At 50.1% G+C, this 57,671-nt stretch carries 51 protein-coding genes, 2 tRNA genes and 1 pseudogene (1 of these 54 running past the window's edge); 29 read left to right on the top strand and 25 right to left on the bottom strand.

Features of this window, described 5'->3' with window-relative positions; all coding sequences use genetic code 11:
* Positions 1-50: 50 nt before the first annotated feature.
* The 8 genes from H8K43_RS18850 to H8K43_RS01115 all read right to left on the bottom strand — a co-directional run bounded on the left by H8K43_RS18850 (position 51) and on the right by H8K43_RS01115 (position 8,454).
* Positions 51-896, bottom strand: a complete 846-nt coding sequence (locus H8K43_RS18850) for a peptidylprolyl isomerase (protein ID WP_222610921.1) — start codon at positions 894-896, stop codon at positions 51-53.
* A 61-nt stretch (positions 897-957) separates the two neighbouring features.
* Positions 958-2,259: a molybdopterin molybdotransferase MoeA gene (gene moeA, locus H8K43_RS01085; protein WP_230403608.1), complete on the bottom strand. Its 1,302-nt coding sequence runs from the start codon at positions 2,257-2,259 to the stop codon at positions 958-960.
* Positions 2,249-2,872, bottom strand: a complete 624-nt coding sequence (gene mobA / locus H8K43_RS01090) for a molybdenum cofactor guanylyltransferase MobA (protein ID WP_186902145.1) — start codon at positions 2,870-2,872, stop codon at positions 2,249-2,251. Before mobA ends, moeA begins: the two co-directional genes overlap by 11 nt.
* Before the next feature lie 76 nt (positions 2,873-2,948).
* Positions 2,949-4,073: a GTP 3',8-cyclase MoaA gene (gene moaA, locus H8K43_RS01095; RefSeq protein WP_186902146.1), complete on the bottom strand. Its 1,125-nt coding sequence runs from the start codon at positions 4,071-4,073 to the stop codon at positions 2,949-2,951.
* A 111-nt stretch (positions 4,074-4,184) separates the two neighbouring features.
* Positions 4,185-6,485, bottom strand: a complete 2,301-nt coding sequence (locus tag H8K43_RS01100; protein ID WP_186902147.1) for a RelA/SpoT family protein — start codon at positions 6,483-6,485, stop codon at positions 4,185-4,187.
* A 52-nt stretch (positions 6,486-6,537) separates the two neighbouring features.
* A complete protein-coding gene (rpoZ, locus tag H8K43_RS01105) occupies positions 6,538-6,741 on the bottom strand; it encodes a DNA-directed RNA polymerase subunit omega (protein ID WP_162018475.1) in 204 nt (67 codons plus the stop codon).
* A 30-nt stretch (positions 6,742-6,771) separates the two neighbouring features.
* Positions 6,772-7,416, bottom strand: coding sequence for a guanylate kinase (gene gmk, locus H8K43_RS01110; protein ID WP_162018476.1), 645 nt, complete (start codon positions 7,414-7,416; stop codon positions 6,772-6,774).
* Between the two features lie 120 nt (positions 7,417-7,536).
* Positions 7,537-8,454 carry a YicC family protein gene (locus tag H8K43_RS01115; RefSeq protein ID WP_186902511.1) on the bottom strand — a complete coding sequence of 306 codons (918 nt, stop codon included), beginning with the start codon at positions 8,452-8,454 and terminating at the stop codon, positions 7,537-7,539.
* Between the two features lie 153 nt (positions 8,455-8,607).
* Here H8K43_RS01115 and H8K43_RS01120 point away from each other — a divergent pair, with 153 nt between their 5' ends.
* The 8 genes from H8K43_RS01120 (at position 8,608) to H8K43_RS01155 (ending at position 16,775) form a co-directional block, all read left to right on the top strand.
* On the top strand, positions 8,608-9,618 hold the full coding sequence (locus H8K43_RS01120; protein ID WP_162018477.1) for a serine/threonine protein kinase: 1,011 nt from the start codon (positions 8,608-8,610) through the stop codon (positions 9,616-9,618).
* A 53-nt stretch (positions 9,619-9,671) separates the two neighbouring features.
* The gene (locus H8K43_RS01125; RefSeq protein WP_162018478.1) at positions 9,672-10,613 is read left to right on the top strand and encodes a PP2C family protein-serine/threonine phosphatase; all 942 of its coding nucleotides are present in this window, start codon (positions 9,672-9,674) and stop codon (positions 10,611-10,613) included.
* Between the two features lie 3 nt (positions 10,614-10,616).
* A complete protein-coding gene (gene rph, locus H8K43_RS01130; RefSeq protein WP_186902148.1) occupies positions 10,617-11,354 on the top strand; it encodes a ribonuclease PH in 738 nt (245 codons plus the stop codon).
* A gap of 98 nt (positions 11,355-11,452) precedes the next feature.
* Positions 11,453-12,037 (top strand): RdgB/HAM1 family non-canonical purine NTP pyrophosphatase, encoded by a 585-nt coding sequence (gene rdgB / locus H8K43_RS01135; protein ID WP_186902149.1) that lies wholly within the window; start codon positions 11,453-11,455, stop codon positions 12,035-12,037.
* Positions 12,034-13,284 (top strand): radical SAM family heme chaperone HemW, encoded by a 1,251-nt coding sequence (gene hemW / locus H8K43_RS01140; RefSeq protein WP_186902150.1) that lies wholly within the window; start codon positions 12,034-12,036, stop codon positions 13,282-13,284. The genes rdgB and hemW overlap by 4 nt, the downstream gene beginning before the upstream one ends.
* 154 nt (positions 13,285-13,438) lie before the next feature.
* Positions 13,439-14,629 (top strand): HDOD domain-containing protein, encoded by a 1,191-nt coding sequence (locus tag H8K43_RS01145; protein WP_186902151.1) that lies wholly within the window; start codon positions 13,439-13,441, stop codon positions 14,627-14,629.
* A 1-nt stretch (position 14,630) separates the two neighbouring features.
* Positions 14,631-16,637 carry a putative bifunctional diguanylate cyclase/phosphodiesterase gene (locus tag H8K43_RS01150; protein WP_186902152.1) on the top strand — a complete coding sequence of 669 codons (2,007 nt, stop codon included), beginning with the start codon at positions 14,631-14,633 and terminating at the stop codon, positions 16,635-16,637.
* 48 nt (positions 16,638-16,685) lie between these two features.
* Positions 16,686-16,775: transfer RNA gene (locus H8K43_RS01155), tRNA-Ser, on the top strand.
* Between the two features lie 311 nt (positions 16,776-17,086).
* Here the strand turns inward: H8K43_RS01155 and H8K43_RS01160 are convergent.
* On the bottom strand, positions 17,087-19,051 hold the full coding sequence (locus H8K43_RS01160) for an alkyl/aryl-sulfatase (protein WP_222610922.1): 1,965 nt from the start codon (positions 19,049-19,051) through the stop codon (positions 17,087-17,089).
* Positions 19,052-19,285: 234 nt separating this feature from the next.
* On the opposite strand from H8K43_RS01160, the gene H8K43_RS01165 reads away from it, so the two are divergent.
* Both H8K43_RS01165 and H8K43_RS19060 read left to right on the top strand, forming a co-directional pair.
* Positions 19,286-20,200 (top strand): LysR family transcriptional regulator, encoded by a 915-nt coding sequence (locus H8K43_RS01165; protein ID WP_186902153.1) that lies wholly within the window; start codon positions 19,286-19,288, stop codon positions 20,198-20,200.
* A 484-nt stretch (positions 20,201-20,684) separates the two neighbouring features.
* A complete protein-coding gene (locus H8K43_RS19060) occupies positions 20,685-22,343 on the top strand; it encodes a methyl-accepting chemotaxis protein (protein ID WP_186902154.1) in 1,659 nt (552 codons plus the stop codon).
* A gap of 155 nt (positions 22,344-22,498) precedes the next feature.
* Here the strand turns inward: H8K43_RS19060 and H8K43_RS01175 are convergent, their stop codons facing one another.
* From H8K43_RS01175 to H8K43_RS01190, 4 genes are all read right to left on the bottom strand, one after another.
* On the bottom strand, positions 22,499-24,118 hold the full coding sequence (locus tag H8K43_RS01175; protein WP_186902155.1) for a sensor histidine kinase: 1,620 nt from the start codon (positions 24,116-24,118) through the stop codon (positions 22,499-22,501).
* Between the two features lie 214 nt (positions 24,119-24,332).
* A complete protein-coding gene (bufB, locus tag H8K43_RS01180; RefSeq protein WP_186902156.1) occupies positions 24,333-26,054 on the bottom strand; it encodes an MNIO family bufferin maturase in 1,722 nt (573 codons plus the stop codon).
* Between the two features lie 91 nt (positions 26,055-26,145).
* Positions 26,146-26,424: a BufA2 family periplasmic bufferin-type metallophore gene (bufA2, locus tag H8K43_RS01185; protein ID WP_186902157.1), complete on the bottom strand. Its 279-nt coding sequence runs from the start codon at positions 26,422-26,424 to the stop codon at positions 26,146-26,148.
* A 248-nt stretch (positions 26,425-26,672) separates the two neighbouring features.
* A complete protein-coding gene (locus tag H8K43_RS01190; protein WP_186902158.1) occupies positions 26,673-27,248 on the bottom strand; it encodes a hypothetical protein in 576 nt (191 codons plus the stop codon).
* A 937-nt stretch (positions 27,249-28,185) separates the two neighbouring features.
* Between H8K43_RS01190 and H8K43_RS01195 the strand changes: the two genes are divergently transcribed.
* The 7 genes from H8K43_RS01195 (at position 28,186) to H8K43_RS01225 (ending at position 33,780) form a co-directional block, all read left to right on the top strand.
* Positions 28,186-28,890: a type 1 glutamine amidotransferase domain-containing protein gene (locus H8K43_RS01195; RefSeq protein WP_186902159.1), complete on the top strand. Its 705-nt coding sequence runs from the start codon at positions 28,186-28,188 to the stop codon at positions 28,888-28,890.
* 106 nt (positions 28,891-28,996) lie between these two features.
* Complete coding sequence (locus tag H8K43_RS01200) at positions 28,997-30,037, top strand: SLAC1 family transporter (protein ID WP_186902160.1); 1,041 nt, start codon at positions 28,997-28,999, stop codon at positions 30,035-30,037.
* Positions 30,038-30,064: 27 nt separating this feature from the next.
* Entirely contained in the window at positions 30,065-30,529 is a 465-nt protein-coding gene (locus H8K43_RS01205; protein WP_186902161.1) for a DUF4437 domain-containing protein, read from the top strand.
* A 79-nt stretch (positions 30,530-30,608) separates the two neighbouring features.
* Positions 30,609-31,325 carry an SDR family NAD(P)-dependent oxidoreductase gene (locus H8K43_RS01210; protein ID WP_186902162.1) on the top strand — a complete coding sequence of 239 codons (717 nt, stop codon included), beginning with the start codon at positions 30,609-30,611 and terminating at the stop codon, positions 31,323-31,325.
* On the top strand, positions 31,322-32,428 hold the full coding sequence (locus tag H8K43_RS01215; RefSeq protein ID WP_186902163.1) for a flavin monoamine oxidase family protein: 1,107 nt from the start codon (positions 31,322-31,324) through the stop codon (positions 32,426-32,428). Before H8K43_RS01210 ends, H8K43_RS01215 begins: the two co-directional genes overlap by 4 nt.
* Before the next feature lie 89 nt (positions 32,429-32,517).
* The gene (locus H8K43_RS01220; RefSeq protein WP_186902164.1) at positions 32,518-33,186 is read left to right on the top strand and encodes a cupin domain-containing protein; all 669 of its coding nucleotides are present in this window, start codon (positions 32,518-32,520) and stop codon (positions 33,184-33,186) included.
* A 6-nt stretch (positions 33,187-33,192) separates the two neighbouring features.
* Positions 33,193-33,780 carry a TetR/AcrR family transcriptional regulator gene (locus H8K43_RS01225; RefSeq protein ID WP_186902165.1) on the top strand — a complete coding sequence of 196 codons (588 nt, stop codon included), beginning with the start codon at positions 33,193-33,195 and terminating at the stop codon, positions 33,778-33,780.
* 97 nt (positions 33,781-33,877) lie between these two features.
* Here H8K43_RS01225 and H8K43_RS01230 read toward each other — a convergent pair whose 3' ends face one another.
* The 6 genes from H8K43_RS01230 to H8K43_RS01255 form a co-directional block, all read right to left on the bottom strand.
* Entirely contained in the window at positions 33,878-34,420 is a 543-nt protein-coding gene (locus H8K43_RS01230; protein ID WP_186902166.1) for a hypothetical protein, read from the bottom strand.
* Positions 34,421-34,605: 185 nt separating this feature from the next.
* Positions 34,606-35,325 (bottom strand): Crp/Fnr family transcriptional regulator, encoded by a 720-nt coding sequence (locus tag H8K43_RS01235; protein ID WP_186902167.1) that lies wholly within the window; start codon positions 35,323-35,325, stop codon positions 34,606-34,608.
* A gap of 202 nt (positions 35,326-35,527) precedes the next feature.
* Positions 35,528-36,241, bottom strand: a complete 714-nt coding sequence (locus tag H8K43_RS01240) for a Crp/Fnr family transcriptional regulator (RefSeq protein WP_186902168.1) — start codon at positions 36,239-36,241, stop codon at positions 35,528-35,530.
* 36 nt (positions 36,242-36,277) lie between these two features.
* Entirely contained in the window at positions 36,278-36,430 is a 153-nt protein-coding gene (locus tag H8K43_RS01245; RefSeq protein ID WP_186902169.1) for a DUF3309 family protein, read from the bottom strand.
* Positions 36,427-36,741: a sll1863 family stress response protein gene (locus H8K43_RS01250; RefSeq protein WP_186902170.1), complete on the bottom strand. Its 315-nt coding sequence runs from the start codon at positions 36,739-36,741 to the stop codon at positions 36,427-36,429. The genes H8K43_RS01245 and H8K43_RS01250 overlap by 4 nt, the downstream gene beginning before the upstream one ends.
* An 87-nt stretch (positions 36,742-36,828) precedes the next feature.
* Positions 36,829-37,323, bottom strand: coding sequence for a hypothetical protein (locus tag H8K43_RS01255; RefSeq protein WP_186902171.1), 495 nt, complete (start codon positions 37,321-37,323; stop codon positions 36,829-36,831).
* A gap of 251 nt (positions 37,324-37,574) precedes the next feature.
* Between H8K43_RS01255 and H8K43_RS01260 the strand changes: the two genes are divergently transcribed.
* Positions 37,575-38,234 (top strand): hypothetical protein, encoded by a 660-nt coding sequence (locus tag H8K43_RS01260; protein ID WP_186902172.1) that lies wholly within the window; start codon positions 37,575-37,577, stop codon positions 38,232-38,234.
* Between the two features lie 49 nt (positions 38,235-38,283).
* A pseudogene (locus H8K43_RS01265) lies at positions 38,284-38,454 on the top strand (zinc-dependent alcohol dehydrogenase); the annotation flags it as partial.
* Positions 38,455-38,648: 194 nt separating this feature from the next.
* Here H8K43_RS01265 and H8K43_RS01270 read toward each other — a convergent pair.
* From H8K43_RS01270 to H8K43_RS01280, 3 genes are all read right to left on the bottom strand, one after another.
* Positions 38,649-38,906 (bottom strand): GlsB/YeaQ/YmgE family stress response membrane protein, encoded by a 258-nt coding sequence (locus H8K43_RS01270; RefSeq protein ID WP_186902173.1) that lies wholly within the window; start codon positions 38,904-38,906, stop codon positions 38,649-38,651.
* 281 nt (positions 38,907-39,187) lie between these two features.
* Positions 39,188-39,823 (bottom strand): tetratricopeptide repeat protein, encoded by a 636-nt coding sequence (locus H8K43_RS01275; protein ID WP_186902174.1) that lies wholly within the window; start codon positions 39,821-39,823, stop codon positions 39,188-39,190.
* A 232-nt stretch (positions 39,824-40,055) separates the two neighbouring features.
* Positions 40,056-42,158 (bottom strand): bifunctional 2',3'-cyclic-nucleotide 2'-phosphodiesterase/3'-nucleotidase, encoded by a 2,103-nt coding sequence (locus tag H8K43_RS01280; RefSeq protein ID WP_186902175.1) that lies wholly within the window; start codon positions 42,156-42,158, stop codon positions 40,056-40,058.
* A 306-nt stretch (positions 42,159-42,464) separates the two neighbouring features.
* Between H8K43_RS01280 and H8K43_RS01285 the strand changes: the two genes are divergently transcribed.
* Positions 42,465-43,409 (top strand): patatin-like phospholipase family protein, encoded by a 945-nt coding sequence (locus tag H8K43_RS01285; protein ID WP_230403609.1) that lies wholly within the window; start codon positions 42,465-42,467, stop codon positions 43,407-43,409.
* 153 nt (positions 43,410-43,562) lie between these two features.
* Here the strand turns inward: H8K43_RS01285 and H8K43_RS01290 are convergent, their stop codons facing one another.
* The gene (locus H8K43_RS01290) at positions 43,563-44,030 is read right to left on the bottom strand and encodes a C40 family peptidase (protein ID WP_408058470.1); all 468 of its coding nucleotides are present in this window, start codon (positions 44,028-44,030) and stop codon (positions 43,563-43,565) included.
* Positions 44,031-44,358: 328 nt separating this feature from the next.
* Here H8K43_RS01290 and H8K43_RS01295 point away from each other — a divergent pair, with 328 nt between their 5' ends.
* The 4 genes from H8K43_RS01295 to greA all read left to right on the top strand — a co-directional run bounded on the left by H8K43_RS01295 (position 44,359) and on the right by greA (position 50,015).
* Positions 44,359-44,769 (top strand): GlcG/HbpS family heme-binding protein, encoded by a 411-nt coding sequence (locus H8K43_RS01295; RefSeq protein WP_186902176.1) that lies wholly within the window; start codon positions 44,359-44,361, stop codon positions 44,767-44,769.
* Positions 44,770-45,045: 276 nt separating this feature from the next.
* A complete protein-coding gene (gene carA, locus H8K43_RS01300) occupies positions 45,046-46,200 on the top strand; it encodes a glutamine-hydrolyzing carbamoyl-phosphate synthase small subunit (protein WP_186902514.1) in 1,155 nt (384 codons plus the stop codon).
* A gap of 5 nt (positions 46,201-46,205) precedes the next feature.
* Positions 46,206-49,424: a carbamoyl-phosphate synthase large subunit gene (gene carB / locus H8K43_RS01305; RefSeq protein WP_186902177.1), complete on the top strand. Its 3,219-nt coding sequence runs from the start codon at positions 46,206-46,208 to the stop codon at positions 49,422-49,424.
* Positions 49,425-49,538: 114 nt separating this feature from the next.
* Positions 49,539-50,015 carry a transcription elongation factor GreA gene (gene greA, locus H8K43_RS01310; protein ID WP_186902178.1) on the top strand — a complete coding sequence of 159 codons (477 nt, stop codon included), beginning with the start codon at positions 49,539-49,541 and terminating at the stop codon, positions 50,013-50,015.
* 116 nt (positions 50,016-50,131) lie between these two features.
* Here greA and H8K43_RS01315 read toward each other — a convergent pair whose 3' ends face one another.
* Positions 50,132-50,602, bottom strand: coding sequence for a YhbY family RNA-binding protein (locus tag H8K43_RS01315; protein WP_162018516.1), 471 nt, complete (start codon positions 50,600-50,602; stop codon positions 50,132-50,134).
* A gap of 32 nt (positions 50,603-50,634) precedes the next feature.
* Here H8K43_RS01315 and H8K43_RS01320 point away from each other — a divergent pair, with 32 nt between their 5' ends.
* From H8K43_RS01320 to H8K43_RS01340, 5 genes are all read left to right on the top strand, one after another.
* Positions 50,635-51,279, top strand: a complete 645-nt coding sequence (locus H8K43_RS01320) for an RlmE family RNA methyltransferase (RefSeq protein ID WP_186881449.1) — start codon at positions 50,635-50,637, stop codon at positions 51,277-51,279.
* 122 nt (positions 51,280-51,401) lie between these two features.
* The gene (ftsH, locus tag H8K43_RS01325) at positions 51,402-53,291 is read left to right on the top strand and encodes an ATP-dependent zinc metalloprotease FtsH (RefSeq protein ID WP_162018518.1); all 1,890 of its coding nucleotides are present in this window, start codon (positions 51,402-51,404) and stop codon (positions 53,289-53,291) included.
* Positions 53,292-53,344: 53 nt separating this feature from the next.
* Positions 53,345-54,208 carry a dihydropteroate synthase gene (folP, locus tag H8K43_RS01330; protein ID WP_186902179.1) on the top strand — a complete coding sequence of 288 codons (864 nt, stop codon included), beginning with the start codon at positions 53,345-53,347 and terminating at the stop codon, positions 54,206-54,208.
* Complete coding sequence (gene glmM, locus H8K43_RS01335) at positions 54,201-55,538, top strand: phosphoglucosamine mutase (RefSeq protein ID WP_186902180.1); 1,338 nt, start codon at positions 54,201-54,203, stop codon at positions 55,536-55,538. Before folP ends, glmM begins: the two co-directional genes overlap by 8 nt.
* A gap of 103 nt (positions 55,539-55,641) precedes the next feature.
* Positions 55,642-55,718, top strand: a tRNA-Arg gene (locus H8K43_RS01340).
* Positions 55,719-55,813: 95 nt separating this feature from the next.
* Here H8K43_RS01340 and H8K43_RS01345 read toward each other — a convergent pair.
* Positions 55,814-57,671: the 3' portion of a M13 family metallopeptidase gene (locus H8K43_RS01345; protein WP_186902181.1), read on the bottom strand. 203 nt of this gene lie beyond the right edge of the window; the window shows 1,858 of its 2,061 coding nt (coding positions 204-2,061); its start codon lies off the right edge, out of view — the gene reads right to left on this strand; the stop codon is at positions 55,814-55,816.

The raw sequence follows: 57,671 nt of genomic DNA on the forward strand, positions 1-57,671 counted from the left end.
TTGGATGACAGCCCGGTATGGGCCAATACTAAAACTGAATTAAGCACGCATTACTGCGTTTGCGCGGCAGAGGTAATCAGCACAGGAGTCACTGGCACATTGCTTAAGCCACCCTGGGTAGAAACCGGAACAGCACGGATTGCATCCATGATTTCTATCCCGGTAATAATCTTACCGAAAACTGCATAGCCTGAGTTTGTTGCTGAGTAATCAAAGGCTGCGCTGTTATCTTTTACATTAAAGTAAAACTGGGAAGTGGCAGAATTCAGATCGCTGGTGCGTGCCATTCCTATCGTGCCACGTACATTGCTCAGACCATTTTTGGATTCCAGCACGATGGCTGCCGATGTGCTGGCCAGTTGCAGGTCTTTAGTATAACCACCACCTTGTATCACCAGATCTTTTTCTACACGGTGGAAAATTTTACTGACATAAAAGCCGCTTTCCACATAATTGAGGAAGTTATCGACCGATACCGGTGCCTTGCCAGGATTGAGCTCAATCACGATATTTCCCATGGACGTACCCAGTGTTACCTGAGGCTGCGCAGTCAGCACAGACGTCATGGTCGCCTGATAGGCCAATACATTATTGGCGTTAACCACACTCGTGGTAACACTGCCTACAGTAATGATTTTGCAGGTGAAAGTGCGTTGCGTGGCGGTGCCGCCAGCTGATTCTGAGACAGCAGCACAGCCGGTGCTTGATACGGTAATGCCTTTATCGAGATTCTGACCTTGCACCTTGATGGTGGCAGTTTTGCGGTACGCAACCTGATCTATGCTGACGCTGCTGACTGTTGCCAGCACAGTCGGTGTCGAACTGCTTTTCCCGCCACAGGCGCTCAATAAACCTAAGGATGCCAATGTGGCGAATACCCATGTTGTTGCTTTCAATCTGATCTCCATAAAATAAATGAATAATAAAACTGCCCTTAGCTGGAACCTGAGGGGGTGATTAAATCAGCCCTTCGAATAGGGCGACATCAACCACTTCACCAGCCTGGACCTGATCCTGATGATGATGTAAAACGATCATGCAATTCGCTTCAGACATAGAGCGCAATATACCCGAACCTTGTGTACCTGTGACGGAAACTTCTAACTGGCCGCGTAAATTTCTTTTCAAAATTCCACGCTGAAATTCTGTTCTGCCCGATTTTTTATCCAGTTGAGTCGTCGTCACAGCCGGAATCAGCAAGGGTTCAGTCAGCTCAGCTCCCATCATTTTCAGCAGAGCAGGGCGTACCAGAAAGTAGAAACTGGTCATCACAGCAACCGGGTTGCCAGGTAGCCCGAACAACAGCGCAGATTGCGTGTCATCGTGTATCTTGCCGAAAGCCATAGGGCGGCCCGGCCGCATAGCAATTTGCCAGAAGGCGATATCACCGAGCTTGCTCATGGTGAGCCGGGTCAGATCGGCACTGCCTTGCGATACGCCGCCTGAAGTAATGATCACATCGGCTTGCTGACACGCGGCACGAAAGGCAGATTCCAGCTGTGCCGCATCATCCGGGATGATGCCCAAATCGATTGCGATACAGTCCAGCCGGTTCAGCATGCCGAGCAGGGTGTAGCGGTTACTGTCATACACGCAGCCATGCTCACTCGCTTCACCTTGAGCGAGAATTTCATCACCGGTAGAAAAGAAAGCGACGCGTAATCGGGTTTCTACTCTTATTTCTGTGAGTCCCAGTGAGGCCAGTAAACCCAGATCCGCCGGTGTAAGTATGCGTCCTTTTTTAAGTGCGATACAGCCACACTGTAAATCTTCACCGCGCAGACGCCGATGTGCGCCAGGATGACCGACATGAACAGGCAGAGTGATATGCGTGTCGGTCTGTAGTGACAGCTGCTCATATGGGATCACACTGTCGCAGCCGCTGGGCATCACTGCGCCAGTCATGATCCGTATGCATTCCCCATTATTGACCTGTCCGTGAAACGGCGCACCAGCCAGGGCAGAACCGATAATCCTGAGTGTGGTTTCATCTGTGGCGCTGGCTGCGGATGATGCAAACGCATAGCCATCCATCGCCGCATTATCATGCGCAGGTACGTCTATCGGCGAAATCAGATCTTGCGCTAACACTCTGCCTAAGGCGGCCGTCAGCGCTAATGTTTCATGGGCAGATTTGCGTCTGCTCAGACTGGCGATTTTTTCCTTTGCCTCATTCAGGCTGTGCAGCGCTGTCTCGTCAGCCTTGACACTTGAGGCGCAGGAGGAGGTATGGACTGGATGGGGGCCGCTATGCATCATATTTTTCAGCAAGGATTAATTCATGCTCGGTATTAATATTGGTGAAGGCCCGCGTCTCAGGAAAATAGCTCAGCGCCAGACGGTGCCGTTCCATCCATAGTCTGGCTTTACTTTGCCCACTCTCCAGATACAGGCTTAAATCAGCTGCCAAGTGCTTGCGTACCAGCGCAAATACCGGTTGCGGCTGCAATGCGGTTTTGCCGGACTCACGGGTGGCAGCAATCGCAATATCTGCAGCTTGCGCCGACAGTGTCGCATATAAGCGTGCAGCAAGGTCCAGCGGGATGAAAGGCGAGTCACAAGCTACGCTGAGTACAAATTCTGTGTCTGCTTGCAGTAAGCCTGCATGCAGTCCTGCCAGTGGCCCGGCAAAGCCGCTAATCTGATCGCTGCAGACGGCATGGCCAAACTGCGCATACTGATCCAGATTCCGGTTCGCGTTAATGAGTACAGTCGCCACTTGTGGCTGCAGCCGTTCGCATACCCAGGCTGCCAGCGGGCGACCGCGAAACAGATGCAAGCCTTTATCGCAATTTCCCAAGCGCGATCCGCGCCCACCCGCCAGCAGCAAGCCAGTTACGGAGTGTAACGGATAGTCAGGCGAGGGCTGCATAGTCGGTCTCCTGGAATAATGAAGCGGGGCATACTGGACAGTGCTGGTGGATATTGGACTGTCAGGCAGTCGGGTTTCAGCCGCCTATATAAGACATTTCTATCTTTTTATCGGCAGAAGTCGGCGTTGACAGACCAGAACTTCTGAGCTCCGAGTAGCGGTCGTCGCGCTGTTGCCAGACGCCAGCTATACCGTTAGCGAGTTCCTGGTCGCTGCTGACTCTGGCTGCGCGTAACAGTGGGCGCAGGTCATAGCCACGGGTCGCAAACAGGCAAGTGTACAACTGCCCCTCAGTCGATAAGCGTATGCGGGAACAATCGCCGCAAAAGGCTTGCGTCACACTCGATATGATGCCGATTTCACCCGCGTATTGCTGATGCTTCCAGCGTCTCGCGGTCTCGCCCGCATAATTGGCATCGAGCGCGGTCAATAGCATTCCTGCCTGTTGCAAGCGTTGCAGTATCTGATCCGCAGTGACTACCTCGCCCATACGCCAGCCGTTTGATGCGCCGACATCCATGTATTCGATGAAGCGCAGGATATGCGCAGAGTGTTTGAAATACTCCGCCATAGGAACAATCTGGCTGTCATTGATACCGGCCTTCACCACCATATTCACTTTAACCGGCCCCAGTCCTGCCGCTTCTGCCGCAGCGATACCAGCCAATACCTGATCCACGCTGTAATCAACGTCGTTCATACGCTTGAATATCTCATCGCTGATCGCATCGAGTGAAACTGTGACCCGGCCTAAGCCTGCATTCTTAAGGCTGACGGCTTTCTTTGCCAGCAGCGATCCATTCGTGGTCAGACTCAGATCAATGGGTGAGCCATCCTGAGTACGCAGGCCGGACAGCATACTGATCAGTTGCTCTATATTTTTTCGGAGTAAAGGTTCGCCACCAGTGAGGCGGATTTTTTTTACGCCATGTGCGACAAAAATACGCGCAAGCCGGGTGATCTCTTCAAAACTCAGCAAATCCGCATGTGGCAGATAGCGGTAATTTTGATCGAAAATTTCCTTGGGCATGCAATAGACGCAGCGGAAATTGCAGCGGTCAGTGACTGAAATCCGCAAATCGCGTAAAGGACGTTGCAAGCTATCCAGCAGTTGTCCAGTGACAGTCTGCTCCAGCTCTGCAGTTGGCAGCGGGGCGGCCTGATGCCGGACATCAGTGATAGGGATAAATTTTTCCGTCATAAACTGCGGTGATCCGGTAGCGAGGAGGGCGCTGCGGCTGCGTTCAGCGCGAAGCAGCAGCGCAGCCCATAGTGCGTGCGGCGAACAACAGGTCTGTGTAACGCATCGCCATTAGCCACGCTCACGTAAAATACGATGTACACCGTTGAGGTGTTTGATGCTGCGCATGATTTTGGCAAGATGCGCGCGGCTGTCCACCTGTATCGTGAAGTGAATATGCGTCATATCGTTGGCATCGCCATCTTCCATATTGACGTGGCTGATATTGACATCGGCTTCACCGATTTCAGCAGCGATTCGGGCCAGTGCACCACGTTCGTTTTTGATCGTGACCGCGATTCTGGTATCGAAGCGACGATTCAGTTCTTCGCCCCAGGTGACATCGATCCAGCGATCCGGTTCTTTGGCATGCAGGCGTTTGGCATGCTCGCAATCATCGGTATGCACCACTAAACCCTGATCCCGTTTCAATTGACCAACAATGCCGTCTCCCGGTATCGGCAGGCAGCAGGGTGCCAGTTGTACAGACAGACCTTCACTGCCGTAAATGATCACGGGCGCATGGCGATAGCCAGAGCGTTCGCCAAACTGTTGGAAAGGAATATTCGGCGAGTCATCTTCAACCAGATCAAGGATGTGGCGCGCAACCAGCGCCGCCATGCGTTTTCCTATGCCGATATCGGTATAAATCTCTTCCATCGATTTCGCGCTGGACTCATTGAGCAGCTTATCGATCAGGCTGGCCGGCAGGTCTGGATTCAGATGCACAGCAACCAGGGCCTGAGCCAGCAACTGGCGTCCCAGTTCGGTCGACTCATTCAGATTGATGGTGCGTAGATAGTGGCGTATTGCCGAACGCGCTTTACCGGTACGCACATACGTCAGCCAGTTCGGCGTAGGACGGGAATTCGGTGAAGTAATGATCTCGACGATATCACCGTTTTTCAATTCAGAACGCAGTGGTACCGGCTCATGGTTGATGCGGGTAGCAATCGCCTGATCACCAATGTCAGTATGAATGTTGTACGCAAAATCGAGTGCGGTGGCGCCACGCGGCAAAGCGATGATTTTCGACTTAGGCGTAAATACATAAACCGAGTCAGGAAATAGATCGACCTTGACATGCTCCAGGAATTCAGCCGAATCCCCGGTTTGTTTCTGAATATCGAGCAAAGACTGCAGCCAGGCATGGGTGCGTTGCTGCAGATCGGTCAGGCTGCCTTCATCATTTTTATACAGCCAGTGCGCTGCCACGCCGGATTCTGCCACTCTGTGCATTTCCTGGGTACGGATCTGGAACTCCACTGGCGTGCCGTAAGGGCCGATCAATGTGGTATGCAGGGATTGATAGCCATTCGTTTTCGGGATGGCGATATAGTCCTTAAATTTGCCTGGCATAGGCTTGTACAGCGCATGCAGGGTGCCCAGCGCGTAATAGCTTTCGCGGAAGTCTTTGACGACGATACGGAAACCATACACATCCAGCACCTGAGAAAATGACAGATGTTTGTCATGCATTTTCCGGTAGATGCCGTACAGGGTTTTTTCACGACCATACACTTCTGCCTGCAGCTCCGCTGTTTTCAGCGCGTCATTTACCGCATCCAGAATCTTGTTAACCACTTCACGCCGGTTGCCGCGCGCAGCCTTGACTGCTTTGGACAGCGTGCGGTAACGCATGGGATACAAATGCGAGAACGCCAGATCCTGCAGTTCGCGGTAAATATTATTGAGACCAAGACGGTGCGCGATCGGCACATATACGTCCATGGTTTCGCGTGAAATCCTGCGCTTCTTCTCAGGCGACATCACGCCCAGGGTACGCATATTGTGCAAACGGTCTGCCAGTTTGACCAGGATCACGCGTACGTCGCGTGCCATCGCCAGCAGCATTTTGCGGAAATTTTCCGCCTGTGCTTCAATCTGGCTTTGAAACTCGATTTTTTCCAGTTTGGACAGACCATCGACCAGAGTCGCCACCGGTGCGCCGAAGCGTTCTATCAGTTCTTCTTTTTGAACATCCTGATCTTCCATCACATCATGCAGCAGGGCAGCCATAATGGCTTGCACATCCAGCTTCCATTCAGCGCAGATTTCAGCCACTGCGATAGGATGGGAAATATAGGGCTCACCGGATTTTCTGACCTGACCCAGATGCATTTCGTCAGAAAAGCGATAGGCTTCCTTGACCTGCTTTAAGTCAGCTGCGGACATGTATTCCGACAGCCGTGCACTTAAGGCACTGGTCGAAGCGACGCCGGTATGTGTGGGTTCGGTCGGTTTGGCAGACGCATCATTAGATGCCGCGATATTTTTTTTATCTTGCAACGGACGAAGATTTTCTGAAGGCGGAACGGAAATGGATTCGGCCGGGATGGTAAGCAGAGATGAATTAATATCATTAATGTTCATTCTGTTACTCCCGGCCGAATTCGTGTAAAGCGGTCAGTGCAGGTGCTGCGACTTACACAGGAACTTTTTTCAGCATTTCGATGCCGACTTTACCTTGAGCGATTTCGCGCAGCGCTACAACAGTAGGCTTGTCCTTGGATTCCACTTTCGGTGTATGGCCTTGCAGCAGCTGACGTGCACGATAGGTTGCGCACAGGGTTAACTGAAAGCGGTTAGGAATCTGTTTCAAAGAATCTTCAATGGTGATACGTGCCATGGTATTTCCTTAATGCGGTAGGTACTGGAATTAGTTGGGGTTGGCATGAATGCCAAGCTGAGCAAAAAGCTCAATGTTGCGGGCTGCTTGCTGCGTGAAACGGCAACGTGTCGCTTTAACGATCGCAACCAGTTCAGACAAAGCAGTGGCAAAGTCCTGATTGATAATAACATATTCGAACTCAGGAGAGTGCGCCATTTCACCGCCTGCCGCCAAAATCCGGCGTGTGATCACATGTGGTTCATCCTGGCCGCGCTTTTTCAGTCTTTCTTCAAGCGCCGGAATCGATGGTGGCAATATGAAAATACCAACTGCACCCGGAAATTGTTTGCGTACCTGTTGAGCACCTTGCCAGTCTATCTCCAGCAATACGTCAGTGCCGGCGCGCATTTGCTGTTCTATCAGTATGCGTGACGTGCCGTAGTAATTGCCATGCACCTCGGCTGATTCCAGGAATTCGCCACGTGCTTTTCTTTCCAGGAAGTCCTCTGCCGTCGTGAAGTGGTACTCGCGACCATCCTGTTCGCCCGGACGTGGCTGTCTGGTGGTGAACGAAATGGATAGCTTGATTTGTGGCTCTTGCGCTAGCAAGGCATTGACCAGGGTGGATTTTCCCGCGCCAGACGGGGCAGCGACGATAAATAAACTGCCTGCGGTAGAAGTGGTGGGTAGCATGTGTGCTCTCTGCTAGGATGAGGCTTGCCGCCCGGCGCATACTGTACTTGAATAAGTGACGGTCAGGGCAGGGCAGCAGGCGTTAAAAAATGTGGCGGGAGTATAAGCAAATGCCCGTGCTTATTCAAGGTTCTGCACTTGTTCCCGCATCTGTTCTATCAACAATTTTAAATCCATAGAGGCATCGGCCAATTCCTTGAGTGCGGCCTTAGAGCCCAGCGTATTGGCTTCGCGATTAAGTTCCTGCATCATGAAATCAAGGCGTTTACCCAGCTGGCCACCTTTTTTCAACAAGTGTCGGGTCTCAGTCAGGTGGGCTGATAAACGTGCTAATTCTTCGGCCACATCGACACGGATGCCATACACGGTGACTTCCTGACGGATGCGGTCCAGTGCCTCTTCGCGTGTAATGGTCTGGGTCGTACTGGCCTGACTGGCGGAATTGCCAGAATTTGCACCGGCAAGGCCCAGTGCTTCTTCCAGCCGTGCTGTCGCTTTTTGCTGGAATTGCTGCAAAATCTGCGGCATCAGTGGCGTAATCCGCGTGACGATTTCTTCCATCGCCGTGATTTTGCTCAGCAATACCTGACCCAATGCTGCACCTTCACGCTCACGGCTCACAACAAAGGCATCCAGCGTTTGCTGCATCGTGGCTTGGATCGCAGCTTGTAAATGTTCAGCATTGATTTCAGACTCTTCGATGACGCCGGGCCAACGTAATATCTCTGCGCTGGTTAACGCACTCGCATTCGGAAAGCGGGCGCTGATTGCCGCCTGAAATTCTTCCAGCTGTTGTAAAACGCCAGAATTCAGCGATTTTTGCTGCGTATCGGTTGTTTTTTTTCCAAAGCTGAAGCGACACTCTACTTTTCCGCGTGTAATCCGTTTGGAAATGGCTTCTCTGAAATGGCTCTCCAGTGCACGGAACTCGTCATTTATACGGAATTGCAGGTCTAAAAAGCGTGAATTAACGCTTTTTATTTCAATTGTGATAGTTCCTGCTTCAGTTTCCTGTGTGCTGGTCGCGTAGCCAGTCATGCTGTAAATGCTCAAATTTTTTCCTCTTCTTAATTTATTGCTCACTGGAAATAAGTTTTCAGTTGCCGCTGCTAGTTGTTCTAAAGCAGGATATTCTTTACAAAACCCGCAATAGTCAACACAATCGCTGCTGTAAACAGGATTGGATGATCAATGGCTGCACAAAATAATGCCCCACTGCCCGATGGCTTGGAAATTGCCGGATACCGCATTGTAAAGAAAATCGCCTCCGGCGGCTTCAGTATTGTATATCTCGCGTCTGATGAAGATGGTAATGCTGTCGCAATCAAAGAATATCTGCCCAGCTCGCTTGCTTTAAGACAGCAGGGCGAACTGGTGCCTGCGATTTCAAATGAAAATTTACCTATTTATCGCATCGGTTTGAAATGTTTTTTTGAAGAAGGGCGTGCACTGGCACGTATCTCGCACCCGAATGTGGTCAGCGTGGTCAATTTCTTCCGTGCCAATGAGACTGTGTATATGGTGATGGCTTATGAGTCTGGCCGCTCCTTGCAGGAACATATTTTACGGCGCCGTGATAAGGGTGAAAAACCGCTGGTGTCCGAGCGCTTTATCCGCCGCATGTTTAATCAGGTGATGAATGGTTTGCGTGAGGTACATACGAATAAGCTGCTGCATCTGGATTTGAAACCAGCCAATATTTATCTGCGCCTGGATGGGACGCCGATCTTGTTGGACTTTGGCGCAGCAAGGCAAACCCTGAAGACTGATATACCTAAGTTGTATCCGATGTATACACCTGGATTTGCCGGGCCTGAGCTGTATCAGAAGAATGGCAACCTCGGACCCTGGACCGATATTTACAGTATCGGCGCTTCGATTTTTGCCTGCATGATAGGCGCGCCGCCACAGCCAGCGGATCAGCGCAAGACGAATGACAAAATGGAATCGCATTACCGTAAGCTGGAAGGTATGTATTCGCCGGAGTTAATCGAGGTAGTGCGCTGGTGCCTGAAGCTGGATCCTCTGGAGCGCCCGCAAAGTGTATTTGCGTTGCAAAAAGCATTGGCGATGAAGGCGCAGCCGCAACCTGAGCCGGGCTTACTGGATAAGGCCAGACTGAAAATTGCCGGACTTTTCGGCAAGAAAAAGAAAAAAGATGACAGCGATCACACGACGATACAGGAAAGTACCCTGAATTAATGTCGTCATCCTTATTGGCTGTTTTTTACTTACATTTTTAAACCTTAATCTACATGCGCTTTTCCGTTTATCAAGAAAGTCATATAGGCGGCCGCAAGGTCAATCAGGATCGCATGGGTTACAGCTTTACCCGTGATGCGATCCTGCTTTTGCTTGCAGATGGCATGGGTGGTCACATCATGGGTGAAATGGCGGCAGCCATCGCGATGCAGACCATAGGCAGTTTATTCCAGCAACAGGCGCAGCCTATGATAGGTCGCCCTGAACGTTTTCTGGAAGATAGTTTCCTGGCCGCGCATCAGGAAATTCATCGCTACCGCATCATGAATAATCTGCCTGAAACGCCACGCACCACCATCGTCGCCTGTCTGATACAGAATGGTTACGCCTACTGGGCACATTGCGGCGATTCACGTCTGTACTGGTTGCGTCAGGGGCAGATCCTGTTGCGCACCAAAGATCATTCCAGACTGGAGACCCTGATCGCGCAGGGCAAGGTTGATCCGGCTGAGCGCCATAGTCATCCTGACCGCAATAAATTGTTTAACTGCCTCGGTGCGCCGAATTCACCTATCGTTGAACTGTCGCGCAGAGCTGTGCTGCAGCCTGGCGACCTGATCTTGCTGTGCTCGGATGGCTTCTGGTCTATGCTGCCCGATCATCTGCTGGCTCAGCGCCTGCATGAGCACACCATAGTACGCGCTATCCCTGAACTGATCCGTTCCGCTGTCAGCATCGCTGGCAAGCACAGTGATAACACCACGGCGCTGGCCTTAATGTGGGAAGGCGATGACAGACTGGATGATACTTCCGTCATCTCGACCAATACCTTGCCGATAGGCTCGGTCACGACCACGATACAGGCACCGATAGATCCTGAGCTGGTCAAAGAACATGGCGAGCAGGATATTTTTAACGATGCGGAGATAGAAAAAGCGATTGCAGAGATACGCAATGCGATTCATAAATCTTCCAAAATCACGAACAAACCTTAATTTATGTCTACCAATTTCCGTCCCAGCGGGCGTGCCGCCGACGCCCTGCGTCCTGTCGTCATCAGCCGTCATTTCACCCGTCATGCAGAAGGTTCGGTGCTGATCGAATTCGGTGATACCCGCGTTATTTGTACGGCGAGTATAGAAAACAAAGTACCTGGTTTTCTGAAGGGTAAAGGGCAGGGCTGGCTGACGGCAGAGTACGGTATGTTGCCACGCTCCACCCACACGCGCATGGATCGCGAGGCTGCTAAAGGCAAACAGTCTGGCCGTACCCAGGAAATCCAACGTCTGATTGGCCGCTCCCTGCGCGCAGCGTTCGACCTGGAAGCCTTCGGTGAGCGCACCCTGCATATTGATTGCGACGTGATTCAGGCCGATGGAGGCACCCGCACAGCAGCGATTTCCGGCGCTATGGTCGCCGCCTACGATGCGATGTCTACGCTGGTAGCGCAAGGCTTGATTCCGGCGGTACCGCTGAAGCATTTCGTGGCAGCGATTTCTGTCGGTGTGTATCGTGGCATTCCTGTGCTGGATCTGGATTATCCGGAAGATTCTGATTGCGATACCGATATGAATGTGGTCATGACCGATGCGGGCAGCTTCATTGAAGTGCAGGGCACAGCAGAAGGCGCTGCATTTGATCGCCAGACCATGAATACCTTACTGGAATTGGCTGAGAGTGGCATTTCTGATCTGATTGCGCTGCAAAAGCAAGTGCTGGGTCTGTTAGACGCCTGATAGCCGCGAAATCGCATAGTAAACGCGATAATGACGGTGTCACACTCGCGTTATATAAAGTAAATGAAGTAAATGCATAGCAAATCAGAGCAGATAGTATGAGTAAAAAGATCGTGTTAGCCTCTAACAATCAGGGCAAACTCAAAGAGTTTCATCAAATCCTGGCTCCACTGGGCATAGAGTTGCTGCCGCAAGCGGCATTGGCGGTACCGGAAACGGATGAGCCCTTTTTTACTTTCGTCGAAAATGCACTCAGAAAAGCCAGACATGCTGCTGCAATGACTGGCTTACCCGCCTTGGCAGACGATTCCGGTATCTGTGTGCCCGCATTGGGTGGCGCACCCGGCGTACTGTCTGCACGTTATGCAGGTGAACCAAAATCTGATGCGCGCAATAATCAGAAACTGATGAGTGACTTGCAAAATCACACTGATCACTCGGCTTATTATTACTGTGTTCTGGTGTATGTGCGCAGTGCAGACGATCCACAACCGGTGATTGCAGATGGTGCCTGGCATGGCAGTTTGCTGGCTGAGCCACGCGGTGATGCGGGTTTCGGTTATGATCCTCACTTTTTGATTCCAGAGTTGCAGCAAACTGTAGCCGAATTATCGCCAGAGCAAAAAAACCGCTTATCGCATCGCGGTCAGGCCTTACGCAGTTTGTTTGAAAAGTTAAAATGATTCCAATTAAACCAGTCGGACCAGCTTCTGCGCCTAAGAAAAGTGCTGAACTGTCCGATATCCCTCAGGATGTTTTTGCCCAATACCTGACACCGGGCGCATTGCACCTGACGGCACTTCCGCCATTATCCCTGTATGTGCATTTCCCCTGGTGTGTCAGAAAGTGCCCTTATTGCGACTTTAATTCGCATGAAGTAAAAGGCAGCTTCGATGAGCAAGCCTATCTGCAGGCGCTGCGTACCGATCTGGAGATGTCCTTGCCCATGATCTGGGGACGCCGTATCCATACAGTGTTTATCGGCGGTGGCACCCCCAGCCTGATGTCGGCAGCCGGGGTCGATCGCTTATTATCGGATATCCGCACTTTACTGCCGCTGGATGCCGATGCAGAGATCACGCTGGAAGCCAATCCGGGCACCTTTGAAACCGAAAAGTTTAAGTCTTTCCGCGCCAGTGGCATTAATCGTCTGTCGATAGGCATACAAAGTTTTCATTCTGGCCATCTGCAGGCCCTGGGCCGCATCCACAATGGGGATGAAGCCAGGAAGGCGATAGATATCGCTGGCAGCTACTTTGATAATTTCAATCTGGATCTGATGTTTGCTTTGCCGTCACAAACTTTGGCGGAGTCGGCACAGGATCTGGAAACCGCGCTGTCGTTTGCGCCGCGTCACTTGTCTTTGTATCACCTGACGATGGAGCCAAACACGTACTTTGCTAAATTTCCGCCAGCTTTGCCAGATGAAGACAGCAGTGCAGAAATGCAGGAACAGATACATGCGCGCATGGAAAGCGCGGGCTACCGCAATTATGAAGTGTCCGCCTATGCATTGCCAGGACATGAGTCCAGGCATAATCTGAATTACTGGAATTTCGGTGACTATCTGGGCATAGGTGCAGGTGCGCACAGTAAGCTGTCATTTCCTCACCGTGTAGTGCGCCAGGCCAGATATAAACAGCCTAAAGCTTATATGGATGCAGTCCGTGCGGGCAATCCGGCGCAGGAAGCAAATGAAATCGCCGTCAGTGATTTGCCGTTTGAATTCATGCTCAACGCACTGCGCTTGCAAGCCGGTTTTCCTGTTTCATTATTTCAGGAACGCACAGGCTTGTTGTTAAACCGCATAGAAAAAGAACTGCAACAAGCAGAGGCAAAAGGCTTGATATACCGCGATCATGCATTGATTATGCCGACTGAAAAAGGTAAGTTATTCCTGAATGATCTGCAGGAACTCTTTCTCCCCTAAGCTTAAAATATGAAGCGACCACGCGCTGCCAGTCTTCAGGTGTAGCGGCGGTCCAGAGCGGTATTTAGCGGCCCTGGCCGCTTTGACCATAGTAATAATCATTAGCTAAGCCTAAACAAAAGCTAAAACAAGCTAAACAGAAGTAGCTTTATTTATGACGCAATCCACGGTAATCACCACATTTCTACCCGTATTTAATCAGCAGCAGCAACTGCTTGCGCTAAGTCCTGATTTAGCAGCTTTGGATCAGGATGCAGCGATTGCAGCCTTGCAGCATTGGAAGCAACTGGAACTATTTGAACAATTACCGACACTAAACTGGATGGTGTATGTCCGCGACTTGAATCAATTGCCGACTGATCTGCATCAGCGCCTTCCGGCAAACAAAATCATGTTGTGTATTCCTGAGCAGGTATGTCAGGAGCAGGAATTGCAAACCCGCCTTAAACATTTTGCGCGTTCAGGATTCCGTATCTATACCGATGACTTTCAGTCCGTCTCAGATCTGGCCTGGAGCGATACCAAAGATATCGTGATCGACGGCCAGGCGGGCGTGCCGTTCTCCGCTAAGCTGTGGATGCTGCGCCTGCCTCAAGGTCAGCATTGGGCGAAAAACGTTGATACAGCTGCTGTGCTTGAACAGGCGGTGGCAACAGGGTTTAAGCTGTTTTCTGGCGACTATGCGTTTCACCCGGCAAAGAACAATAGCACAGCCGACGGCTCTGCTAAAACCCGTTTGCTCAAGTTGCTGGGTTTGGTCGCACGTGATGCCGACTCTAAGGAATTGGAAGACTTGTTTAAACAAGATGCCAATTTGTCCTATTTACTGTTCCGGCTGGTCAGTTCGGCTGCATTTGCACAAACCGTTAAAGTCAGTAATTTCGGACAGGCGATCAATTTGCTCGGACGCAGGCAATTGCAGCGCTGGCTACAGCTTTTGCTGTATGCCAAACAATCTGATCAGGGGGGGGCGCTCAATCCACTGATGGCGCGTGCTGCATTTCGCGCGGCAATGATGGAGGCCTTGGCTCTGCGTATGGGTTTCAATCGGGATATGTCCGACGGCGCATTTATGGTTGGTATGTTTTCTTTGCTGGACACTTTATTCGCCAGTACATTAGCGGAAGTCCTGCAGCCACTAAATCTGCAAGAAGATTACATTGCAGCATTATTGCAGCGTAGCGGGCCGTTGGGGCGTTGCTTGCAACTGACAGAAATGGCCGACAGGTACTATCAACCCACATTACGCGGTATGCTTACCGAATTGGCATTGTCTGAAGATGACTATTTGTTGAGTGTGACGCATGCATTTGCATGGGTTAATCAGGTATGTAAGGATATGTAGCATGACATCCCCATCTGTTGAGGATCTGACTGTTGCGATCACCTTGAATGAGGTGGTACTGATCTTGCCAGATGATGAGCTGGAGGCTGGCATTAATCGGGTGACCACGGGACTTTTTTCAGATGCACAGATTCAGTTTGTTTTGGGCAATCCAGAACTCAATGCGGTGAATGAAGATCACCATGTCTGTAGTCCTGTCACGCCCGAGTGTTTTTATTTGCTCTCGGGTCGTTATGGAAAATACAGTGAAGCGGACCTCAAAAAATTGCATGTGCTGACCGCGCTCACAGCCCGTCTGCTGGCGACCAGAAAAGAACTGCTGGAACAAAAAAATAAGTGGCACAACTGCCAGTTGCTGCACACGCAGATACTCGACCATTTACACGACTCCGTGATCACGATGGATCTGGCTGGCTTTATCCTGAGCTGGAATCGCGGTGCTGAAAATTTATTCGGTTACAGTGCACAAGAGGCACTGGGTAAAAACATCATTTTTTTATACGACCAGGAAGGCCGGGAAGATGACATCCGTTACGATCATTTTCTGGAACATGGCGGCAGCACCATGGAAGTCAGGCGTAAAAAGAAATCGGGAGAAGTATTCTGGGCCAGCCTCACACTGAATACCTTAAAAGATAAAAATGGTTCCCCAATTGCGTTGGTCGGTTATCTGCGTGATATCACGCAGCGAAAACAAACAGAAGAGCAATTAAATCACCTCGCCTATTTTGATCCGTTGACCAATCTGCCAAACCGTATCTTTTTTAAAAAACTGGTCGATCAGCGCTTACAACTGGCACAGCGTAAGCATCAGCGTTGCGCAGTGTTATTTGTTGATTTAAACCGCTTTAAAGCGGTCAATGATACGTTGGGCCATGAAATAGGGAATGCATTGCTGCAGCAGGTGGCACAACGTTTTCGCCAGGTGTTGCGGGACGAAGATATCGTGGCACGCCTGGGCAGCGATGAGTTTGCGATTGCCATTGCTGATATCGCGAGTCAGACGCATGTGGGTCTGGTGGTGGAAAAATTGCTGGGCAGCCTGGATGCGCCATTTCTGGTCGATAGCTTCGATCTTGGTATCGGTGCCAGCGTGGGTATCGCCATGTTCCCTGATGATGGCATCAATGCTGATGCTTTGTTACAGTGCGCTGATATCGCCATGTACAAAGTGAAGCGCGATGCTTCCGTGTTTTCGGGTGACTACGCTTACTACAATCAGGAAATGAATGCCCATGTTGCAGATCGTCTGTACCTGGAGACTGATTTACGTAAAGCACTGGAATTGCAACAGTTTTTCTTGCTATACCAGCCCAAATTCGCCATCGCAACCGGTGAATTCCTGTCCGTAGAAGCCCTGGTACGCTGGCAGCACCCGGAACGCGGCATGGTCTCGCCTGCTGACTTCATACAGATAGCGGAAGATACTGGCCTCATTATTGAATTGGGAAATTGGGTGCTGCATTCCGCTTGCAGGCAGGCACGCATTTGGCAGGATGCCGGGATAGCGCCATTCCTGATTGGCGTCAATGTTTCTGCACGTGAGTTCAGCGATGCGCTGCCCGGAAAAGTCGCGACAGCGCTAAAAGTGTACGGCATTGCGCCTCAATGGTTGCAACTGGAAATCACGGAAAGCATGCTGATGCAAGGCGCAGAGGAGGTGATACGGATTATGAACCAGCTGGTCGCGCTTGGTATAGGCCTGGCTTTAGATGATTTTGGGACCGGCTATTCCAGCCTTTCGTATCTGAAACGCTTTCCTGTTGCTACCCTAAAAATCGATCAGTCGTTTGTACATGGTATTCCATCTGATAGCAATGATTGTGCCATTGCCAGCGCCATTATCGTGATGGCACATCAACTTAACTTAGAGGTTGTCGCCGAGGGGGTCGAGACCATAGAGCAATTTGAATTTTTAGGAGAGGCCGGCTGCAACCAGGCGCAGGGTTATTTACTGTCACAACCAGTCAGTGCCGAAAAAATCGCAAGCCTGTATTTAGGTAAATGAAGCACAGATCTTGTCAATGTGATCCCGGCAGGATATAATAAAAGGCTTGGAAGGTTGGCAGAGCGGTTGAATGCACCAGTCTTGAAAACTGGCGAGGTGTTAAAGCCTTCGTGAGTTCGAATCTCACACCTTCCGCCAAAAAATTTTGAAAAAGCCCTTGTAAATCAAGGGCTTTTTTGTTTTTGCTAGCTTAGTTATACCATTTGGTATGCCATCAAATCGCATTACTCTTCAAAATATTTGAGCAATTTTGCTTACTCTTGCCTGGCTGGCTTATTCCTGAAGCGATAGCAAGCTAGCTACTTTGTGATGACTTCCCAGTTTATTATAAAATCAGTTCAATCCGATTTTGTGACAAATACCTGTCTCTGATAACTTCAGTGACGTGTATTTCATGCACATCGAAAACACAAAAATTGAGCGTATATTTTTAAATATTTCGCTCGTGCTTATTTGGTCACGATTGCAAATGTCCCCGGTGCTTTATCGATCAGACTAAAAAAGCGAACCAGGTCAATGCGACTGCCATCGACACGCAGATCCTCACTCAGCAAGGTATCTTTCACGCCTGCGGTATTGGTCATCATCTTTAAAAACAGCGGCTTGGTTAATGTGAGTGTGGCATTGGCATCCTTTGCCGCTACTGCCCGCTTGTGATGTAGCACGGCATTTTCTATCCACAATACATACGACTCTTTACTATCGCTGAGCACCAGATTGATTTTCAAATTTTTGTTTTCAGCAGACTCGCCATTCAAACTGGCTGCCATCGCTTCCAGAAATTTTTCTGTCGGCGTCTGCGCCAGCATATCGATCAGAAATGCACGGTTAATGCCCTTTTTCGGCGGGCCATTTCTTAACTCGTCGACGGCAGTCAGATAGCTGTTACGCCAGGTTGCCGATTCTGCTGCATAGCCCATTTGTTCATAGGTTTTTGCCAGCAGTTCTTTCGCTGCCTGATTGCCGCTATCGGCAAATACCAGATGATTCAAGAGTTCTGCCACCCAACGATAATCCCCCTTATCGTAAGCTGCCTGCGCATTGGCGAGCGCCTTGTCTGCACCGCCAGCGAGTTCAATAATACGTTTGGCCGAGTCTTGCGGTGCGAGCGGGTTCAGGTGTGCCGGGTTGCCATCGTAAGCGCCGAGGTAAAACTGATAGATCGCTTTGACATTGTGGCGCAGGTCGCCGTAATAGCCACGTGCTGCAAAAAAATTGGCCAGTGTCTTTGGCAATTTGATCTGATCGGCGATCTCATATGGTGTCAGTCCGGCATTCATCAGGCGAACGGTTTGATCATGCATGTATTGATAGCTGTCACGTTGTTTGCTAATGAACTCAGCAATGCGGGCATGCCCCCAGACCGGCCAGTTATGCTGGCCAAAATACACCTCTGCACTGGCACTGTGTTCCAGCGCCTGATCGAGATAGGCAGACCAATGCTGGGCGTCGCGCACCTTTGCACCGCGGATAGGCAGCAGGTTATGCATGGTTTGCGCGAGAATTTCGGCGCCGGCATAGGCCTTCTTTTCCGGAAGTAAAAACGTCAATTCTGCTGGCGCCTCCGCCCCGGGCACATTATAAAAAACGAAGCGTAAACCATCGATGCTGAGTTCCTGGCTTGCCTGCGTGATCTGCTGAGTTGGCGCGAGTATGCCTATGCTGCCGTAGACAACGCCTTTGCCAAGTCCGGTATCGACATTGCCTTTGACTGAGCGTGCTAAGTCTTTCCCAAACTGGTAAGCTGAACGACGTGCCATTGCGGTGCCGACCAGAATATTTTCGCTGGTGGCTTCTTCCATAAAACCGTCAGGCGCAATCACAGGGATTTTTCTTGCCAAGGCATCTTCGGAACTCACTACCCCCAGCACGCCTCCAAAATGGTCAGCATGGCTGTGCGTGAAAATCACCGCAGATACGGGCTTATTGCCCAGATGCTCGCGAGCGAAAGCAATCGCAGCTGCCGCGCTTTCTTTGGCAGTCAGCGGATCGACGACGATAAACCCGGTTTTACCTTCAATCAGCGTCATATTGGCAATATCGAAGCCGCGTAGCTGGTAAATTCCATCGGTAACTTTAAACAAGCCGATTTGCGCATTCAGCCTGGCATGTCGCCACAGACTGGGATTGACCGTAGCCGGTGCCGGGCCATCGACGAAGCGAAACGCATCAAAATCAACCAGTACATCGCCAGCCGTGTTTGTAATTTTGCCGGTGGGACGTGCAATCCAGCCCCGCTTAGCATCCTCAAAGTCTTGCTGATCATCGAGCGCGAGACTGGCTGCCATGTCAGCATTCGCTTTGATCGTGGTTGCGCTGACCTCGCCGTTGCTGTCGGCCGGAACCGGTTTTCCACACGCAGCCAACAACATACAGGCACTGACGATAAGGCTAGAGGAAGCAAGCTGACGCATGGTGACTCCTAAAGGAAAAGATCAATGGATTTATGGATTTGATAAGGCCATGACAGAGACGATCAGATAGCCGGGCAAAATAATTTTCGGTATGGATAAAAAAAGCAAAAAAATAAAACCGAAGTAAAGCGGTGAAACCATGCTGCTAAGTGTAGGAGCGAGTTCCTTATGCAGTCCAATGCAAATTTAAGATAAGATCAATGCATTCAATGCATAGCCTGATGGACGGAACTCATGGAATTAAAACGACTGCGACACCTGATTGCACTGGCCGATGAACGCAACTTCATCCGTGCTGCACAGCGCGTCCATTTATCGCAATCCGCATTGAGCCGCAGCATACAGGCAGCAGAAAACGAATTTGGTGTGCGCCTGTTCGACCGTGGCACGACAGACGTCAGTACTACACGTGCCGGTGAGTTTGTGATTGAGCGCGCCCGTAAATTGTTATTCGACAGCCGTTGTCTTGATCGTGATATGGATTTGTTTCGACAAAAACAAATCGGGGAGCTGGCTTTTGGCAGCGGACCGTTTCCTGCAGCGACTATGCTACCCAGGTTGATACCGGAATTACGACAACATCATCCTGAGGTGCGCTTGCGTGTTGAAGTGAATAATTGGGCCTATCTGACACAACATTTACGGGCTGAAGAGCTGGACTTTTTTATTGCGGACATCCGTGATTTGCCAGCGGAAAAAGACTTGGAAATACGGCGATTCACCCAACAACCCGGCGGATTTTATGTGCGGGCCCAACACCCGCTTGCTGGCTCAAAAACAATCACGGCAGCGCAGATCCGGGAATATGGAATTGCCAGTGTCAGATTGCCGCAGTCAATACGTGAACAGCTTGCCAGGCTATTAGGCATTGCTGATCCGGCACAGCTTCCGCTTGCATTGGAATGTGATGACGTCGCGATTCTCAAGCGCACAGTGCTGTGGTCGGATACCGTACTGGCGGCGATAGCCGCTGCCGTCAGCGATGAGCTGCAGAACAGCCAATTACGCGCCATCCAATTGCGCGATGCACCAGTCCTGTATTCAGAGGTAGGCATTGTATCGCTTGCAGGGCGCAGTCACTCCCCGTTTGCTACCTTGGTCATTCAACGCTTAAAGGACATTGCCCTGGAGTTGGTGGTATTGGAGTAGATCATCCCGGAATGCGCGCCTAGGGAGCGTATTGTCGGTCTTAGCATTCAATGCGCCGCTCGTCAGCATGTTAAATAAATCGCAGTAGCCGGGTCGTTTAACTGTACGACGTGAAGCGGGATGCATGCGCAAGCATCACGCTTTGTTTTCTGTCCAGTATTCTTTGTGAGGCAAATTGTCAACTCTGTTGAAATTCCAACCAATTAACAAAAATCAACTTTTTATCTGTGATATCTGCTGATATTGTTTCTTCATGGAAAGTAATAAGTCACATCGCGCCAGTTCAAGCAATTCTTTACCCGGGATTCTTGAACTTAACTTGCTTTATATCGGATGCTTACCTACTCTGTAACACTGTGTAATGCAAAGTTTTCGATATGAAAAAGACATTGAGCAGTATCTGATTTGTGTTGCTTTCCCCGTGTCAGCGTCATTTTGGTCGTTTCTGGCATTGCGGTTTATCTGTCATGTGAGGAGTCTGCAAATGAAGATCTCAAACCTTAAAATTGGCCCACGTCTGGGGCTAGGCTTTGGATTCATCCTGTTGCTGCTGGTTAGTGTCGCTGCAATGGGCATCTACAGCATGGCAAAAAGCGATGCCGCTCTGCACCACATTGTCGAGGTGAATGTCAAAAAATTGGCTTATCTGGAAAAAATGGAGAACTCTGTGCATGTGGTGTCGCGCGTGATACGGACCATCGCTTTGTTATCTGATGAGAATGCCGCCAATGTACAGCGACAAAAAATTCTCGACGTACGCAAGACTTACAATGAGGCTTTCGACGCCCTGGAAAAAATGCCCTTAGACGAGGCTGGCAAGGGGCACGTCGCCAGGATCAAAGAGTTCCAGCTTGCGGCACGCGCGCTGAACGAAAAATTCATCGAATTAGCGAAGACGGATAAAGACGCTGCAGTGCAGTTTCTGTTGAAGGAGGTGGTGCCAGCCAATAATCACTGGCAGGAAGCGATGCACCAATTCGGCGAATTACAGCGACAAAAAAATAAGCAAGACGAAGAGTCGGCAGTAGAAAATTATAAGGCTGCACGGCTTGTCATGCTGGTGCTCACCACGCTCGCTGTGCTGACGGGTGGCCTGTTTGGCTGGTTAATTTCCCGCTCAATCACACAGCCAATTGGCGCTGCAGTCAAGATTGCACAGACCGTCGCTGTGGGTGATTTGACCGGCCAGATTGAGGTCAATTCCCAGGATGAAGTTGGTGAGTTGTTGCAGGCATTGAAAGAGATGACGGTTTCGTTGCAAAGCATAGTCAGTCAGGTGCGTGCCGGGACGGAATCGATCTCTGCTGCTTCAACCCAAATCGCCAGCGGAAATATGGACTTGTCTTCGCGTACAGAACAGCAGGCCGGCTCACTGGAGGAAACTGCCTCGTCGATGGAGGAACTGACTTCTACAGTTGAGCAAAATGCGGATAATGCGCGTCAAGCCAGTAGCCTGGCGAAAACTGCATCGGAAGTGGCTGGCAGGGGTGGTGCGGTGGTGTCGGAAGTAGTCGATACCATGACGTCAATCAATGAATCCTCACGCAAAATTGTGGACATCATCAGTGTGATAGATGGCATCGCCTTTCAAACCAATATCCTGGCCTTGAATGCGGCAGTCGAAGCAGCGCGCGCTGGTGAGCAGGGCCGCGGCTTTGCTGTGGTTGCTTCAGAAGTGCGTAATCTCGCACAGCGCAGTGCCAGTGCGGCCAAGGAAATCAAAGCCTTAATCAGTGATTCTGTGGAAAAAGTGGATGCTGGCAGCCGCCTGGTGGAGCGCGCTGGTAGCACCATGAATGAGGTCGTAGTCAGCGTCAAGCGTATGACGGATGTGGTGGCTGAAATTGCAGCCGCAACACAAGAGCAAACGACAGGTATTTCTCAGATTAATATCGCTGTCACTGAAATGGATAATGTGACACAAAAGAACGCCGCCCTGGTGGAAGAGGCTGCGGCTGCGGCAGGTGCGATGCAGGAACAGGCCAGCGCTTTGGCTCGGGTTGTGAGCACATTTATCATCGATGGCGCACAGAATCTGGCTGCTGCACCTGTGGCGACTGCCCGTTCTGCCACACGTATTCACGCCACTCAGGCTAAGCCTTCTCTGCGAAAAGCCGGTGCGCAACTCAGGCTGTCGACCTGAGGCATTCCCAGGACGGATTTGTCCCGCAGCTAGGGCTGGGCGATTCGGCTAACCCTTAACGGCAGTTGATATCAGCCCCGCTATCAGCGGGGCTTTTTCATGCGCTGCTGGTCTGATGCAGATGGCGTCGCCGTTCGGTCTGAGCAGTTGTCGTGTTAACCCTCAGCTTTTCTTGCGTGCTCAGGCGCGCGCAGTGGGATCAGGATGTCGAAACGTGCACCTTGTCCTGGTTCAGAGAACACACTTAGCCTGCCGCCCAAAATCGCCTCCACCAAATTGTGGCAGATATGCAAACCCAGACCTGAGCCGCCTTGCCCGAATTTAGTGGTGAAAAATGGGTCAAAAATTTTGCTCAGATGTTGCGCCGGTATGCCAGATCCATTGTCAGAAAAGCTGATTAAGACATGGCTTTGTGTGGCCCCGTGTAAGCTTGCGCTGATACGTATCACGCCGGGCTTGCCGTCTTCAAATGCATGTAACAGCGCATTGTTGAACAGATTGAAGATGACTTGGGTCAGTGGCCCGGGAAAGCTGTCCAGCTGTATCTGATCTGCGACCTCAGTGTCCAGGCTGACTTTGCTGTGTTTGAGTTGCACACGTAAAGTCAGCTCCAGTTCCGCTATCAGTTTTTTTAAATCGAATTTTCTGCGTAATTCGCTGGTCTGATCAACCGCAATGGTCTTAAAGCTCATGATCAGATCGGATGCACGCAAAATATTTGTGGTCAGTAAATAGCCCGCTTCATTGAGGGTATTGAAGTGGCTTTCCAGTAAAGATTTTTTGAGTTGTCCCGCTTCGAAGGCTTGTTGGGTTAGCTGTACCTTATCCGTCATCGCTGTTGCCACGGTTAAGGCATTGCCTATCGGCGTGTTAAGTTCATGCGCAACGCCCGCCACCAGTGAGCCTAAGCTCGATAATTTTTCTGAATTCACCAGCTGTGTCTGGGTGTTTTTCAAATGCTGTAAATTATCCGACAGCAGGCGATTCGATGATTCCAGTTCCGCCGTACGTTGTGCCACCCTGAGTTCCAGGGTTTGATTTAAGACGGTGATCTCTTTGATTTTTTTATTAATCTCAAATGCCATGAGATTAAAGTCATTACCCAACGCGGCTAACTCATCCCGTCCTGAAATATCGATTTTCTGTTCATAGTTACCGGCGACGATAGCCTGACTGGCCAGCGCCATCTCTTTGAGACGGTGCGAAATACGCCAGCCCAGCAGTAAGATCACCAGCAAGGTGGCCAGCATGATGGCACTGGTGCGTAACAAAGACTGTTGTTGTTCCCTGGCGGTAGCATCGATCAGGCTTTTGGTGGAAATGCCATATTGCAGGAAACCGATTTCCCTGTGCGCCAGGAGCAAGGGATTGCGTACATGGACTTCGCCTGTTTTCAGCGCAGCCTGTTCGAAGCCGGTTTCTGATGTGGGCTCTGCTAACTTTTCACCCGCAGCCAGTGTGCTGAGTAATAAAGTGCCATGTGCGTCCCCAATGACGACATAGATCAAACCATTTTCCGCATGTTCATTGAGCATTTCACTGAAAAAGATCTTCACGGTATTCAGATCGTTTTTGAGTACATAGGTCGATACTGTCATATTCAGTATCTGTGAAGTCTGGCTGATACCGGAGAGTACGTTTTCCAAAACGGCTGTTTTCAGGGTGCGGTTGCCGTCGTAAAAGACGCCCGCTATCAGCAAAGAAAAGGATAAGGCTGCAGTTATCGCAAAATAACCGATCAGGGAGTGGAAGAAGCGACTCAGTTTGATAATCATGTATCAAGAGGTAGTAAGAAATGTAGAACATTCCTAGATGCAATTACTTGGTACAGTATAGTGCAGACTTGCAATCTTCTGTTTGAGCAAGGTCGAAAGCATGCATGTTAAGTTGTGCCTGTACCACCAGTTCAGGCGCGCTTGGGCGTATGGGTGCAGAGGCAGAGCTGAGCAACTCGGGCCTATGCAGATATGTTGAAACAGGGTGGATTAGCTAATTTTTGACATTCGTGCGCAGGAAAAATTCCTGTTCCCAGCATTGCTGCAAGCACGAACCCAACTGCGCCGGATCGCTGACGTTGCCAGCTTGTTCTGCATAACGCGCTATGCTCAGGCCGGGTTGTTGCAGCGCCTTCAGGAAATGTGCTTCTTGCGGCTCCAGGCTGCAAAAGTGCGGCTGTAAGCCTTTACGCCATACTGCAAGGCTGAGCGGCTGTTCACTATAGCTGGCCTCAGGCACTTCGCGGTCATCTGCGATCGCGCGCCAGATCTGCAGGGCATTCGAGTACTGACTCAAAAAGCGCAAGGTGGGATGCAATATCGGCCATTGCTGCAGGCAGCTGTCTGCGCCACCAGCCAGGATGGCGCTACTGTCCCAGGCGGAATGATCTGCCGCATCAAACACTGAGCGTAAAGCCCATTCCAGTTCGGCTAATTCGTACAGCACCGGATGTTCCGGATAGCACAAGGCCAGATGCGCCGCAAAATGCTCACCGTAACGGCCTAAATGTTCACCCCGTGGCGGATGTTGTTCTGCATATGCACGCGCCAGCTCGTCAAAGTGCTCGCTGCCTACATACAGCAGGGTTTTAGGGAAATGATCGGCCAATACTTCGCTCAAACGCGCACGGTAGGCATTGTGATAAATTTCCAGCCCACGATGACCGGGCAAAGGGCCACCTGCATCTAACAGACGGGGCAGCTCCTGATGGCTCGCGATGCAGACTGGTGCCAGAACCAGCTCGCTCAGCAGGCTTTGCGTGATGGCGAGGGCAGTCTGCACAGCATGTACATGCTGGACTGGTGTATCGCTGAACTGTATGCCAGTGGCTAGCTTGGGACGATTTGCGTCAGCCAGCGGCTGCGATGTGCTGCTGGCTGCGATATCGCGCACCCGCTGCAACTCAGCCAGCAGCTCAGGCAGCGGCGGGATGTGATCATCTCTTTCTATCATGGTCGCAGTAGGCCCAAACAACACGCACGCTTGTGCGTACAGTGCAAACACTTCATCACGGATAGGGTGGTCATGGGTATCGATGATGAAGTCGCCATTCATGGAATGTCCGGCCAGATGGATCTGACGCACCCGATCAGCGGGCAGGGCCTGCAGATAGGCCAGCGCATCAAAGCCGTGGTTGACGCTGCTGACGTAGATATTGTTGACATCGACCAGTAATTCGCAATCGGCTTCATTGGCGACATAGCTCAGAAACTCCCACTCTGTGCGACCCGAAGCCGGAAAACGCAGATAGCTGGAGACGTTTTCGACGACTAAGCGTCTTTGCAATACGTCCTGCGCCTGGTGAATATGGCTGATGACAAGTTGAGCCGCTTCTTCGGTATAGGGCAGGGGATACAGATCGTGTAAGGCATGTGTGGCGGTGCCGGTCCAGCACAGATGGTCAGACACCCAAAGTGCTTCTATGCGTTCAGCCAGCTGCCGTACTTTTTTCAGGTAATCCGTATTCAGTCCATGTGCGGCGCCAATCGACATCGCCACCCCGTGTAAGGCAATAGGATAATCTTGGCGGAAGCGTTCCAGCATCATCAGTGGCTTACCACCCGCCACCAGAAAATTATCGGTAATCACCTCCAGCCAGTCGACCGGCTGCAAGCTGGCAAGGAAATCCTGATAGTGCACAGTGCGCAAACCCAGTCCAAAACCAGGTGAGCTGCGTTGTGGGCCAGTGCCAGGCAAAGTGCGGGTGTTGGACATAGCGGAGAGAATAAAAGTTAAAGATGGATCTGGCGTTGCAGCCAGATCCGGGAAACGCTAAAAACGCTGGAAAAGACTGGGAAAATGGTGATCAGAGATCGCCGATTACGCCTTTTTTGTCGAAGCAAGCTTTAGCGCTGACCGCTTTAAAGCCATGACCTTTGCATTCATTTTGACCCTTGCACGCATGTTCAGCAGTTTTACAATCGCTGTTTCCTTTGCAGTCGTGGATGTTGTAGCAATGCACGGTGTCGTTGGCAGCTATAGCTTTGCCTGATGCGCCCTTAGGTGCATCAGCGGCGCCGGCAACACCGGCTAAAGCGAAGGCAGTGGCAGCGAGCAAGAAAGCGGAAGAGGTCTTAACGGACATGTGAGTCTCCTAAAATAGTCAGTAGCAACGGCACCATGCCATCACTTACTGCTTCTTTAGTCGCGCCAGGCGGCAGTTACTTACACCCAAAATAAAAATATGTGAGAAAAATTTCAAATAAGATTTTTAAAGCATTTTTCCGGATATGGAACACAAACCTTTCTTTGGAGAAGTTGAGAAGTCCAGAGGTGGCCTTGATAGTAACAGCACAGGAACAAGTCCACCTCAAACAGCTGAGCGATCAAAAATTAGCGCGAGTAGGGCAAATTGATATTCAAAGGAGTTGCTTTGATTTTGCTTACGATGCCCAGGAATTTGCGATCCATAGAGGTGTAAATCAAGGTGTAGATGCTGAGTGCCGATCCGTCCGCAAATGTGCAAAGATCGTTCTGCGCGCCATGCTTGCTGGTCACCCAGCCGCCACTTGCACTCATTTCTATACCGTTCAGCAAGGCGCAGAATTGATGGCTGGGCGTTGCCCATTTGTTTGGATCAAAGGGCGGCAATTTCTCTACTGCGACACCACGCGATAAGTAGGTTGCGGCTATCGACGGATCCTTGGAAAAGAATATCCCGGCATCGACCAAACCCATGTTATCTCCATTAGTGATTTGGCACATGCGTCTTGGTACACCATTCATGAGTGTGCCTTCTGCATATTCGAACCATAAATTCTTGACGATACCTTTGTTCGTTCTGTCCTTGATGCAGTAGCTGCCGATTCCAGAGCCAGCGCTGGTCTCGTCTGTAGTAGTTTGCGCGTATGCGCAGGAAAATGCGGTCGAAGTAATCAGCAACAGAGCGGCGTTTTGCAGGATATTCATTTCATGTCTCCTAAAGAATTTCTGTTATGAGTTGCAACCTTAACTGGAGAGAGGCTGCCGCTTTAGAAGCTAACCTGATCGTATGTGCAAGTCAAAGGGTAAACCGCGTTATGTTGTTTATTGGATTAAGTTTAAAGTAACAGTGTTTCCGTATAAAATTTATTTATGTATGCCAACGGTAAAGCGTGTGCGCCTGGCAGGATGAAGGCAATTAGAAATCTGTGTTGTTTGTTTTCAGTCAGACAGAAAAGAGATCGCCTGCATAGTTTGTGTTGGCATAAGCCTTCAGAGCGAAAGCCGGCCTTTCCATTCTGGTTATAAGAAAAAGGCAGCTTGAAGGCCGGGCGTTTGCCAACCTGCTTCATCAGCATAAGTTTGCAGCGCACTGCCAGATCCGAGCGTATTTGTTTTAGCTGAACTGGAAATGCAAGAGGGAAAAGGCTGGCAAGCGACGTAGGCCTGGCAGCCGGATAGTCTCTGGGAATCTGCATGCCTGGCACCAAGCTTGCGTGTTACCCATACGAGTTTTTTATACATAAAGCAGCTTGACAAGCATAAATTCCGGGATTATTATGCCTACCAACTAGTCGGACGAATGGCTAATGAAAAGTAATGCGTATTAAAGAAATGCATATTGCTTAGATGTGGGCTGCACTCTGGCTGTCATCGGGCTGTATTTGTACTGTGTTTGTGTTGTGTATCGCCTGTCCTTCTGGGCAAATCCTGCGCTGTTTAGCCGTTCTGTCAGACAAATTGATAGTCTGAATCGGGTGATAGTTCAGGCTCAAGCTCAGATTAGCTTGCGGTGAAACAAGTATTTCGATAACGCGAAATTTTTTTATTATAGAATCGACCGATTAGTTGGTAAAGCAAGGTCTTGTGGCGAGCTGTTACTGACTTCTGCTCTTAATTATTTCAATTTTCAAAAGGAAATACCATGAAAGCAACTGGAAACAAACAAAAGCGTGTACTGCTGGTGATGAGCTCACTCGACGAAATGGGCATCAGCGGTAAGCATACCGGTACCTGGTTCACTGAACTGGCCGCACCTTATTACATCCTGACAGAAGCTGGCTATGAAGTGGTGCTGGCATCTCCTGAAGGTGGCGAAGCGCCTATCGATCTGCTCAGCCATAAGGTTCCTTTCACCACGGAATACACAGAACGCTTCCTGAAAGATCCGGTCGCGCTGTATGCCGCCCGCAATACCCGCAAATTGCGCAATATCGATTACGACGGCTTCGATGCGCTGTTTGTTCCGGGTGGTTATGGCCTGCTGTGGGATCTGGCATCGGATTCGCATTTGATCAAGATGATCAAGGAATTCCATGCTGAACAACGTCCTATCGCGATGGTCTGCCACGCACCGGCGATTCTGCGTGATGTGAAGAAAGACAATGGCGAGTACCTGGTGAAGGGTGTGAGTCTGACTGGCTTCAAAAACGCCGAAGATGCGGAAATTGAGCTCGACAAGCACTTGCTGTTCTCGCTGGAAGATGAGCTGAAAAACCGTGGTGCGAACTATGTGAGCAAGGCGAACTGGGAGCCTAACGTGGTAGTGGATGGCCCGTTGATGACTGGCCAGAGCCCGGCTTCTGCGGCACCTTTGGCACAGGCACTGGCTGAGCGTCTGAAAGCTTAAGCGCATCACTGACTCACAGTAAGACTGATCCCGGATCTTGGTTTCGACCATGTTCCGGGATTCGGGCAGATACCACAATCCAGATTGATCTGACAGAGGACGCATCATGCATACCAGCCAGCAGCCTGAACAGCACAAGCAGACTTCGCTGAACATCCGTGTTGAAACAAGTGAGCAGGTTCCTACTTTACCGGTCGCATATTTCGGTATGGCGGTGGGTACTTTGGCATTTAGCCAGACCTGGCGTGTCGCTGAGCGCGGAATCCGCTTTCCTTGGGCGTTCTCTGCCTATCTGGGTGCAATCGGGCTTGCTATCTGGTCCGTGCTGTTGCTCGCATATGTCGGTAAATGGCTGTTCCGTACCGATTTGGCTAAACAGGAAATGCAGCATCCTTTGCAATCTTCTTTAGCAGCACTGGGGCCAATTTCCAGTCTGCTGGCAGCCATCGTGGTGCAACCGTGGTCCAGAACGCTGGGTTTGCCGATTCTGTTGTTTGCATTGGCATGGCAAACCTTGTTGGGTTTCTGGATTTATGGACGATTCTGGAAGGGCGGCAGGGTGCCAGACAGTATCTCTGCTGCCATTTATCTGCCAGCGGTTGCGCAGAATTTCGTGGCGGACTTAGCGGTAACTGCATACGGATGGCAAGAGTTAGGCAGTCTGTTGTTCGGGGCCGGTTTTTTCTCCTGGCTGGCATTGGAATCCATGATAGTCAGCCGGGCCGCACTGCATGCACCTATCGCGAGTGAACAACGGCCATTGCTGGGCATACAGATGGCACCGGCGGTCGTGGCAGGGTTGACGTACACCAGCCTGCGCCCGGAAAACGCAGACATGTTCGCGCTGATGTTACTGGGCTATGGCTTATATCAGTTTGCTTTGTTACTGCGGCTGCTGCCTTGGGTTTTGCACCAGGCGTTTGCTCTGTCTTACTGGTCATTCAGCTTTGGTATTGCAGCCTTGGCCAATCTCGCTTTACGTATCGCAGAACATACACAAACTGAGCTGATGCGCATGTTGTCGTATGGATTGCTCACGATAGCAAGCGTGGTGATTCTGAGCCTCTTATCCGGCACGGCCTGCCTGATCTGGCAGCGCAAATTTGTGGTGTTCGTGCACTACGTTCCTCAACAAAAATCTCATTAAATTTGTATCTTCTTAAAGGAGTAAATGATGTCGGTCTTAACTAGAGTTACAACAACTTCAGCAGCCAAAAAATTAGTCACTGCACTCATGGGTGCCTTAGTCATGACAACAGCCAGTGCCGCAACTGCTGCATCCGGCGACATGTTGATCAAGCCGTTTGAGCAATTGCAATTCTCTGAAAAAGTGCCAGGCAATCCGCAGATTTCACCGGTCAAGGGCATTCCCGAAACCCAGCCGTCTTCGATCGTAATGAAAATGGGGCGTGGTGCTTTTCCTCTGCATACGCATACTGCGAATTATCAGCTGGTCGTGATTAAAGGCATCATGAAACACTGGGATGAAAAAGGCAGTCAGAAATCTGCACCGAAAATGGGGCCGGGCAGTTACTGGTACCAGCCGGCGGGTCAGGTGCATGGTGATGCATGTGAGAGTAACGAGTGCGTCTGGTTTATTACATTTGACGGACCAAGGGACTTCGCTGTTCAGCAGTAACTATCAGTCAGGATGTCGGGAAGAATGCAGCAGATTTCCCGACATCCGGATACCAATCTTCATTGATGGCAGACATATCATGGACACAAAAAAAACTGAGCAGACGCTTGCCGATAAGCCGCGCAGTATCCTGATCGCAGGTTACAGCGCAGGCTTAGGCAGCGCTCTGGAACGCCGCTTTGCACAAGCGGGTTATGAAATCATTACCGTAGCACGTCAGCATGGGGCAACAATACATTGCGATCTGACTGATGCCGAAGCAAGTGCAGAATTATTTGCCAGACTGGATCAGACATCCGCGCCTTTAGCCGGTGTGATCCATAATGCGATGGAATTTTTACGCCTGCCATTGCTGGAGACTTCAACACAGCAGATGGAGTCGGTCTGGCGTTCCATGGTCTTGACTGCTTTTAATCTGACACAACAGGCGGTACCCCGTCTGATACAGCAAGGTGGTGGCAGTATGCTGTTTTCAGGAGCCTCCGGAAGCTTGCGTGCTGGAGCAGGATTTGCCGCATTCAGTTCAGCTAAATTTGCCTTACGCGGCCTGGTGCAGGCCTTGGCGCGCGAACATGGACAGGACGGCATACATGCAGCCCATATCGTGATCGATGGCCTGATACGGACAGAAAAAACAGCGATCCGGTTTGCTGATGCCAGGCCCGCCAGCATGATAGATCCGGATGCACTGGCAGACCAGTATTTTCAACTGTTTCATCAGGCGCCCAGTGTGTGGTCTCAGGAAATTGATATACGGCCACAAGACACAAGACAGCAACAGGGAGTACGGTCATGAATCAGCCTGTCGTGATTATTGGTGCTGGCCTTAGTGGCTTATACGCAGCACGCCAGCTCTCTGCAGCAGGGCGAGAAGTGATCCTGGTCGAAGCGCGTGACCGTCTTGGCGGGCGTGTGCTATCAGGGAAAAGTGATGAGTCAGCAGCATGCTGTGATCTTGGGCCGACCTGGTTCTGGCCACAATGGAATCCCCGTATCAATGCTTTGATACGGGAATCGGGTATCGCGACTTTTCCGCAATATCAGACGGGTGCCGATACGATAGAGTTGCGTAACGGTGAGGTATTTCAGCAAAAAAAAGATCCGCGTTATGCCGTCGACTCGAAGCGCGTGCGCGGAGGGATGGCAGCCTTGATTCAATACCTGAGCAGCGGCTTGCATGATGTCTCTGTGTTGCTCAACTCCTCTGTCACTGCCATGCACTTGCAAGAGGATGCCAGCATTGTTCTGACACTGGATCAACACGGAATTTCTGCTCAGCTGACTGCTGCGGAGGTAATCAGTACCATACCGCCAAGGTTGTTGGCACAATCTGTCAATGCTGACCCACCCTGGCCAGCCACGACGGTCAGCGCCTGGAAACATACGCCAACCTGGATGGCGCCGCATGCTAAATTTGTCGCTTGCTATGCGCAGCCATTTTGGCGTGAGGCCGGATTGTCAGGCGATGCGATGAGTGAAATCGGGCCGCTGAGCGAGATGCATGATGCTTCTGACAGCACTTATGCCTTATTTGGTTTTATCGGCTTGTCCATTTTTCAGCGCGCCAGACTGGGTGAGCAACAACTGAGCAATCTGGCTTTACAGCAACTGGCACGCATTTATGGTGAGGCAGCCTTAAAGCCAAGCGCCACCTACCTTAAGGATTGGACAGCGGATGTATGGACGGCGACGCCATTAGATGCCACGGCTTTGCGTTCACATCCGGTCTACCAGAGCCCGGAATTGCCGGCTCCCTGGCAAAATCGCTTATTCCTGGCGGGTGCAGAATTTGCGCCTACCCATGGTGGATTTTTGGAGGGAGCGCTGGAATCGGCCGAAAATGCAGTCGCTCAACTGCTCATCAAAAACATGAACTATACCCAGACCGTGATCGTTTAAAACTGTCGATGAAGAGTTGTCCGGGTGCAAAAAGCGCCGTTTTTTTTTAATCTATATAACTACCGATTACTTGGTATAATTGACTTATTATGAAATTACATGCTGATCTTTCTATTCGTGCAGTAGTGCAAACTGCGCTTCTGCCCTGGGTCGACTCCCCGGTCAACGGCGTACAGCGTAAGCTGATTGAACGTGACGGGGAAGAGGTCGCACGTGCCACCAGCCTGGTCAGATACGCCGCTGGTATGCAGTTTTTCAGCCACGACCATGAGCTGGGCGAGGAGTTTCTGGTGCTGGAAGGCGACTTTAACGATGAATACGGCAGCTACGGGCCAGGTACCTACGTTAAGAATCCTCCTGGCTCCAGACACACGCCGTACACGGTGAATGGCTGCACTATTCTGGTTAAATTGCGTCATATGGATAAGCGGGACTTGATACGTACCGTGATCGATACCACGACCGCTGCCTGGCATGCTGGTACTGTCCCCGGTCTGTCGGTCTTGCCTTTGTCTGAATTTGAAACGACGCATACTGCCTTGGTACGTTGGGCACCTGGCACCCAATTCAAACCACACCGTCATTTCGGTGGGGAAGAGATCTTCGTACTGGAAGGCGTATTTCAGGATGAGTCCGGAGATTATCCGGCCGGAACCTGGATCAGAAGTCCTCATTTAAGTACACACACACCTTACAGCGAACAAGGTTGTCTGATTCTGGTTAAAATCGGACACTTGTCAGCGACAGATAACCCTTAAAATTCTATGAAACATTTTTCAGAAATTTCGGCGACTGCCGAGCGTGTGGTGGATGCAGCCGAAGGGCTGATCCAGGCACGTGGCTATAACGGATTTTCTTATGACGACGTAGCCCGGCTGGTCGGTATTAAAAAGCCCAGCATACATCATCACTTTGCAACCAAAAGCGAGCTGGCAGCCGTCGTCGCACAACGTTATACACATCGGTTTAAAGAGCTATTGCTGCAGATAGAAGGGAGCAGCGTCAAGGCTGCTGAACGCTTGTCCGCCTATGCCGCATTGTTTGAAAAAACGTTTAGCACAGACAAGCATTTATGCGTTTGTGGCATGCTGGGCGCCGAGTCCAGTTCTTTGCCCGAGATTGTGAATCATGAGGTGCAACGGTTTTTCGATGCGAATCTGGACTGGCTGACGCAGATTGCTGATGATGGTCAGCGTGCCGGTCAACTGACGTCTAAGCTCAGCCCGCAAAGCATTGCTGAGACTTATCTCTCATTGCTCGAAGGGGCGATGGTGGTCGGCCGTGGCATGCAAAAAGCAAGTGGGCCCGCCATTGTTGCCGATCATTTCCTGAAAACTCTGACCGTCAATTAATTACGCAGTGAATCGTCACATAAGTTTGTAGGGATTTGTATAGGCGACTATACAGACCCTACGCAAAGCCGGGTATCTGAGTGATGCCCGACTTCGCTTATGGCGCAACAGCTGAATTTGTAAATATGTGGATGCTGTCAAATTGCAGATGGTGCATGAATTCGCGCAGTATCAGCAAACGCATGGCAAAGGCATTGCCTTCAGGTATACCCTCAGCACTGGCCGGTTTTCCTTGTATTACTGCAGCCAAGCGGCTGAATACACGCTCCATCACATCGATAGGCAACAGCATGTGTTTGCTGTCCGGAATACCTGCAAGCAGTGCAATAGCTTTCAATTCAGGATTATCAGTGACTAACACACTGTTCTTGTCGATCAAACGGTGCTTACTTATGATTTCGTCCTCGATAGGTTCTATCGCCATTTCAAATTCACTGCGTCGTGGCGGCGTATGGCGTAGCAGTTCCCGGGCGGAACGTTCTGCACCGATCTCCAGCTGCAAGAGCATTGTTTCCGGCTTTGCAGTCGCGACCAGCGTTTGTTCCGCTTGTATGTCGAGCAAAGTCAGTGCAGCAACTTGTTGCAATTGCGTGTGAATTGCCGTGATACGTGTGCGGTAGCTTTCCATTAAATTGTTCATAAATATCCCATTCTTCGTTCAGCTTAGTGTACTGTTCAGGGTGAATTGATGCAGCCCGACTAGTAGGTAGGATAACTTCGGTGGGTACCGCTGTCAAGGTTTTTTTGGCTAAGCCTAAATGCCAGCTTTACTCAGGTAGTCGTTTGTGCTTTCAAGTTAAGACGGCATAAGCAAAGCAGGGTGGTTCAGGTAGCGATCCGGCGTGGCAGTAGCCGCTCATATTCTTTTTTGACGACCATATAGCATTCACAGGTACGCTTTTCTAAGCCCGGACGGTCAATTACGGTGATGTGGCCACGGCTATAGCGTATCAGGCCTGCAGTCTGTAATTTCAATGCAGCTTCAGTCACCCCCTCACGCCTGACGCCCAGCATGTTGGCAATCAGTTCTTGCGTCATATTCAGATTCACGCTGGACAAGCGATCCAGACTGAGTAATAGCCAGCGGCATAATTGCTTATCCAATGTGTGGTGACGGTTGCAGACAGCAGTCTGTGCCATCTGCGTAATCAGGGCTTGCGTATACCTTAACAACAGATGTTGCACCGGACCCGCTTTATTGAATGCTTCTTTGATACAACTGGCTGGCAAACGATAACCATAGCCTGCACTTTGGACCACGGCACGGCTGGGCGTGGTCTCTCCCCCCATAAATAAAGAGATGCCCACCACGCCTTCATTACCGACCACGGCTATTTCTGCTGAGCCGCCGTCCTCCAGTACATACAACAGCGAAACGATAGAAGTAATGGGAAAATACACAAAATTCTGAGTTCCCCCAGATTCGTAGAGCACCCGCCCCAGCGTCATGTCAAAGTAATCCAGCTTCGGCAGCAAGGTTTCCAATATGGCTGTAGGTATGCAAGCCAATAAGTGATTTTTTTGGATGTCACTCAGTGTTTTCATGGTTTTCCTCAGGCTCAGGCTAGCTTCTGATTTAAAGTGAACGCCTCCATGAAATCAGAAAATGAACGGAAAGGAGCCTGTCGTATTATGCAACTAACCTGGCGATTTATATGTTGGTTAACGCACATAGGACAAGAATTTCATGTGTACTCAGCTTATTCACAATGCCGGTTGCGCTCGGCCTGGGCCTGGGATTCAGAGCTTAGCTCCTATGCCTGATGGCTATCGTTAAGCGTTCATATTCATTTTGGATGATACGATGGCAATCACAGGCTAGTTTTTCCAAACCAGGCTGATCGGTGATGGTCAGTTTGCCACGGCTGTATTCGATTAGCCCTGAGCGCTGTAAATACCCGGCGATGGCAGTCACCCGCTCCCGCCGTGTGCCCAGGGTAGTGGCCATGTATTGTTGCGTCACTAATTGTTCTGAAGATCCGCTGTGGCGGCTGTTTTCCAGCAGATAGCGGCATAATTGCTGAAGTAAACTGTGATGGATAGTGCAGATGGAGAGTTGTGCCAGCTGCATAATCAGGGTTTGTGTGTAGTGCAATAGTAAGTGCATCAAAGCACCTTGACGATGGAATTCATGCTTCAGCCGGTCGCCGGGAATACGGTAGGCATAGCCGCAGCATTGCACCTGGGCCGAACACGGAGCGATGTTATCGGCCAGTACCAGTGAGATACCCAGCATGCCTTCGGCCCCGATAGTGATGACTTCAGAAAACGCTGGCCCTTTGTTGCTATACATCAAAGCAATGATCGCTGTTGTTGGAAAGTAGGCATAACGTTCCATTTGACCGCTTTCATAAATCATTTCACCGGGCTCCAGTTTTTTCAGTTCAGCCTGCGCGGTGATACGTATTAACTCATGTTGGGGAAGCGTCTTCAGTAGCCGGTTTTTGATGGAGGATTGCATAGCTGTGACCCACATGAGTAAGGATGTGCTGGCGAACTACAGACGATCGCTGAGTGCCATGAAAATCAGAATAATTAAAATGACGCTCACGAGCCCACTGGGCCGATAACCCCATTGGCGGCTGTGAGGCCAGATCGGGACTGTGCCCAGAAGCAGCAGCAATAAGACCAGTAGCAGGATGCCCATCATTTTTCCTCTTTCGTTGCTTGGTGAGATTTTAATTCCGTTTTGAAGTAGTGCAGTGAAGCCACCAAGGCATGGTGCAGCGCCTCTGTGCCATCTGCCAATTGCTCCCAGCCTGCTTCGGTTGCGACGCGCATTTCATTGAGCTTGTCATGTATCTGCTCAGCTTGTGCGTTCAGTTTGCTTTTTTCTTCGAGGAATTTGACTTGCACCAGTTGCGCTTTCTTTTCGGCCTGATCTTCGAATTCAGTGATCATTTGGTTGAGATGGTCCAGTTTTTCCTGCATCTTTAATACATATTCGTCGCGGCGTTTCATGGCTTTCTCCTGGTGCTCTGGCCTGAGCTAGTGGGTGGCTAAAAGTGTTGCCTTAGGTTGGATTTCGGTGCTCATGACTACGCTGTATCAGATCTGGCTATATTGCCCTTGCGCTCGTTTCCATTGCTGTATCTGATCCACCGAACCGAATTCCCTACTGAAGCTGTCGTCTTCGTTCTTGCACCCGGTTTCGCTGCTCAGCGTGTATTCAAAGCGGCGCATTGCCAGACTATGCAGTGCAAGTCCCAGCGAGCCGCCGGTCAGCATGCCGGTGATCGCGCCGGACAGCACACCAAAGACAGCCGCATGCAGCACTGGCAGAACTAAGTCCGTTGCGTTGAAATACATCCTGGCTAGCGCTGAAAGTACCAGGCCGGAGCAGGCGCCGACCGCGCATGCGCTGAGCACGATCAGATGTTTTGCCGGGTAATCCGACATCTCAAATTGACTTAATGCAGTGATCTCTTGCTGCAATTCATCAGGTGATTCCGACTGCTGAATACCATCAGGGTATTCAACGCTTGCCTGCTGCACAGTGAATTTACACAGAGCTTGCTGTTTTGCTTGAGGGATGGTTTTCATTTCGGCCTTTCTTCGTTAAGACCGTGCAGAGTGTGCGGACAAGTAGCATCCCAGACTGTGCGCCGCCACACATGGAACACAATTTAGTCATCAGAAAATCTGACGTCATCCCCTTGTTTTGTTCGTTATCGGACAGATTCAATTTCTGTAAAAGATAAAGCTGGTGCTTCGCGGCCAGTTGGTATTGACTGTGCTGACCGCATAAAGACGCAGGAAAGTTGCTGCGTTGTCGAAAACGAGGAGTCTGAAAAATGAGTAGTAAAAAACATATTGATGCCGAGGGCAAACACGTGATCATATCCGCCTCCATCACTACAGAAGACGTGCTGGTCCGGTCTAAGACTGGATATATCCCTCAATACCTGACAGATACTTACGGTAAAACCGACAGGGTTTGCAAAGATGTGACGCTGCTAAAGCTGGTTAATCTTTCATTGAAAGACTTTCCCGGCTATGAATTGGTCAGTTTGGGAACACCAGTCAACTTTGATGTGGCACCCACTCATCTGACACGTGTTGAAATGCATTTCAATGACAAAGATCAAGTGGAAAAGTGTCTTAAGGAGATCAATACCTCCGACATGATGATACGTTTGCGTGTACAACCAGCCTGGGATTGGCAAGCCATTATTCGCAATGGACATGATGATGTCGTGCTGCATGTAGGCTGGTATGACACCGTCTATTTTTTGCAATTTAAAGATGTATTTCTTGGCGACTTGCATTGCCGTTATTCCGCCAAATTTGGCTTCGATCCCAAGGATGCAAAAATCACCCATTTCCGTTATGACGAGCGCGGACATCTGGATATGATTGAATCGCTTAATGAAAATGAGCGTAAGGCCGATGCGATGAAAGATCAGGTTGAATTCTTGCGTGTTTTCCGTGATGGCTCGGTTGAAACCACCTGATCACTTAATCCCCCGTTTCGAATATCCAAGCTTTATCTGGGAGCCCATCATGCAAAATCACATGCAGGCAGCGGTGGCAGAACAATTTAGTCAACCACTGGTGATACAACAATTACCGATACCCGTACCTGGCGCGGGTCAGATATTGGTCAAAACAGAGGCCTGCGGTGTTGGTCACACTGACCTGCATGCGGCGCATGGTGACTGGGCTATCAAGCCTGATATCGCAATGGCTGTGGCAGGCATAAGTTTGATCTGGTTTGAATTGATCAAAAATCTACGTGTGCATTACCTGGTGGAGAGCCAGCAAGGCATGCAAGAAGGATGTTCCTGCTCTAAGCCAGCGTAGCTGGCTGCCTTAGAGAACGATTAGAATGGCGCTGTTATTAGTCTTTATAACAGCGCCATCGTGTTTTATGTCAATAAGTGAAAGTGTCTGACCAGAAACAATAAGATCATGGCACCGATCACAGACATGATCAGACCGGCAGGATGCAGTAAGCTGCCATCTGCTGGCTTACTGAACAGGCCGCTGATCATGCCACCGATGAATGAACCTGCGATACCGATCAGTCCAGTCATGAGTAACCCCATGTGATCCGCACCCGGCATCAGAAAACGAGCCAGCAGTCCGGTAAAAATACCAACGATAAACATCCAGATATATTGCATAGCGACTCCCTAAATTTTTCCGGCACCATTGCCGGAAGCTGAGCGGGAAGAATAGCTATTTTTGGGGTGCTTGAATGCGGAGCGTCTGGGCGATTTTGTGAAAAATTGTTTTATTTTTATGTGAATTTACAAAATGTAATGCAATTAGTTTTGTATGGAAACTTTGTGTCTGTTTGCGCTATAAATTATCCAGATTTTTTTGGGAGGGGCAGCACCGGCTTGCTGCTCAGAGAGAGAAAAGTGCGGGCTTGTCGGGGACTGATCGGAGGCTGGCTGGAGGTTTATTGCGAACGATTCCAGCGCAGCAGGCGTTCGTCTGAGGCTTCTTTTAATAAATGACGGGCACGCTGGCGGTCGGTATGCTGAGTATTGTCGGTTTCTAACAGCAGGGCCAGTGCATGGATAGCCGGGGGAAATTCACCTTCGGCGGATTGTTCCAGCCAGTCGCGGGCTTTTTCTTTATCTTGTTTGACGCCATCACCGCTTTCGTAGGCATTGGATAGCAAGAACATCGCTTGCGCATGGCCGAGTTCACTGGCTTTCAATAGCCAGGCAACTGAGCCTTCTGCACTGGCCCGTGTGCCTTCGCCATATTTCGACATACGAGCCAGCATGAATGCGGCTTTGGCATTGTTTTGCAGTGCTGCTGCCTGATACCAGACTTTTGCTTCTGCATTATTCTTCTCGATTCCAAGCTGGGCTTTGTAGTTAGCTTCCGCCAGCGCAAACTGCGCTTCAATGTCGCCGGCCTGTGCAGCAGCTTTCAGCCATTTCAGCGCTTCTGCATAGCTTGCCGGATCAGCAGAACGCGCCAGGGCCAGCTCACGCTGGGCTTTGACGACGCCAGCTTGGGCCCATTTTTCTAAATAACGAAACGCTTCAGCCTGCTTTCCCTGCAAAGCTTGCATGCCGGCCATTTCTATTTCCGCCGCGGCTGGAATTTTGCTCTGACTGACGGAACACGCAGCTAAGCTTGTCACCAGGCTTGCCGATAAAACTGTCATCGCGAATCTACGCATCATTCATCATCCATCTATTGTGCCAGTGGATCTGCGCATAAAAAGATTGCACAGAGTTGGCAGACCCACTGGCGAATTACTTAGTTTTTTAGGTTTTACTCAGCCGTCAACAGCGCTGCTGTGGCTGAAATTACTTCGACAAGTCGATTGCATACTTTGCGTAGCCCGATGCATCCAGTGCACCTTCGCTCACAACCTGTGGCAGACCCAGGTTAGCGGCAACAGAGAATTTACCAGGTGCTGAGCGCAGAATGACCGGACCTTGTGTGCTGACTTTGACAAAGCTCCAGCTACGGCCTGAGCCATTCTTGGCGAATGTCACAGTGCCTTGCTTTTTCACGAAATCACTGACCACAGCCTGATTAGCATCCGGGGATTTGATGATGGTTTTACTGCCATCGATGCCCGGCACACTGCCACCGCCACTGGCGCGGTAATCATTAGTCGCGACAATGAAATCATCACTATCTGCCACTGCTTTACCCGCATATTGCAGATTGCTGATGCGGCTGCCAACAGGCTTGGTTACATCGATCTGATAACGCAGTGCGTTATTGTCTGCATAGAAAACGTCATAGTTGTAGATGGTCGAGTAATCCGGTACCAGGTCTTGTTCAGTCTTTAATGCAGGATTGATTTGTGCGAATTGCTTAGCCGCGGTTTCCAGCCAGTTTTTCAAATCACTGCCCTTGATTTTGACTGCCTGTACATTGTTATTGCCGTACAGGTAAAGATCGCCAGGGTTTCTGACTTGTAAAGTCACTGGATTGGCAACAGTAGCAGTTGGTGCGACATCGGTAAAATCGGTAGCGCCATTACGGCCTGCCTTAAACGGCGCGCTGCATGAAATAACCGGGATAGCTTTGTAACTGGCGATGACGGGATCCGTTGAATTGGCAATGAAGTTTTTGACATACTCGATTTGTGCCTGATTCACGATCTGAATCGCGCTGACATCGCCGACCAGAGAGAAAAAGGCGGACATGCCGAAATCGGTGCTGGTACCCAGGGATTGTGCCGCATAGGCGAGGGTTGCTTTATGCTCGGTATCAACCAGCGGTGCGATCGACGCGTCGGCATCAATATTCGTGACGCCGTCCTTATACTTAAATCCACGCGCTTCCACGTTTGTCAGATCTTTTTGCACTACCCATTTGCCCGACTGGTATTTGAGCGTGAGCTGAATGATGCCGAGGCGGCGGCCCCAGCTTTGTGCCATGACCGCAGGTACACCATTGACTAAACCCTTGATTGTATCGACTTTATCGGCCGGCAATGCTGCCAGGGAAGCATCAAGTTTAGGGCCATTTTTTTCTTTGGCTGCCGGGAAAATTAAATGAGAATGGCCTAACATCAGCGCATCGATGCCGGTGGTGGTCAGATGATAGCTGCCGTTTTCCATTTTTGGGCTGTAGGGTGATGCATCCAGACCACCATGTGACAAGGCAACCACCAGATCCGCACCTTTGGAACGCATTTCCGGCACGTATTTCTGAGCGGATTCGACTACGCCATTGACCATCACTTTACCAGCCAGGTTTTTTTGATCCCAATCCATAATCTGTGGCGGTACAAAGCCAATGATGCCGACATTAACCGGAACCACCATGCTGCTGCCATCGGGTTTAGTGCCGACAAAACGTTTATAGATGATGGAGTAGGGATTGAAGATAGGCTGCTGGCTGGCGACGCCAACGACGTTGGACAGCACGACCGGGAAGCCCGGCGAGCCACAGTTATTTGGTTTATTTACACCAGCAATGCCAAAATCTTTATTAGTGATCTGGCTCAGAAAATTCAAGCCATAATTGAATTCATGGTTGCCAACACCGGCGCCATCGAATTTCAAGGCATTCATTGCTTTGTGTATCGCCAGTGTACCGGCGCAGGTGACAGGGGCGGCGACAGCTTGCTGGTCACCCAGTAAAGTACCCTGAATCACATCGCCATCATCCAGCAATACTGTATTCGGATTTTCAGCACGTGCTGACTGAATCAGGGCGGCGGTACGTTCCAGTCCTATGCTGGTGTCGGCTTTCAAGCCGTAGTAATCATAGCTCAGGATATTCTGGTGTAAGTCTGTAGTTTCCAGCAAAGAAACCTTCACGATCGTTCCTTCAGGAATCGTTTCAGCCTCAGTAGTAGCTGAGCTGGAATTATTGTTGGCACAGCCACTCAGGATCAGGCCAGGAAACAGGGCAGGGATCAATGTGGCCCAATAAGTTTTTTTCATATTTTCTCCGGAGTAGGGAAGCAAACGATTGCGTTTTAAATTTTTTAAGACGCAATCGTTTGCTAAATTATTTTCACTTTGATGCAAATATTGCCTCACGCGCAGTCGGCGGCCAGATTATCTGTGAATATTGTGTCAGTAGCATGACTTCTTGTAATGCATTTTGCTACTTTTCAAGCGAGTCTGCCACACTGAGAGTCGGGGATGTTGATGTCTTTGTTGTCAGCATACTCGTATAATTGCCGTTTCGGCTGAGGTCATGTGTCGTGCAGATCACCGGAATCATGTTTATTTTTTGAAGATGAGATGAAATTGAATTTTTCCATACAAAGTAAAACGGTTGTTTCAGGTCTGGGCTGCGCGATGCTGGCATTTGCATTGAGTGCCTGCGTCACCTCTGCTCCAGTGCAAACGCCTGTTGTACCAGCAGTCGCCACAGTGACAACACCGAAAGTGGTACGTCCGGTCAAAATTGGCCTGGCCCTTGGTGGTGGTGCGGCCCGCGGATTCGCGCATATTGGTGTGATTAAGGCTTTAGAGTCACAAGGCATCGTTGCTGATGTTGTGGTGGGTACCAGCGCGGGTAGTGTCGTAGGTGCGATGTATGCAGCCGGGAATAATGGATTCACTTTGCAAAAGATGGCGCTGGAAATGGATGAGGCAACGATCTCTGACTGGTCGCTGCCTTTGTTTTCCAAATCCAGTGGCGTACTCAAAGGAGACGCGCTGCAAGCCTATGTGAATCGCATGGTCGGACAAACGCCGATTGAGCGTTTGAAAAAGCCCTTCGGTGCGGTCGCAACTGACCTTGCAACCGGTCAGGCTGTGTTATTTCAGCGCGGTAATACCGGTACGGCGGTACGCGCATCGTCTGCTGTGCCGGCGGTGTTCCAGCCTGTGCGCATCAATGACAAGCAATATGTGGATGGCGGTCTGGTGGCGCCGGTGCCGGTTCGGTTTGCGCGTGACATGGGTGCCGATCTGGTGATTGCTGTGAATATTTCTCAGGCAGTCGATGGGCAAAGCGGCACTGGAACGATAGACATCTTGCTTCAAACGGTCAGTATCATGGGGCAAAGCATTAATCAGTTTGAGTTGAAACAGGCGGATGTAGTGATACGTCCGGATTTGCCATCGATGAAAGGCAGTGATTTCGCGGGCCGCAATCTGGCGATACTGGCGGGCGAAAAAGCGGCGATGTTAGCCATGCCAGAAATCAAGCAAAAACTCAAAGCCATGCAGGAACGCTGAGTTGACTGAACTTTACATAACCGTCGGAGCAAGTCGTTTGTGCAGAGAGGTACAATGAAAAAAGGGAGCGCAGGCTCCCTTTTCTTTTGTATGCTTCATTAAGTTTTCTAAACACATTTCTGCGCTGAACTGAGTTGAGCTTAGTCAGCTGTGTTACTTCGCTTCATCTTCATTGATGCGGCGCGCGCCATTGAAGCGCTTTTTCCAGTAAGCCAAATCCATACTTTCTATCCTGACCTGACCACCTGCCGAAGGCGAGTGGATGAATTTATTGTCACCCAGGTAAATGCCTACATGCGAAAAACCACGACGCAGGGTATTGTAAAAAACAAGATCGCCGGGCTGCAGATCTTTCTGCTCAATTTTTTCGCCGACACGGCTGATTTCTGCGGAGGTGCGAGGCAGTTCAGCGCCAAGTGCATCCTTAAATACCAGGCGCACAAAACCACTGCAATCCAGGCCATTTTCCGGTGTATTGCCACCGCGCTTGTAGTGGATGCCGATGAAATCCATGGCCTTGACTGTCAGGTCTGAGGCTCTTTGTTTTAATTCTTGTAATTTGAGGTAGGCGGTGGAGGATTCGGGGAAAGTTGTATCTGCCGCTATGGAGGCGTTGATCACACAAGTTTGCAGGCATGCCGCAACGAGCACTAATTTTGCATTTCTGAGTATTCTGGAAACGTTTATTAGCATCTTTACACCTGTTGAAAAAAACCGCTCAACTTTAAGTCAGTTTTTGAACAATGTAAACCGTTTGCTGGATTTTTCTGCTCATATCTTGTTAAGGCTTAAATATAAGTTGAGAGCCTCGGTACCCTTGGGTCTGACATCATGTCCGCTATTTGGGCGGGGTATTTGCGAAAATCAATTTAATTGTTTTCATCGCAAAAACAGTGATGCTGGTTTGCAACTTGGCTTACAATCAACACATATTTTTTAGGAGAAATTTATGCAATCCAAGCCTTATCTGGTCTTAGAAGATGTCAAAAAAATCGCAGCTGCTGCGGAACAGGAAGCCATCTCAAATGGCTGGGCGGTCGTGATCGCTATTGTGGACGATGGCGGACATTTGATCTGGTTGCAGCGTCTGGATGGTGTGGCACCGATTTCCACGCATCTGGCGCCTGCTAAGGCAAAGACAGCGGCAATGGGTAAGCGTGATTCAAAAATCTATGAAGACTTAATCAATAATGGACGCTACTCCTTTTTGAGTGCACCGCTGGTCGAAGGTATGCTTGAGGGTGGGGTGCCGATTATGGTTGATGGTTATTGTGTTGGAGCGGTCGGCGTTTCTGGTGTGAAGTCAGCGGAAGATGCGCAGGTCGCACGCGCTGGTATTGCTGCGCTGGGTCTGAACTGAGTGCAGCAGTTCGCCGCGCATCCTTGATGCAGCATCCAGGCAGCGGTGGATACTGAGGATTTGCCAGTGAATTCGGGGTTTTGGGCTTGGCAAAAGGCGGTTTTCGGGCTATAATTCGAGGGTTTAACTAATCCGAAATCTCGCCGTAGCGCCTACCCAAATTCACATTGCTCCATACTTATTTTCAGGCCGTACGGATAGATAGTCCGGTCTGGGATAACGTCAATTTGGGGCATCGCAGCGGCGGTAACAATACAGGAGTTGCCCTTGCTGCCCATTCCGCAGTCCCTTCTTCGTTCCGGCCAGGACACCGCAATACTTGCTCTTGCTGATGGAACCATTTTTACTGGTTATTCTATTGGTGCTGCAGGTCATACGATAGGTGAAGTTGTTTTCAATACCTCGATGACCGGTTATCAGGAAATCCTCACTGATCCTAGTTACAGCTCCCAAATAGTCACCCTGACTTACCCCCATATTGGCAATACCGGCGTGAATGCTGAAGACGTCGAGTCTGAAAAAATTCATGCAGCAGGTCTGATCATTAAAGACCTTCCTATGCTGGTCTCCAATTTCCGCTCTGAATCCTCCCTTTCTGATTACCTCAAATCCCAAAACATAGTCGCTATTGCCGGTATTGATACGCGCAAGCTGACCCGTATTTTGCGTGAAAAAGGTGCGCAGGGCGGTGCGATACTGGTGGGTGCTGACGCTGAGAAAGCAATCGCACTGGCAAAATCTTTCCCAGGCTTGTCTGGCATGGATCTGGCGAAAGTCGTTTCAGTCAAACAGTCTTATGTCTGGACTGAGTCTGAATGGGTCCTGGGTCAAGGTTATGGCCAGCAAAACGCACCGCAATTCCATGTGGTTGCATTTGATTTTGGCGTGAAACGCAATATCCTGCGTATGCTCGCAGAACGTGGTTGTAAGGTCACTGTGCTGCCTGCGCAGTCCTCCGCTGCTGATGTGCTGGCATTGAATCCGGATGGCGTATTCCTGTCGAATGGTCCTGGCGATCCTGAGCCTTGCGACTATGCGATTGCAGCAGCCAAAGAACTGATAGAAAAAGGTGTACCAACTTTCGGTATTTGCCTTGGCCATCAAATCATGGCGCTGGCTTCAGGTGCCAAGACCTTGAAGATGAAGTTTGGTCACCATGGTGCGAATCATCCGGTACAGGATCTCGATAGCAAACAAGTGCTGATTACTTCGCAAAATCATGGTTTTGCTGTGGATGCAGCTTCCTTGCCTGCAAATTGCCGCGTCACACACGTATCCCTGTTTGACGGCTCCCTGCAAGGTTTTGCCCGTACCGATAAACCCGCATTCTGCTTCCAGGGACATCCGGAAGCATCACCAGGTCCGCACGATATTGCCTACCTGTTTGATCGCTTCATACAATTGATGGCCACGGCAAAGACAGGAGAATAATAAAAATGCCAAAACGTACCGACATAAAAAGCATACTGATTATCGGCGCTGGCCCAATTATCATTGGTCAGGCCTGTGAATTCGATTACTCTGGCGCGCAGGCATGTAAGGCTTTGCGCGAAGAAGGTTATCGCGTCATTCTGGTCAACAGCAATCCTGCGACCATCATGACCGACCCGGAAATGGCTGATGTGACTTATATCGAGCCTATCACCTGGCAGGTTGTAGAGCGCATCATTGCTAAAGAAAAACCGGACGCGATTCTGCCGACGATGGGTGGACAGACTGCGCTGAACTGCGCACTCGATCTGCATCGCAATGGTGTTTTGGTCAAATACGGTTGCGAACTGATCGGCGCTTCGCCAGAAGCGATCGACAAGGCCGAAGACCGCTTGAAATTCAAGAACGCCATGACCAAGATCGGCCTGGGTTCTGCGCGTTCCGGCGTTGCGCACTCCATGGAAGAAGCCTGGACTGTGCAAAAAGACGTCGGCTTCCCGGTCATTATCCGTCCATCGTTCACGATGGGTGGTACCGGTGGCGGTATCGCGTATAACTCCGAAGAATTTGAGACTATCTGTAAGCGTGGTCTGGAAGCTTCACCGACCAATGAATTGCTGATTGAAGAATCGCTGATAGGCTGGAAAGAATACGAAATGGAAGTGGTGCGCGACAAAGCGGACAACTGCATTATCGTTTGCTCGATTGAAAATCTGGACCCTATGGGTGTACATACCGGTGACTCGATCACGGTAGCACCAGCGCAGACACTGACTGACAAAGAATACCAGATCATGCGTAATGCATCGCTGGCAGTATTGCGTGAAATCGGTGTCGATACCGGTGGCTCTAACGTACAGTTCTCTGTCAATCCAGCCGATGGCCGTATGATCGTCATCGAGATGAATCCGCGCGTATCCCGTTCTTCTGCGCTGGCTTCAAAAGCAACCGGCTTCCCGATCGCGAAAATCGCTGCAAAGCTTGCGGTTGGTTTCACTTTGGACGAACTGCGCAATGAGATTACCGGCGGTGCTACACCGGCATCGTTTGAGCCGTCTATCGATTACGTGGTTACCAAGATTCCACGTTTCGCCTTCGAGAAATTCCCGACTGCCGACAACCGCCTGACGACACAGATGAAATCTGTGGGTGAAGTGATGGCAATCGGTCGCACCTTCCAGGAATCCTTCCAAAAAGCCCTGCGTGGCCTGGAAGTGGGCGTGGATGGTATGAATGAAAAAACCCAGGATCGCGAATTGCTGGAAAAAGAACTGGGCGAACCGGGCCCGGATCGTATTTGGTACGTAGGCGATGCATTTGCTCAAGGCTTTACGCTGGAAGAAGTGCATCAGCTCACGCATATCGACCCTTGGTTCCTGGTGCAGATTAAGGATATCGTCGACATCGAGCTGTGGCTGGATGAACAAACGCTCGAAAGTATCGATCAGGCCATGATGCTGAAGCTGAAGCAAAAAGGCTTCTCTGACCGTCGTCTGGCGAAATTACTCAAGACTACAGACACTGCTATCCGCGAAAAGCGCCGTGCATTGAATGTGCGTCCGGTCTACAAACGCGTCGATACCTGTGCCGGTGAGTTTGCGACTAACACCGCGTATATGTACTCGACCTATGAAGAAGAGTGCGAGTCCAACCCGACGGACAAGAAGAAAATCATGGTGCTCGGCGGTGGTCCTAACCGCATCGGCCAGGGCATAGAATTCGATTATTGCTGCGTTCATGCTGCATTCGCTATGCGTGAAGATGGTTACGAAACGATTATGGTTAACTGTAATCCGGAAACTGTCTCTACCGATTACGACACTTCCGACCGCCTCTACTTTGAGCCATTGACGTTGGAAGACGTATTGGAAATCGTCGATAAAGAAAAACCGGTAGGTGTGATCGTGCAGTATGGTGGTCAGACACCACTCAAACTGGCATTGGATCTGGAAGCGAATGGTGTGCCTATCGTTGGTACTTCGCCAGACATGATTGATGCAGCAGAAGACCGTGAGCGCTTCCAGAAAATGTTGCAGGAGCTGGGCTTGCGTCAGCCGCCTAATCGTACAGCACGTACTGAAACTGAAGCTCTGGCGCTGGCACAGGAAATTGGCTATCCGCTGGTAGTGCGTCCATCCTATGTCTTAGGTGGCCGTGCGATGGAAATCGTGCATGAACAGCGCGATCTTGAGCGCTATATGCGTGAAGCCGTCAAGGTGTCGCATGACTCTCCGGTATTGCTGGACCGCTTCCTGAATGATGCGATTGAAGTCGACGTGGATTGCTTGTCAGATGGCGAGCGCACCTTTATCGGCGGTGTGATGGAGCATATTGAGCAGGCCGGTGTGCACTCGGGTGATTCTGCGTGTTCTTTGCCACCGTACTCCCTGTCGCAGGAAACTATCGCCGAACTCAAGCGCCAGACTTCGCTGATGGCTAAGGGCTTGAATGTGGTTGGTCTGATGAATGTGCAATTCGCGATTCAGCAAAAAGAGGGACAGGATGTCGTGTTTGTGCTGGAAGTGAATCCACGCGCATCGCGTACTGTTCCTTATGTGTCGAAAGCGACTGGCTTGCAGCTGGCGAAAATCGCAGCACGTTGCATGGTTGGGCAGTCGCTGGATTCTCAGGGCATAGGCGCGGAAGTGGTGCCTCCTTACTTCAGCGTTAAAGAAGCGGTCTTCCCATTCGTTAAATTCCCTGGTGTGGATACTATCCTGGGACCGGAAATGAAATCGACCGGTGAAGTGATGGGTGTTGGTAAAACCTTCGGTGAAGCTTTCGTCAAATCCCAGCTTGGTGCAGGTGTGAAGCTGCCAACCTCAGGTAAGGTATTCCTGAGTATCAAAAACAGCGATAAGCCGCGTGCAGTCAAGGTGGCAAAGGATCTGGTTGAGCTGGGCTTCTCGGTGGTTGCAACGCGTGGTACTGCGGCTGCGATTACTGAGGCGGGTATTCCGGTTGCTATCGTGAATAAAGTTGTTGAGGGTCGTCCACACGTGGTGGATATGATCAAGAATAACGAAATTGCGATGGTGATTAATACCGTTGAAGAAAAGCGTAATGCGATTTCTGATTCCCGCGCCATCCGTACCTCAGCGCTGATCGCACGTGCAACTACGTTCACCACCATCGCCGGTGCGGAAGCAGCAGTTGAAGGTATGCGTCACCTGAATGAATTGCATGTTTATGATTTACAAGGTTTGCATAAGTCATTAAACTGAGCAAAATCCCAGTGCTGCTGAAAAGTTAGCACTGCACCTTTGATACAGAGGTCGCAAAAAACATCGCAGATGTTGCTTGCCCTCTGTATTTTTACTTTTATAAGCGTAAATGACATGAGTACAGTACCTATCACCAAATTCGGCGCAGAATTGTTGAAGCAAGAATTACACACCCTGAAAACAAAAGAGCGTCCAGCTGTGATTAATGCCATTGCAGAAGCACGTGCTCAGGGTGATCTGTCTGAAAATGCAGAATACGATGCAGCGAAAGAGCGTCAGGCTTTCATTGAGGGCCGCATTGCAGAATTAGAGGGTAAGCTGGGTTCTGCACAGATCATTGACCCATCCACGCTGGATGCAGAAGGCCGCGTGGTGTTCGGCTCTACCGTGCATCTGGAAGATCTGGAAACGTCGCAGAAAGTGACTTACCAGATCGTTGGTGAAGATGAGGCGGATATTAAAGTCAGCAAGGTATCCATTACATCGCCTATCGCGCGTGCTTTGATCGGCAAGTATGCGGGTGATGTGGTTGGCGTTCAGGCACCGGCTGGTATCCGTGAATACGAAGTGCTGGACGTGTCTTACGTTTGATTAGTTTTTGTTGTACCAGAGCGCAGCACTTAACTGAGTGCTGCCTGCCGGTTGAGCAGAGCAGTAAAAAATAACCCGGCACCAGGCCGGGTTATTTGATGCAAAGACCTTGACGATCAGCCAAGTGCATTCTTTTTCTTACTGGACTGACGTGGTTTTGCACGTTTGATATTGCCGCCTTGAGTGACGCGCTCGTTTCCTTTTACCAGTACTTTGGAAACAGTTGGCTTTTTCGTTCCACTTGGGCTAGGCTTCACGATAGTAACTTCTCTCAGGCCTCTGCCTTTTTTAACCAGTTTATTTTCTTTTACACCCTCGAGTTTCGGGCGATAGATCACCAGCAGTTTGCCGATGTGCTGCACAGGCGCTGCATCGAGTTCGCCGCAAATGGTGTCGTACATAGCAATACGTGCTTCACGGTCGTCGCCGAAAACGCGTACTTTGATCAGTCCATGTGCATCCAGGCCAGCGTCAATTTCTTTTTTGACGGCTGGAGTCAGGCCAGCTTCACCGATCAATACGATAGGTTTCAGGCCATGTGCCTCGGATCTGAGTTCGCTTCGTTCAGCGGGTGTGAGTTTTAACATAGTAATTCCTTTAAAAGCAGTATTTTACGCGAATGGCAAAGAATAAATTCAATCAAAATTGGGTTCACGATCATATAAATGATCCATATGTGAAACTTGCACAAAAAGAAGGCTATCGTGCGCGTGCCGTCTATAAGTTGAAAGAGATCGATGAGGTTGAGAAATTAATCCGTCCTGGTCAGGTCATTGTTGACCTGGGCGCTACACCTGGCAGCTGGTCCCAGTATGTACGGAATAAACTGGCAGGCAAAGAAGGCGGCGGCATATTGGGCGAGATTTACGCGCTGGATTTGCTGCCTATGGAGCCGATTGCAGATGTTCAGTTTATTCAGGGCGATTTCCGTGAGGATGAAGTGCTGGATAAATTAGAAGCATGCCTGTCAGGAAGAAAAGTAGATCTTGTTCTGTCTGATATGGCACCCAATCTCTCCGGCAATTCCACAGTCGATGCCGCAAGGGTGGAGTATATCATTGAGTTAGCTATTTCTTTCGCGAAAGCTCACTTAAAACCTGGTGGTGCCTTGTTGGTTAAGTGTTTTCACGGGCCGAGTTATAATAATATTGTCAATATGTTCAAGGACGAATTTAAAGTTGTCCAGAACAAGAAGCCGAAAGCAAGTAAGGATAAATCATCAGAAATCTTCCTTCTGGGTAAAGGATTGAAAAATCCTGAGTAATTTTTCTCTTGATTATCGTCAATACAGGCATCATATGTTGGCTAGCAAGCTCTGCCTATTGCGGGTAGAATGAACAATTACAGTATCAGAAAAATAGCGCAACCTGCGTTCAAGGAGTTCTCGTGAATAATATGTTTTCAAAAGCAGCGATATGGGTGGTGGTTGCCCTGGTGCTTTTTACCCTGTTCAAACAATTTGAAGGGAAAAGCGGCAGCATTGGCGTTACTTCCGTACCCTATTCAGAATTTCTGGAAGAGGTGAAGGCTAAGCATATTAAAGAAGCCACCATCGATGATGCGAACCGCACAGTCACAGCGGTGACAACTGATGGTAAGAAGATTAAGTCGCAACTCACGATTTTTGATCGCGGTCTGGTTGGTGACCTGGTCAATAATGGCATTAAATTTGATAATAAACCGCCGGAAGAGCAATCTTTCCTGCAGCAGGTATTTATTTCCTGGTTCCCCATGTTGTTGTTGATCGGTGTATGGATCTTCTTCATGCGTCAAATGCAGGGTGGTGGTAAAGGGGGCGCTTTTTCTTTCGGTAAGTCGAAGGCAAGAATGCTGGATGACACTAACAATAACGTTACATTTGCCGATGTGGCTGGTTGCGACGAAGCAAAAGAAGAAGTCACAGAAGTGGTGGACTTCCTCAGAGATCCGACCAAATTCCAAAAGCTGGGTGGTCGTATTCCACGTGGTATCCTGATGGTAGGTCCACCAGGTACCGGTAAAACTTTGCTGGCACGTGCAATCGCTGGTGAAGCCAAAGTGCCATTTTTTACTATCTCCGGTTCAGATTTCGTAGAAATGTTCGTTGGTGTTGGTGCTTCCCGCGTACGCGACATGTTCGATACGGCGAAAAAACATGCGCCTTGCATTATTTTCATTGATGAGATTGATGCAGTTGGCCGTCACCGTGGTGCCGGTATGGGTGGTGGTAATGATGAGCGTGAACAGACACTGAACCAGATGCTGGTTGAGATGGATGGCTTTGAAGCGAACTCTGGTGTGATCGTCATCGCTGCAACTAACCGTGCCGATGTATTGGATAAGGCTTTGTTGCGTCCGGGTCGTTTCGATCGTCAGGTTTCCGTAGGCTTGCCGGATATTCGTGGCCGTGAACAGATCTTGAACGTGCATATGCGTAAAGTACCAGTGTCTTCCGATGTCCGTGCTGATATCCTGGCACGCGGCACACCTGGTTTCTCAGGCGCTGATCTGGCTAACCTGGTCAATGAAGCTGCATTGTTTGCTGCACGCAGAAATAAACGTCTGGTTGAAATGCTGGATTTCGAGGATGCCAAAGATAAGATTTACATGGGCCCTGAGCGTAAATCTATGGTCATGCGTGAAGATGAACGTCGCAATACCGCCTACCATGAGTCTGGTCACGCAGTCGTCGCTAAATTGTTGCCTAAGGCTGATCCTGTGCATAAGGTTACTATCATGCCGCGTGGTTACGCCCTGGGTTTGACCTGGCAGTTACCTGAGCACGATCAGATCAGTGGCTACAAAGATAAAATGCTGGAAGAGATTTCTATCCTGTTCGGCGGTCGTATTGCTGAAGAAATTTTTGTCGGCCAAATGTCTACCGGCGCATCGAATGATTTCTCACGCGCGACGAAATTGGCACGCTCTATGGTGACACGCTTCGGTATGTCGGACAGTATGGGTGTCATGGTCTACGAAGACAGTCAGCAGGAAGGTTATTTCGGTATGTCTTCCAAAACGATTTCGGAAGCGACTCAGCAAAAAGTAGATGCTGAAATCCGCTCGATTTTGGATACGCAATATGCTTTGGCGCGTAAGCTGTTAGAAGAAAACCGCGATAAAGTAGAAGCCATGACTAAGGCCTTGCTCGATTGGGAAACGATCGATGCGGATCAGGTCAACGATATCATGAACGGTGTTGATCCACGCCCACCTAAAGCAGGTCAGTCTACCGGACGCGGCTCTTCCGGCAATGCATCTGGCGGCGTTTCCCCGAACGCTACTGCACCAGCCTGATTAACTATTTTTCAGACGGAAAGGTGAGGTCATAACCTCGCCTTTTTGCTTTTATGAAGAAAAACTTTCAATGTGGCCGTTTTCGCTTTCCTTTGAATGCGAAAGGCTTTCGACCCTTAGTCATGGGTATCTTGAATGTCACGCCGGATTCATTTTCTGATGGCGGAAAATTTACTGATCTTGATGCCGCGCTGGCTCAGGTAGATGCCATGCTCAGAGATGGTGTCGACATCATCGACATCGGTGCAGAATCCAGTCGTCCAGGTGCTACGCCACTCTCCCTGCAGCAGGAGCTCGATAGGCTCATGCCTTTGGTATTTGCCATCCGCGATTGCGGTAAGGCCATCTCCGTTGATACCTATAAACCAGCTGTCATGAAGGAAGTGTTACTGGCTGGAGTGGATATGATCAATGACATTTCCGGCTTCTGCAGCGCTGAGTCTGTCGCAGCGGTGGCATCATCCGATGCGGGCTTGTGTGCCATGCATATGCAACAGCAACCGCAGACTATGCAGCAGGCGCCGGCCTATGATGATGTAGTCAACGAAGTCGCCAGTTTTTTGCAACACCGTAAGCAAGCACTGATTGCAGCGGGTGTGGAAGAGGAGAGAATTTGCCTGGATCCGGGATTTGGATTTGGTAAAACATTGGCGCATAATGTGGCATTGTTCAAAAATACACGTCATTTGATTGCTATGCTGGATAGCCCTTTGTTGATTGGCGTCTCCAGGAAATCGATGATAGGTGCTTTAACTGACAGAGAAATCGAGCACAGGCTGGCGGGAAGCCTGAGTGCAGCGCTCGCAGCAGCGCATCAAGGGGCCGCGATATTACGTGTTCATGATGTCAAAGAGACCGTGGACGCGCTCAAAGTTTGGAATAATCTTAGTGATACGGAGTGGAATTTCAATGTCTAGAAAATATTTTGGTACTGACGGTATACGTGGACGTGTCGGTGTCGCACCGATTACACCTGACTTTGTAATGCGCTTAGGATATGCCGCCGGAAAAGTTTTGGCACAGGCTGGCCACGTGGGCGAGGGACGTCCCACCGTACTCATCGGTAAAGATACACGTATTTCTGGTTATATGCTCGAAGCCTCTTTAGAAGCAGGCTTTGCAGCGGCAGGTGTCGATGTCATGTTATCAGGTCCGATGCCGACCCCGGCCGTCGCCTATCTGACACGTGCCTTGCGTCTTGCTGCCGGTGTTGTGATTTCAGCTTCGCATAATCCTTATGATGACAACGGGATTAAATTTTTCTCGGCACAAGGGAATAAATTGCCGGATGAAGTAGAGCTCGCGATCGAAGCTGAGCTGGAAAAAGAAATGCTGTGCGTGAGTTCTGAGCACTTAGGTAAAGCACATCGTTTGCGTGATGCGAATGGCCGTTACATCGAATTCTGCAAAGGGACTTTCCCTACCGAGCTGGATTTGCGCGGCATGAAAATTGTCGTGGATTGCGCACACGGTGCGGCTTACGATATTGCGCCGCATGTATTCCATGAGCTGGGTGCCGAAGTAATCGCGATTGGCAATACGCCGAATGGGCTCAATATCAATGACAAAGTCGGTGCGACAGCGCCCGATGCACTCGCATTAGCAGTACGTGCAAACCATGCAGATTTGGGTATTGCCCTTGATGGTGATGCTGATCGCCTGGTCATGGTGGATCGTCACGGGAAAATTTATAACGGCGATCAGTTGTTGTATCTGATGGTATTGGACCGTCTCGCGACTGGCCCGGTAGCTGGCGTGGTTGGTACTTTGATGACCAATATGGCAGTCGAGGTCGCCCTGCAAAAACTGAATGTTGGCTTTTCACGCGCCAAGGTCGGCGATCGCTATGTACTGGAGCAACTACACGAACGTGGCTGGCTACTCGGTGGTGAAGGCTCTGGTCATTTGCTGTGCCTGGATAAGCATTCTACGGGCGATGGTATTGTCTCTGCCTTGCAGGTCTTGTCCGCATTAAAACGCAGCGGTAAAACACTGGACGAATGTATTTCTGGTTTAGTGCTGTATCCGCAGACCTTATTAAATGTGCGTGTCACACCCGGTTTTAACTGGCAAGACAATGCTGCGCTGGTCGCAGAAAAAGCCAAAGTCGAAGCTGAACTTGGCAATCGTGGGCGTGTGCTGATACGTGCATCCGGTACTGAACCGCTGATACGCGTGATGGTGGAAGCGGATGATGCAGACTTGGCAGCAAGTTCTGCGCGCCGTTTGGTGGATTGCATTAAATAATGCCATGCAGGCGGCTTTCGGGCCGTCTGAATATTGAAAGTATTGGCAATTACATGTAGTATTCAGCCTTCAGTTTTTTAGCGCGATTGTGCTGAAATCTAAACTGTCCATAGCTCAGTTGGATAGAGCACGAGCCTTCTAAGCTCGGGGTCGTAGGTTCGATTCCTACTGGGCAGGCCAGAATATAAAGCCCAGCTTGTAGCTGGGCTTTTTTGTTTCTGATTGCGCAGAATTCGTAGGCGGGGCAGGGGCTGTTTTTTTCAGCCCCTGTCTGCTTACCAGATCGTGACGCGCTCTGCCGGTGGCAGATACATCTTGTTGGCTTCTTTAACGCCAAATGACTGATAGAACGGTGTCATATTGCGCAGCGTGCCGTTAGCACGGAATTCGCCAGGGGAGTGCGGATCCGTTTTTATACGGATAATCGCTTCCTGTTCACGCAACTTACCACGCCAAACCTGAGCAAAGCCCATGAAGAAACGCTGATCACCAGTGAGGCCTCCAATCACAGGAGCAGGTTTGCCGCCCAGCGATAATTTATAGGCTTTGTAAGCGATGGCCAGACCGGAATTATCAGCAATGTTTTCGCCCAGAGTCAGCTCACCATTCACGTGATAGCCGGACACGGGTGAAAACGCATTGTATTGCTTTACCAGCGCAGCAGTTTTTGCCGCAAATTTTTCGTGGTCTTCTTTCGTCCACCAGTCACGCAGATTACCCAAGCCGTCATACTGTGCGCCCTGATCATCGAAACCATGGCTGATTTCATGGCCAATCACCGCGCCTATGCCGCCGTAGTTAACCGCATCATCGGCTTTCGGATTGAAGAATGGTGCCTGCAAAATAGCTGCCGGGAACACGATTTCATTCATCTCCGGATTGTAGTAAGCATTGACCGTTTGTGGTGTCATGCCCCACTCATCACGATCGATGGGCTTACCTAATTTATTCAGTTCAGTTTGTGCTGCAAACTGGCGAATCGCACGCAGATTACCTACTGCATCACCTTTGACTATCTTCAGCTCAGAATAATCTTTCCATTTATTTGGATAGCCGATCTTAGGCATAAAGGTAGCGAGCTTAGCCTGCGCTTCTTTTTTGGTCGCATCACTCATCCAGTCCAGCGTGTCCACGCTTTGCTTGTAAGCGAGCAGCAGATTATTCACGAGTTGCTCCATCTTGGCTTTGCTATCAGCAGGGAAGTGCTTTTCAACGTAGAGTTTGCCCAGACTTTCACCCATGCCGCTGTCGACCAGACGTACGCCACGTTTCCAGCGCACTTCCTGACTAGGAACGCCACGCAGGGTTTTGCTGAAGAAGGCAAAGCTTTCATCCGCAAACTGTTTTGGTAATTGCGATGCAGCAGAGCTGAAGGTGTGCCATTTCAGGTAAGCCTTGATGGTGTCCAGCGGTGTTTCTGCCAACACTTTGCTCATTCCTGAGATATAGCTAGGCTGGGCCACGATCACATAGTCTATCTTACCGCTCACGCCCAATTCTTTCAGGTAGGCATTCCAGTCATTGCCTGCACCCAGCTTGCCGAGTTCATTCAAAGGAATTTTGTTGTAGGCTTTGATCGGATCGCGCAATTCAACTTTGGTCCATTGCACCTTGGCCAGCTCGGTTTCCAGCGCCAGAATCGCGGCTGCTTTTTTAGCGGCGTCTTTATCACCCGCCAGGCTCAGCATTTTCTCTATATGCTGCAGGTATTTTTCGCGGGTAGCTTTGAGTTTGGCGTCGTCATCTTTCAGATAGTAATCACGATCTGGCAGTGCCAGGCCGGATTGACCGATGTCGAGTACGTATTTGGTGGAGTCTTTATTGTCCTGATGTACCTGCACATCAAAAGGTGCGGTAACGCTGATACGGTTCAGCCATGCAAAAGTAGCTGGTAACTGATTTTTGTCGGAGATAGCATCAATCTTCGCAAAGTCGGCTTGCAAAGGCTTGAGGCCTGCGGCTTCGATGGCCTTGGTGTCCATGAAGCTGGCAAATAAATCGGCGATCTTTTGCGCATCGCTGCCTTGTGCATTCTGGCCTTTGGACAGGCCTTGAATAATTGTGTGCAAACGTGGCACTACAGCTTCACGCAAATCCATAAACGCACCAGCTGAAGAGCGGTCAGACGGGATC

This window comes from Cognatundibacterium curvum (genome assembly GCF_014284235.1).
GTDB lineage: Bacteria > Pseudomonadota > Gammaproteobacteria > Burkholderiales > Burkholderiaceae_D > Undibacterium > Undibacterium curvum.

What these genes read in the sequence shown, in the direction of transcription:
- H8K43_RS01230 (WP_186902166.1), bottom strand. Translation starts at nt 34,420, where the DNA reads ATGAACAATTTAATGGAAAGCTACCGCACACGTATCACGGCAATTCAC.
- H8K43_RS01150 (WP_186902152.1), top strand. Translation starts at nt 14,631, where the DNA reads ATGACATCCCCATCTGTTGAGGATCTGACTGTTGCGATCACCTTGAAT.
- moeA (WP_230403608.1), bottom strand. Translation starts at nt 2,259, where the DNA reads ATGATGCATAGCGGCCCCCATCCAGTCCATACCTCCTCCTGCGCCTCA.
- H8K43_RS01235 (WP_186902167.1), bottom strand. Translation starts at nt 35,325, where the DNA reads ATGAAAACACTGAGTGACATCCAAAAAAATCACTTATTGGCTTGCATA.
- hemW (WP_186902150.1), top strand. Translation starts at nt 12,034, where the DNA reads ATGATTCCAATTAAACCAGTCGGACCAGCTTCTGCGCCTAAGAAAAGT.
- H8K43_RS01175 (WP_186902155.1), bottom strand. Translation starts at nt 24,118, where the DNA reads ATGATTATCAAACTGAGTCGCTTCTTCCACTCCCTGATCGGTTATTTT.
- H8K43_RS19060 (WP_186902154.1), top strand. Translation starts at nt 20,685, where the DNA reads ATGAAGATCTCAAACCTTAAAATTGGCCCACGTCTGGGGCTAGGCTTT.
- rdgB (WP_186902149.1), top strand. Translation starts at nt 11,453, where the DNA reads ATGAGTAAAAAGATCGTGTTAGCCTCTAACAATCAGGGCAAACTCAAA.
- rpoZ (WP_162018475.1), bottom strand. Translation starts at nt 6,741, where the DNA reads ATGGCACGTATCACCATTGAAGATTCTTTGAAACAGATTCCTAACCGC.
- H8K43_RS01205 (WP_186902161.1), top strand. Translation starts at nt 30,065, where the DNA reads ATGTCGGTCTTAACTAGAGTTACAACAACTTCAGCAGCCAAAAAATTA.
- gmk (WP_162018476.1), bottom strand. Translation starts at nt 7,416, where the DNA reads ATGCTACCCACCACTTCTACCGCAGGCAGTTTATTTATCGTCGCTGCC.
- H8K43_RS01255 (WP_186902171.1), bottom strand. Translation starts at nt 37,323, where the DNA reads ATGAAAACCATCCCTCAAGCAAAACAGCAAGCTCTGTGTAAATTCACT.
- H8K43_RS01160 (WP_222610922.1), bottom strand. Translation starts at nt 19,051, where the DNA reads ATGCGTCAGCTTGCTTCCTCTAGCCTTATCGTCAGTGCCTGTATGTTG.
- H8K43_RS01120 (WP_162018477.1), top strand. Translation starts at nt 8,608, where the DNA reads ATGGCTGCACAAAATAATGCCCCACTGCCCGATGGCTTGGAAATTGCC.
- H8K43_RS01260 (WP_186902172.1), top strand. Translation starts at nt 37,575, where the DNA reads ATGAGTAGTAAAAAACATATTGATGCCGAGGGCAAACACGTGATCATA.
- H8K43_RS01320 (WP_186881449.1), top strand. Translation starts at nt 50,635, where the DNA reads ATGGCAAAGAATAAATTCAATCAAAATTGGGTTCACGATCATATAAAT.
- moaA (WP_186902146.1), bottom strand. Translation starts at nt 4,073, where the DNA reads ATGACGGAAAAATTTATCCCTATCACTGATGTCCGGCATCAGGCCGCC.
- H8K43_RS01115 (WP_186902511.1), bottom strand. Translation starts at nt 8,454, where the DNA reads ATGACTGGCTACGCGACCAGCACACAGGAAACTGAAGCAGGAACTATC.
- H8K43_RS01245 (WP_186902169.1), bottom strand. Translation starts at nt 36,430, where the DNA reads ATGATGGGCATCCTGCTACTGGTCTTATTGCTGCTGCTTCTGGGCACA.
- H8K43_RS01275 (WP_186902174.1), bottom strand. Translation starts at nt 39,823, where the DNA reads ATGGCCGGCATGCAAGCTTTGCAGGGAAAGCAGGCTGAAGCGTTTCGT.
- H8K43_RS01285 (WP_230403609.1), top strand. Translation starts at nt 42,465, where the DNA reads ATGAAATTGAATTTTTCCATACAAAGTAAAACGGTTGTTTCAGGTCTG.
- H8K43_RS01190 (WP_186902158.1), bottom strand. Translation starts at nt 27,248, where the DNA reads ATGAATATCCTGCAAAACGCCGCTCTGTTGCTGATTACTTCGACCGCA.
- folP (WP_186902179.1), top strand. Translation starts at nt 53,345, where the DNA reads ATGAAGAAAAACTTTCAATGTGGCCGTTTTCGCTTTCCTTTGAATGCG.
- carB (WP_186902177.1), top strand. Translation starts at nt 46,206, where the DNA reads ATGCCAAAACGTACCGACATAAAAAGCATACTGATTATCGGCGCTGGC.
- H8K43_RS01145 (WP_186902151.1), top strand. Translation starts at nt 13,439, where the DNA reads ATGACGCAATCCACGGTAATCACCACATTTCTACCCGTATTTAATCAG.
- mobA (WP_186902145.1), bottom strand. Translation starts at nt 2,872, where the DNA reads ATGCAGCCCTCGCCTGACTATCCGTTACACTCCGTAACTGGCTTGCTG.
- H8K43_RS01165 (WP_186902153.1), top strand. Translation starts at nt 19,286, where the DNA reads ATGGAATTAAAACGACTGCGACACCTGATTGCACTGGCCGATGAACGC.
- H8K43_RS01315 (WP_162018516.1), bottom strand. Translation starts at nt 50,602, where the DNA reads ATGTTAAAACTCACACCCGCTGAACGAAGCGAACTCAGATCCGAGGCA.
- H8K43_RS01270 (WP_186902173.1), bottom strand. Translation starts at nt 38,906, where the DNA reads ATGCAATATATCTGGATGTTTATCGTTGGTATTTTTACCGGACTGCTG.
- H8K43_RS01195 (WP_186902159.1), top strand. Translation starts at nt 28,186, where the DNA reads ATGAAAGCAACTGGAAACAAACAAAAGCGTGTACTGCTGGTGATGAGC.
- H8K43_RS01280 (WP_186902175.1), bottom strand. Translation starts at nt 42,158, where the DNA reads ATGAAAAAAACTTATTGGGCCACATTGATCCCTGCCCTGTTTCCTGGC.
- H8K43_RS01250 (WP_186902170.1), bottom strand. Translation starts at nt 36,741, where the DNA reads ATGAAACGCCGCGACGAATATGTATTAAAGATGCAGGAAAAACTGGAC.
- H8K43_RS01210 (WP_186902162.1), top strand. Translation starts at nt 30,609, where the DNA reads ATGGACACAAAAAAAACTGAGCAGACGCTTGCCGATAAGCCGCGCAGT.
- rph (WP_186902148.1), top strand. Translation starts at nt 10,617, where the DNA reads ATGTCTACCAATTTCCGTCCCAGCGGGCGTGCCGCCGACGCCCTGCGT.
- greA (WP_186902178.1), top strand. Translation starts at nt 49,539, where the DNA reads ATGAGTACAGTACCTATCACCAAATTCGGCGCAGAATTGTTGAAGCAA.
- H8K43_RS01225 (WP_186902165.1), top strand. Translation starts at nt 33,193, where the DNA reads ATGAAACATTTTTCAGAAATTTCGGCGACTGCCGAGCGTGTGGTGGAT.
- bufB (WP_186902156.1), bottom strand. Translation starts at nt 26,054, where the DNA reads ATGTCCAACACCCGCACTTTGCCTGGCACTGGCCCACAACGCAGCTCA.
- H8K43_RS01100 (WP_186902147.1), bottom strand. Translation starts at nt 6,485, where the DNA reads ATGAACATTAATGATATTAATTCATCTCTGCTTACCATCCCGGCCGAA.
- H8K43_RS01125 (WP_162018478.1), top strand. Translation starts at nt 9,672, where the DNA reads ATGCGCTTTTCCGTTTATCAAGAAAGTCATATAGGCGGCCGCAAGGTC.
- H8K43_RS01200 (WP_186902160.1), top strand. Translation starts at nt 28,997, where the DNA reads ATGCATACCAGCCAGCAGCCTGAACAGCACAAGCAGACTTCGCTGAAC.
- H8K43_RS01215 (WP_186902163.1), top strand. Translation starts at nt 31,322, where the DNA reads ATGAATCAGCCTGTCGTGATTATTGGTGCTGGCCTTAGTGGCTTATAC.
- H8K43_RS01240 (WP_186902168.1), bottom strand. Translation starts at nt 36,241, where the DNA reads ATGCAATCCTCCATCAAAAACCGGCTACTGAAGACGCTTCCCCAACAT.
- glmM (WP_186902180.1), top strand. Translation starts at nt 54,201, where the DNA reads ATGTCTAGAAAATATTTTGGTACTGACGGTATACGTGGACGTGTCGGT.
- bufA2 (WP_186902157.1), bottom strand. Translation starts at nt 26,424, where the DNA reads ATGTCCGTTAAGACCTCTTCCGCTTTCTTGCTCGCTGCCACTGCCTTC.
- H8K43_RS01295 (WP_186902176.1), top strand. Translation starts at nt 44,359, where the DNA reads ATGCAATCCAAGCCTTATCTGGTCTTAGAAGATGTCAAAAAAATCGCA.
- H8K43_RS01220 (WP_186902164.1), top strand. Translation starts at nt 32,518, where the DNA reads ATGAAATTACATGCTGATCTTTCTATTCGTGCAGTAGTGCAAACTGCG.